This window comes from Delftia sp. PX-1 (assembly GCF_055797465.1).
The window spans coordinates 1,057,124-1,111,657 of the sequence record NZ_CP184763.1; the positions used below are offsets into that span (position 1 = coordinate 1,057,124).

Annotated in this window: 58 protein-coding genes and 1 tRNA gene (2 of these 59 only partly in view); 41 read left to right on the top strand and 18 right to left on the bottom strand. The window is 67.1% G+C overall.

The features are described from left to right. The 5 genes in view from ACN20X_RS04910 to ACN20X_RS04930 are tightly spaced (at most 53 nt apart) and all read left to right on the top strand, a layout consistent with a single transcriptional unit that may run on beyond the window. Positions 1-43, top strand: the 3' end of a protein-coding gene (locus ACN20X_RS04910; RefSeq protein WP_473210337.1) for an enterochelin esterase domain-containing protein. Its footprint begins 1,724 nt before the window's first position; the window shows 43 of its 1,767 coding nt (coding positions 1,725-1,767); its start codon lies beyond the left edge, outside the window; it ends in the stop codon at positions 41-43. 53 nt (positions 44-96) lie between these two features. After that, positions 97-1,068, top strand: coding sequence for a siderophore ABC transporter substrate-binding protein (locus tag ACN20X_RS04915; RefSeq protein WP_349305360.1), 972 nt, complete (start codon positions 97-99; stop codon positions 1,066-1,068). Between the two features lie 46 nt (positions 1,069-1,114). Next, positions 1,115-2,098 (top strand): ABC transporter permease, encoded by a 984-nt coding sequence (locus tag ACN20X_RS04920; protein WP_026062663.1) that lies wholly within the window; start codon positions 1,115-1,117, stop codon positions 2,096-2,098. Next, positions 2,095-3,093, top strand: coding sequence for an iron chelate uptake ABC transporter family permease subunit (locus ACN20X_RS04925; RefSeq protein WP_034363470.1), 999 nt, complete (start codon positions 2,095-2,097; stop codon positions 3,091-3,093). Before ACN20X_RS04920 ends, ACN20X_RS04925 begins: the two co-directional genes overlap by 4 nt. Next, the gene (locus ACN20X_RS04930) at positions 3,090-3,848 is read left to right on the top strand and encodes an iron ABC transporter ATP-binding protein (RefSeq protein ID WP_034363473.1); all 759 of its coding nucleotides are present in this window, start codon (positions 3,090-3,092) and stop codon (positions 3,846-3,848) included. The genes ACN20X_RS04925 and ACN20X_RS04930 overlap by 4 nt, the downstream gene beginning before the upstream one ends. Positions 3,849-3,916: 68 nt before the next feature. Here the strand turns inward: ACN20X_RS04930 and queA are convergent, their stop codons facing one another. Then, complete coding sequence (gene queA / locus ACN20X_RS04935) at positions 3,917-5,017, bottom strand: tRNA preQ1(34) S-adenosylmethionine ribosyltransferase-isomerase QueA (protein ID WP_016449150.1); 1,101 nt, start codon at positions 5,015-5,017, stop codon at positions 3,917-3,919. A gap of 97 nt (positions 5,018-5,114) precedes the next feature. After that, complete coding sequence (locus ACN20X_RS04940; protein WP_473210338.1) at positions 5,115-6,368, bottom strand: HD-GYP domain-containing protein; 1,254 nt, start codon at positions 6,366-6,368, stop codon at positions 5,115-5,117. A gap of 184 nt (positions 6,369-6,552) precedes the next feature. On the opposite strand from ACN20X_RS04940, the gene recG reads away from it, so the two are divergent. From recG to ubiA, 6 genes are all read left to right on the top strand, one after another. Then, positions 6,553-8,817, top strand: coding sequence for an ATP-dependent DNA helicase RecG (gene recG, locus ACN20X_RS04945; protein ID WP_209799257.1), 2,265 nt, complete (start codon positions 6,553-6,555; stop codon positions 8,815-8,817). Positions 8,818-9,160: 343 nt separating this feature from the next. Further along, positions 9,161-9,934 (top strand): MHYT domain-containing protein, encoded by a 774-nt coding sequence (locus ACN20X_RS04950; RefSeq protein ID WP_016449153.1) that lies wholly within the window; start codon positions 9,161-9,163, stop codon positions 9,932-9,934. Between the two features lie 226 nt (positions 9,935-10,160). Next, entirely contained in the window at positions 10,161-11,126 is a 966-nt protein-coding gene (locus ACN20X_RS04955) for a LysR substrate-binding domain-containing protein (protein ID WP_016449154.1), read from the top strand. A gap of 120 nt (positions 11,127-11,246) precedes the next feature. Next, the gene (locus ACN20X_RS04960) at positions 11,247-11,834 is read left to right on the top strand and encodes a Dps family protein (protein ID WP_016449155.1); all 588 of its coding nucleotides are present in this window, start codon (positions 11,247-11,249) and stop codon (positions 11,832-11,834) included. A gap of 50 nt (positions 11,835-11,884) precedes the next feature. Beyond that, entirely contained in the window at positions 11,885-12,682 is a 798-nt protein-coding gene (locus ACN20X_RS04965) for a phosphatase PAP2 family protein (protein WP_016449156.1), read from the top strand. A 126-nt stretch (positions 12,683-12,808) separates the two neighbouring features. Next, positions 12,809-13,678 (top strand): 4-hydroxybenzoate octaprenyltransferase, encoded by an 870-nt coding sequence (ubiA, locus tag ACN20X_RS04970; protein ID WP_016449157.1) that lies wholly within the window; start codon positions 12,809-12,811, stop codon positions 13,676-13,678. Between the two features lie 74 nt (positions 13,679-13,752). On the opposite strand, the gene proC is transcribed toward ubiA, so the two are convergent. The 4 genes from proC to ACN20X_RS04990 form a co-directional block, all read right to left on the bottom strand. Further along, entirely contained in the window at positions 13,753-14,592 is an 840-nt protein-coding gene (gene proC, locus ACN20X_RS04975; protein ID WP_374006267.1) for a pyrroline-5-carboxylate reductase, read from the bottom strand. A gap of 32 nt (positions 14,593-14,624) precedes the next feature. After that, positions 14,625-15,416 (bottom strand): VOC family protein, encoded by a 792-nt coding sequence (locus ACN20X_RS04980; protein ID WP_473210339.1) that lies wholly within the window; start codon positions 15,414-15,416, stop codon positions 14,625-14,627. 38 nt (positions 15,417-15,454) lie between these two features. Then, a complete protein-coding gene (locus tag ACN20X_RS04985) occupies positions 15,455-16,471 on the bottom strand; it encodes a tripartite tricarboxylate transporter substrate binding protein (protein WP_016452013.1) in 1,017 nt (338 codons plus the stop codon). A gap of 65 nt (positions 16,472-16,536) precedes the next feature. Next, the gene (locus tag ACN20X_RS04990) at positions 16,537-18,234 is read right to left on the bottom strand and encodes a thiamine pyrophosphate-binding protein (RefSeq protein WP_016449161.1); all 1,698 of its coding nucleotides are present in this window, start codon (positions 18,232-18,234) and stop codon (positions 16,537-16,539) included. A gap of 95 nt (positions 18,235-18,329) precedes the next feature. On the opposite strand from ACN20X_RS04990, the gene ACN20X_RS04995 reads away from it, so the two are divergent. Continuing rightward, positions 18,330-19,025: a GntR family transcriptional regulator gene (locus ACN20X_RS04995; protein WP_310036531.1), complete on the top strand. Its 696-nt coding sequence runs from the start codon at positions 18,330-18,332 to the stop codon at positions 19,023-19,025. Between the two features lie 7 nt (positions 19,026-19,032). Here ACN20X_RS04995 and ACN20X_RS05000 read toward each other — a convergent pair whose 3' ends face one another. From ACN20X_RS05000 to ACN20X_RS05010, 3 genes are all read right to left on the bottom strand, one after another. Next, positions 19,033-20,190, bottom strand: a complete 1,158-nt coding sequence (locus ACN20X_RS05000; RefSeq protein WP_473210340.1) for an esterase-like activity of phytase family protein — start codon at positions 20,188-20,190, stop codon at positions 19,033-19,035. A gap of 11 nt (positions 20,191-20,201) precedes the next feature. After that, on the bottom strand, positions 20,202-21,698 hold the full coding sequence (gene glpK / locus ACN20X_RS05005) for a glycerol kinase GlpK (RefSeq protein ID WP_252653412.1): 1,497 nt from the start codon (positions 21,696-21,698) through the stop codon (positions 20,202-20,204). A 73-nt stretch (positions 21,699-21,771) separates the two neighbouring features. Beyond that, complete coding sequence (locus tag ACN20X_RS05010; protein WP_016452008.1) at positions 21,772-22,536, bottom strand: DeoR/GlpR family DNA-binding transcription regulator; 765 nt, start codon at positions 22,534-22,536, stop codon at positions 21,772-21,774. A 277-nt stretch (positions 22,537-22,813) separates the two neighbouring features. Here ACN20X_RS05010 and ACN20X_RS05015 point away from each other — a divergent pair, with 277 nt between their 5' ends. From ACN20X_RS05015 to ACN20X_RS05135, 25 genes are all read left to right on the top strand, one after another. Beyond that, positions 22,814-23,893 (top strand): ABC transporter ATP-binding protein, encoded by a 1,080-nt coding sequence (locus tag ACN20X_RS05015; protein WP_016452007.1) that lies wholly within the window; start codon positions 22,814-22,816, stop codon positions 23,891-23,893. Between the two features lies 1 nt (position 23,894). Beyond that, on the top strand, positions 23,895-24,977 hold the full coding sequence (locus ACN20X_RS05020; protein WP_016452006.1) for an ABC transporter ATP-binding protein: 1,083 nt from the start codon (positions 23,895-23,897) through the stop codon (positions 24,975-24,977). Then, positions 24,974-25,867, top strand: a complete 894-nt coding sequence (locus ACN20X_RS05025) for a carbohydrate ABC transporter permease (protein WP_034363482.1) — start codon at positions 24,974-24,976, stop codon at positions 25,865-25,867. The genes ACN20X_RS05020 and ACN20X_RS05025 overlap by 4 nt, the downstream gene beginning before the upstream one ends. Before the next feature lie 76 nt (positions 25,868-25,943). Next, positions 25,944-26,759, top strand: coding sequence for a carbohydrate ABC transporter permease (locus ACN20X_RS05030; RefSeq protein ID WP_013804448.1), 816 nt, complete (start codon positions 25,944-25,946; stop codon positions 26,757-26,759). A gap of 167 nt (positions 26,760-26,926) precedes the next feature. After that, on the top strand, positions 26,927-27,235 hold the full coding sequence (locus tag ACN20X_RS05035) for a DUF2160 domain-containing protein (protein WP_016449169.1): 309 nt from the start codon (positions 26,927-26,929) through the stop codon (positions 27,233-27,235). Positions 27,236-27,335: 100 nt separating this feature from the next. Next, a complete protein-coding gene (locus tag ACN20X_RS05040) occupies positions 27,336-29,069 on the top strand; it encodes an ABC transporter substrate-binding protein (RefSeq protein ID WP_016449170.1) in 1,734 nt (577 codons plus the stop codon). A 344-nt stretch (positions 29,070-29,413) separates the two neighbouring features. Next, a complete protein-coding gene (locus ACN20X_RS05045) occupies positions 29,414-31,003 on the top strand; it encodes a glycerol-3-phosphate dehydrogenase/oxidase (RefSeq protein ID WP_016449171.1) in 1,590 nt (529 codons plus the stop codon). Between the two features lie 678 nt (positions 31,004-31,681). Next, entirely contained in the window at positions 31,682-32,050 is a 369-nt protein-coding gene (rplN, locus tag ACN20X_RS05050) for a 50S ribosomal protein L14 (RefSeq protein ID WP_016449173.1), read from the top strand. A 10-nt stretch (positions 32,051-32,060) separates the two neighbouring features. Then, positions 32,061-32,381, top strand: a complete 321-nt coding sequence (gene rplX / locus ACN20X_RS05055) for a 50S ribosomal protein L24 (protein ID WP_016449174.1) — start codon at positions 32,061-32,063, stop codon at positions 32,379-32,381. 10 nt (positions 32,382-32,391) lie between these two features. Then, complete coding sequence (gene rplE, locus ACN20X_RS05060; RefSeq protein ID WP_016449175.1) at positions 32,392-32,931, top strand: 50S ribosomal protein L5; 540 nt, start codon at positions 32,392-32,394, stop codon at positions 32,929-32,931. An 8-nt stretch (positions 32,932-32,939) separates the two neighbouring features. Continuing rightward, positions 32,940-33,245, top strand: a complete 306-nt coding sequence (gene rpsN, locus ACN20X_RS05065) for a 30S ribosomal protein S14 (protein ID WP_012202967.1) — start codon at positions 32,940-32,942, stop codon at positions 33,243-33,245. Between the two features lie 20 nt (positions 33,246-33,265). Then, a complete protein-coding gene (gene rpsH / locus ACN20X_RS05070; RefSeq protein ID WP_016449176.1) occupies positions 33,266-33,661 on the top strand; it encodes a 30S ribosomal protein S8 in 396 nt (131 codons plus the stop codon). A gap of 24 nt (positions 33,662-33,685) precedes the next feature. Further along, complete coding sequence (rplF, locus tag ACN20X_RS05075) at positions 33,686-34,219, top strand: 50S ribosomal protein L6 (RefSeq protein WP_016449177.1); 534 nt, start codon at positions 33,686-33,688, stop codon at positions 34,217-34,219. 11 nt (positions 34,220-34,230) lie between these two features. Next, the gene (rplR, locus tag ACN20X_RS05080; protein ID WP_012202970.1) at positions 34,231-34,596 is read left to right on the top strand and encodes a 50S ribosomal protein L18; all 366 of its coding nucleotides are present in this window, start codon (positions 34,231-34,233) and stop codon (positions 34,594-34,596) included. A gap of 15 nt (positions 34,597-34,611) precedes the next feature. Next, entirely contained in the window at positions 34,612-35,133 is a 522-nt protein-coding gene (gene rpsE, locus ACN20X_RS05085) for a 30S ribosomal protein S5 (protein ID WP_016449178.1), read from the top strand. 14 nt (positions 35,134-35,147) lie between these two features. Further along, positions 35,148-35,330 carry a 50S ribosomal protein L30 gene (gene rpmD, locus ACN20X_RS05090; RefSeq protein ID WP_012202972.1) on the top strand — a complete coding sequence of 61 codons (183 nt, stop codon included), beginning with the start codon at positions 35,148-35,150 and terminating at the stop codon, positions 35,328-35,330. Between the two features lie 11 nt (positions 35,331-35,341). Beyond that, entirely contained in the window at positions 35,342-35,773 is a 432-nt protein-coding gene (gene rplO / locus ACN20X_RS05095; protein ID WP_016449179.1) for a 50S ribosomal protein L15, read from the top strand. Between the two features lie 24 nt (positions 35,774-35,797). Continuing rightward, positions 35,798-37,117 (top strand): preprotein translocase subunit SecY, encoded by a 1,320-nt coding sequence (gene secY, locus ACN20X_RS05100; RefSeq protein WP_012202974.1) that lies wholly within the window; start codon positions 35,798-35,800, stop codon positions 37,115-37,117. 132 nt (positions 37,118-37,249) lie between these two features. Continuing rightward, a complete protein-coding gene (gene rpmJ, locus ACN20X_RS05105) occupies positions 37,250-37,363 on the top strand; it encodes a 50S ribosomal protein L36 (protein WP_003050535.1) in 114 nt (37 codons plus the stop codon). Positions 37,364-37,385: 22 nt separating this feature from the next. After that, complete coding sequence (gene rpsM / locus ACN20X_RS05110) at positions 37,386-37,751, top strand: 30S ribosomal protein S13 (protein WP_012202975.1); 366 nt, start codon at positions 37,386-37,388, stop codon at positions 37,749-37,751. A gap of 18 nt (positions 37,752-37,769) precedes the next feature. Continuing rightward, positions 37,770-38,174 carry a 30S ribosomal protein S11 gene (rpsK, locus tag ACN20X_RS05115; RefSeq protein WP_012202976.1) on the top strand — a complete coding sequence of 135 codons (405 nt, stop codon included), beginning with the start codon at positions 37,770-37,772 and terminating at the stop codon, positions 38,172-38,174. A gap of 90 nt (positions 38,175-38,264) precedes the next feature. Further along, positions 38,265-38,888: a 30S ribosomal protein S4 gene (gene rpsD / locus ACN20X_RS05120; RefSeq protein ID WP_012202977.1), complete on the top strand. Its 624-nt coding sequence runs from the start codon at positions 38,265-38,267 to the stop codon at positions 38,886-38,888. 112 nt (positions 38,889-39,000) lie between these two features. Continuing rightward, positions 39,001-39,999, top strand: a complete 999-nt coding sequence (locus ACN20X_RS05125; protein ID WP_012202978.1) for a DNA-directed RNA polymerase subunit alpha — start codon at positions 39,001-39,003, stop codon at positions 39,997-39,999. A gap of 186 nt (positions 40,000-40,185) precedes the next feature. Continuing rightward, positions 40,186-40,578 carry a 50S ribosomal protein L17 gene (gene rplQ / locus ACN20X_RS05130; protein ID WP_012202979.1) on the top strand — a complete coding sequence of 131 codons (393 nt, stop codon included), beginning with the start codon at positions 40,186-40,188 and terminating at the stop codon, positions 40,576-40,578. Positions 40,579-40,599: 21 nt separating this feature from the next. Continuing rightward, a tRNA-Met gene (locus tag ACN20X_RS05135) sits at positions 40,600-40,676 on the top strand. Positions 40,677-40,758: 82 nt separating this feature from the next. On the opposite strand, the gene ACN20X_RS05140 is transcribed toward ACN20X_RS05135, so the two are convergent. Then, positions 40,759-41,076 (bottom strand): hypothetical protein, encoded by a 318-nt coding sequence (locus ACN20X_RS05140; RefSeq protein ID WP_016449180.1) that lies wholly within the window; start codon positions 41,074-41,076, stop codon positions 40,759-40,761. Positions 41,077-41,370: 294 nt separating this feature from the next. Between ACN20X_RS05140 and ACN20X_RS05145 the strand changes: the two genes are divergently transcribed. Then, positions 41,371-42,876: a DASS family sodium-coupled anion symporter gene (locus tag ACN20X_RS05145; RefSeq protein WP_016449181.1), complete on the top strand. Its 1,506-nt coding sequence runs from the start codon at positions 41,371-41,373 to the stop codon at positions 42,874-42,876. Positions 42,877-42,888: 12 nt separating this feature from the next. On the opposite strand, the gene ACN20X_RS05150 is transcribed toward ACN20X_RS05145, so the two are convergent. Genes ACN20X_RS05150 through ACN20X_RS05180 form a run of 7 tightly spaced genes read right to left on the bottom strand, consistent with a single transcriptional unit; the run spans position 42,889 to position 50,548 of the window. Next, entirely contained in the window at positions 42,889-43,476 is a 588-nt protein-coding gene (locus ACN20X_RS05150) for an alkylhydroperoxidase domain protein (protein ID WP_016452002.1), read from the bottom strand. After that, on the bottom strand, positions 43,473-44,168 hold the full coding sequence (locus ACN20X_RS05155) for a CMD domain protein (RefSeq protein ID WP_016452001.1): 696 nt from the start codon (positions 44,166-44,168) through the stop codon (positions 43,473-43,475). Before ACN20X_RS05155 ends, ACN20X_RS05150 begins: the two co-directional genes overlap by 4 nt. After that, on the bottom strand, positions 44,165-45,277 hold the full coding sequence (locus tag ACN20X_RS05160; protein ID WP_016452000.1) for a putative FMN-dependent luciferase-like monooxygenase: 1,113 nt from the start codon (positions 45,275-45,277) through the stop codon (positions 44,165-44,167). Before ACN20X_RS05160 ends, ACN20X_RS05155 begins: the two co-directional genes overlap by 4 nt. Continuing rightward, positions 45,258-46,949 (bottom strand): dipeptide ABC transporter ATP-binding protein, encoded by a 1,692-nt coding sequence (locus ACN20X_RS05165; RefSeq protein WP_473210341.1) that lies wholly within the window; start codon positions 46,947-46,949, stop codon positions 45,258-45,260. The genes ACN20X_RS05160 and ACN20X_RS05165 overlap by 20 nt, the downstream gene beginning before the upstream one ends. Next, complete coding sequence (locus tag ACN20X_RS05170) at positions 46,946-47,902, bottom strand: ABC transporter permease (RefSeq protein ID WP_473210342.1); 957 nt, start codon at positions 47,900-47,902, stop codon at positions 46,946-46,948. Before ACN20X_RS05170 ends, ACN20X_RS05165 begins: the two co-directional genes overlap by 4 nt. Continuing rightward, positions 47,899-48,846 carry an ABC transporter permease gene (locus ACN20X_RS05175; protein ID WP_016451998.1) on the bottom strand — a complete coding sequence of 316 codons (948 nt, stop codon included), beginning with the start codon at positions 48,844-48,846 and terminating at the stop codon, positions 47,899-47,901. Before ACN20X_RS05175 ends, ACN20X_RS05170 begins: the two co-directional genes overlap by 4 nt. A 28-nt stretch (positions 48,847-48,874) precedes the next feature. Beyond that, positions 48,875-50,548 (bottom strand): TIGR04028 family ABC transporter substrate-binding protein, encoded by a 1,674-nt coding sequence (locus ACN20X_RS05180; RefSeq protein WP_016451997.1) that lies wholly within the window; start codon positions 50,546-50,548, stop codon positions 48,875-48,877. Between the two features lie 252 nt (positions 50,549-50,800). Between ACN20X_RS05180 and ACN20X_RS05185 the strand changes: the two genes are divergently transcribed. From ACN20X_RS05185 to ACN20X_RS05195, 3 genes are all read left to right on the top strand, one after another. After that, positions 50,801-51,352 carry an OsmC family protein gene (locus ACN20X_RS05185; protein WP_013804436.1) on the top strand — a complete coding sequence of 184 codons (552 nt, stop codon included), beginning with the start codon at positions 50,801-50,803 and terminating at the stop codon, positions 51,350-51,352. Between the two features lie 25 nt (positions 51,353-51,377). Continuing rightward, the gene (locus ACN20X_RS05190) at positions 51,378-52,217 is read left to right on the top strand and encodes a VOC family protein (RefSeq protein ID WP_016451996.1); all 840 of its coding nucleotides are present in this window, start codon (positions 51,378-51,380) and stop codon (positions 52,215-52,217) included. 116 nt (positions 52,218-52,333) lie between these two features. Continuing rightward, a complete protein-coding gene (locus ACN20X_RS05195) occupies positions 52,334-53,590 on the top strand; it encodes an Hsp70 family protein (RefSeq protein ID WP_016451995.1) in 1,257 nt (418 codons plus the stop codon). Between the two features lie 167 nt (positions 53,591-53,757). Here ACN20X_RS05195 and rsmI read toward each other — a convergent pair whose 3' ends face one another. Further along, positions 53,758-54,534 carry the 3' portion of a 16S rRNA (cytidine(1402)-2'-O)-methyltransferase gene (rsmI, locus tag ACN20X_RS05200; protein ID WP_034348387.1) on the bottom strand. The gene runs 165 nt beyond the window's last position, so 777 of the gene's 942 nt are visible here — the last part of the coding sequence; its start codon lies off the right edge, out of view; its stop codon occupies positions 53,758-53,760.

Genomic DNA, 54,534 nt, shown 5'->3' on the forward strand with positions numbered 1-54,534 from the left:
GGCCTGCGAGCGCATGCCGGACAGCACGCCCGCACTTCCCTGAGGCCGCCAAGGCCAATGTTTGAACTTCCTGGCGATACAGCAATCATTGAAAGAATGAACACCTTGAATGCAAATCATTCCCGGCGCCACATCCTGGCGACGATGGGCCAGGGCGCGGGCATGCTGGTCACGCTGCCTCTGGCACTGTCCATGGCCCATGCACAGACGGCAGCGGTCGGCAAGACCGTGACCGTGCCGCACGCCAAGGGCGAGGTCCAGGTGCCCTTCAAGCCCGTGCGCGTGCTGGTGTTCGAGCTGGCGGCGCTGGACACGCTGCAGGCGCTGGGCGGCGAGGTGCGTGGCGTGCCCGAGTTCAAGATGCCGCCGCTGCTGGCCCGCTATGCCGATGCCAGGTATGCGCGCATCGGCAGCCTGTTCGAGCCCGACTACGAGGCCGTCAAGGCGCTGTCGCCCGACCTCATCATCGTGGGCGGCCGCTCCGAGGCCAAGTACAAGGAGCTGTCGCGCTTCGCCCCCGTGCTGGACCTGAGCGTCAGCGACCAGCACCAGATGGCCGATATCTACCGCAACATCCGCACGCTGGGCGCCGTCTACGGCCTGCAGGACAAGGCCGAGGCCGAGGTCCGGGCCGTGGAGCAGGCCATCGCCGCGCTGCATGGCAAGGCGCAGAACGCGGGCAAGGGGCTGGTGCTGCTGACCTCGGGCGGCAAGCTCAGCGCCTACGGTCCGGGCTCGCGCTTCGGCATGCTGCACGATGTGTTCGGCGTGAAGCCGGCCATCGACAACCTGACGGTGGCGCGCCATGGGCAGGTGGTCTCCTTCGAGTTCCTGCTCAAGACCAATCCCGACTGGCTGTTCGTCATCGACCGCGACGTGGCCATCGGCCAGGATGGCAAGACCGCCCAGCAACTGCTGGACAACCCGCTGGTGCGCGCCACCAAGGCCTGGCGCGGCAAGCAGGTGGTCTATCTGAACGCAGCCAACTGGTACACCCTGTCCAACGCCGGGCCGGGCGCGCTGAAGGCCAATATCCAGCAACTGTCGGATGCCTTTGCCCGCACATGACGCCAAAGCGTTGAGCCCGCCTGTCGCCACCGCGCACGCCGTGCCCATGTCACGCCCCTCTCGCCAGGCCCTTGCCTGGCTTTTCGCGCTGGGCCTGCTGCTGGCGCTGTCGCTGGCCAGCCTGATGGTGGGCGCGGGCGACATGCACTGGAGCGTGCTGTGGTCGCGCAGCGAGGACGACCTGGCCAGCCAGGTGCTGGTCTACAGCCGCGTGCCGCGCACCCTGGCCCTGTTGCTGGCCGGCGCATCCATGGCGGTCTGCGGACTGCTCATGCAGATGCTGGCGCGCAACCATTTCGTGGAGCCTTCCACCGTGGGCACGGTGGAGTCGGCCAGCCTGGGCATGCTGGCTGCGTTCCTCTGGGTGCCGCACTGGCCGGTGATGGCCAAGATGGGAATTTCGGCCGTGGCGGCACTGCTGGGCACGGCGCTGTTCCTGGCCGTGCTCTCGCGCATCCGGCTGCGTTCGTCGTGGATGGTGCCCCTGGTCGGCCTGGTGCTGGCCGGCGTGCTGGAGGCTGCGGGCAGCTTCGTGGCGCTGCAGTTCGACATGATGCAGGCGCTCAAGTCCTGGTCCAACGGCGATTTCTCGCTGGTGGTGCAGGGGCGGTACGAGTTGCTGTGGCTGTCGCTGGGTGTCACCGCCCTGGCCTGCCTGGCGGCCGACCGCTTCACCGTCGCCGGCCTGGGCGAGAGCTTTGCCACCAATCTGGGCCTGAACTACCGGCGCCTGGTCTGGCAGGGGCTGGTGGTGGTAGCCGTGGCCACTTCCGCCGTGGTGGTCACGGCCGGCAGCCTTCCCTTTGTGGGACTGATCGTGCCCAACGTGGTGCGCCTGGTCCTGGGTGACAACGTCCGCCGCAGCGTGCTGTGGGTGGCGCTGATCGGCGCGGGCCTGACCCTGCTGTGCGATCTGGTCGGGCGCATGCTGATCGCGCCCTATGAAATCCCCGTGGGCACCGTGCTGGGCGTGCTGGGCAGTGCTTTGTTCCTGGCGCTCATCCTGCGCCGCCGCAAGGACCGAGCATGAGCAGCCTGCCGCAATCCGTTGCTTCCGACGATCCGTCTGCGCGCAGTTGGGGCCGGGGCCGACGCCTGGCGCTGCTGGGAGGGCTGGCGCTGCTGTGCCTGCTGGCCTTCATGACCGTGGGCGTCAGGACCGACTGGGCCTTCGTGCTGGAGCACCGGGGCGCCAAGGTGCTGACCATGGCGCTGGTGGCCTGCGCCATCGGCCTGTCCACCGTGGTGTTCCAGACCGTGTCGCACAACACCATCCTCACGCCTTCGGTGATGGGGCTGGATGCGCTGTACCTGTTCGTGCAGGCGGCCATGGTGCTGATGCTGGGCGCGGCAGGCGTGTCCGCCATGGGCGAGGTCGGGCGCTATGCGCTCAACATCGTGCTGATGGTGGGCTTCAGCGTGCTGCTGATGCGCTGGCTCTTCGTGGGCCATGCCAGCAGCCTGCACCTGATGCTGCTGGTGGGCATGGTGGGTGGCATCTTCTTTCGCAGCCTGGCGGGGCTGGCCATGCGCGTGCTCGATCCCAATGAGTTCACGGCGCTGCAGGACCGCATGTTCGCCAACTTCAACGCGGTGAACCTGCAGCTGCTGGTGCCGTCGCTGCTGCTGATCGCGCTGGGCAGCGCCTGGATCTGGCGCCAGCGCCACGTGCTGGACGTGATCTCGCTCGGGCGCGATGCCGCCATCGGCCTGGGCCTGGACTACGATGGCCGCGTGCTGCGGCTGCTGGCCGTGGTGGCCTGCATGGTGGCCGTGTCCACGGCCCTGGTCGGGCCTGTCATCTTCTTCGGCCTGCTGGTCAGCAACATGGCGTATCACGCCATGGGCACGCGCCGCCATGCCTGGGTGCTGCCTGCGGCCGTGCTCTGGGGCTGCGTGCTGCTCATGGGCGGCCAGGTGCTGCTGGAGCAGCTTTTTCAATTCAATACCGTGCTGAGCATCGTGGTGGAGTTCCTGGGTGGAATCGTCTTCATCGTGCTGCTCATGCGCAAGGGGACCCAATGATCGAGGTGCGTGATCTGCTCAAGCGCCATGGCGGCACGACCGTGCTGCAGGAGCTCAACTTCAACGTGCCCGAGCGGGCGCTGACGGCCATCATCGGCCCCAACGGGGCCGGCAAATCCACGCTGCTGTCCCTGGTCAGCCGCCTCATGCCGATCACGGAAGGCCAGGTGCTGGTGGCTGGCCGCGACGTGGCCACCACGCCCACCGAGGCGCTGGCGCGCATCATGGCCATCCTGCGCCAGGACAACCAGAGCACGCTGCGCCTGACGGTGCGCGACCTGGTGGGCTTCGGCCGCTTTCCGCACAGCAAGGGCCGGCTGGGCCCCGAGGATGTGCGCCATGTGGACGAGGCGCTGGAGTACCTGCAGCTCACGCCGCTGGCCGAGCGCTTTCTCGACGAGTTGTCAGGCGGCCAGCGCCAGCGCGCCTACATCGCCATGGTGCTGTGCCAGGACACGCCTTTCATCCTGCTGGACGAGCCGCTGAACAACCTGGACATGGCCCATGCCGTCAGCATGATGGGCCTGCTGCGCCGCGCCGTCACCGAACGCGGCAAGACCGTGGTCATGGTGCTGCACGACATCAACTTCGCCTCCTGCTACGCCGACCACATCATCGCGCTCAAGGACGGCCGCCTGGCCGTGGCGGGCACGCCGGCCGAGGTCGTGCAGGACGAGGTCCTCAGCACCCTCTACGGCATCCCCGTCAGCGTGCACGAGGTCAAGGGCCGCAGGCTCTGCCACTACTTTGGCTGAACATGCGGCGTTTCGGGCTTGGCGCGGCCTGAGGCGAGGGACACCAAGCAAGGGCCTAAGCCAGCCGCTCAGGGGGTGCTTTTCTTCTTCAACAGCATGGAGTCGCCATAGCTGAAGAAGCGGTACTCCTGCGCGATCGCATGGCGGTACAGCGCCATCACCTGCTCGTAGCCGGCGAAGGCGCTGACCAGCATCATCAGCGTGCTCTTGGGCAGGTGGAAGTTGGTGATCAGCAGATCGACCACCTGGTACTCGAAGCCCGGTGTGATGAAGATGCGCGTATCGCCTGAGAAGTTGCCCGTCTGGGCCCAGGACTCCAGCGTGCGCACCGTGGTCGTGCCCACGGCGATGATGCGGCCGCCGCGCTGGCGGCAGCGTTCCAGCGCGGCCAGGGTGGCCAGCGGGATTTCGTACCACTCGCTGTGCATCTGGTGGTCGGCCAGGTTCTCGGTCTTCACGGGCTGGAAGGTGCCGGCGCCCACGTGCAGCGTGACGCTGGCGCGTTCGATGCCGCGCTCGGCCAGGCGGGCCAGCACGGCGTCGTCGAAGTGCAGGGCGGCCGTGGGTGCGGCCACGGCGCCGGGGCGGGCCGCGAAGACGGTCTGGTAGCGCTCGCTGTCTTCGGCGGCATCGGGGTCGTTGCCGGTTTCCTGGTGGCGCTCGATGTAGGGCGGCAGCGGCAGATGGCCGAAGCGCTCCATCAGCTCATGGGGCGTCTCGCCGCGCGGGCCTTCAAAGCTCAGGTGGAACAGCGGGCCGTTCTCGTCGGGCCAGCGGCCGCGCAGCACGGCGTCGAAGCCGCCACCGTTCTTGCCGCCGCACAGGTGGATGCGCGAGCCGGGCAGGGGTTTCTTGCTGACGCGCATGTGGGCCACGACGTCGTTGCCTTCGAGCACGCGCTCGACCAGCAGCTCCAGCCGGCCGCCGCTGGCCTTCTCGCCGAAAATGCGCGCCTTGATCACGCGCGTGTCGTTGAACACCAGCAGGTCGCCGGGCTGCAGCAGATCGGGCAGCTCGTGGAAGATGCGGTCGGCGGGCGGGTTGGCATCGTCGCGGCCGTCGAGCAGGCGCGAGGCACTGCGCTGGGCGGCAGGATGCTGGGCAATCAGCTTCTCGGGAAGCTCGAAGTCGAAATCGCTGAGCGAGAACACACGGGACAGGGAGGACATGCAGTGCTTGAGGGCCGGACATGGCCCGTTCCAAGTTCGTTGAACGGAAGCTGGCAATTGTCGCAAACCCTGGGGTCATCCCCGGAATTGCCGGCGATCACCTGGCCATGGCGGCCTGGGGCTGGCGCTCGAACTCCAGCCACAGCGATTCCAGATCGGGGAAGTCCCAGTCCGCAGGGTCTTCGCGCGCGATGATGCGGTCGTTGCCCAGGCTTTCGGACAGGTCCTCGATCTCCGGCGTGACGCGGCAGGACTGGCGCAGCGAATAGAAAACCTTGACGCGCGGCGCCAGCAGGCTGGCCGGCGAGGCATCGACCACCACCGCCAGACGCTGCGAATGCAGGCGCACCAGCGAGCCCAGCGGGTAGATGCCCACGGTCTGCACGAACTGCTCGAACAGCCGCTTGTCGAAATGGCGCGGACTCCACTCGGCCATGCGACGCAGCGCCTCCGAAGGCGGCCAGCCCTTCTTGTAGGGCCGGTCCGAGGTGATGGCATCGTAGACGTCGCAGATCGCCGTCATGCGCGCCAGCAGGCCGATGTCGCCCTGCTGCAGCCCGTCGGGGTAGCCGCTGCCGTCCACCTTTTCATGGTGGTGCAGGCAGGCATCGATGACCTCGTCGTCCAGGCCCAGCGGGCGCAGCAGCTGCTCGCCGTGGCGTGGATGGGCGCGCATCAGCGCCCATTCGGCGTCGTCCAGCGGGCCGGGCTTGTTGAGCACGGTCACCGGAATGGCGGTCTTGCCCAGATCGTGCATGAGGCCGGCCATGCCGGCCTTGCGCAGGCTGTGGTCGTCCAGGCCCATGCGCTTGGCCAGGGCCACCATCAGCGCGCACACGGCCAGACTGTGCATGTAGGTGTAGTCGTCGGCGGTCTTCAGGCGGGCCAGGCCGATCAGCGCATGGGGATTGCGTGCAACGGAGGCCGTCACATCGTCCACCAGCTGTCCGGCGGCCGAGGCGTCCACGGGCCGGCCCAGCCGCGCATCGCTGAACAGGCGGCTCAGCAATTGCCTGGCCTGGGCGCAGGTCTGGGCCGCGCGGCGCAGCTCGGTGGCGGTGGAGATGGGGGCCGTGCTCTGCTCGGACGCAGGGCGGGCGTTGTCGGGGATCTGGTGGCGAAGCTCGTCCTGCGGGTCGAAGCGCAGGCAGGGCACCTGCACGCCCACGTCCAGGCCTTTGCGCACATCGATCCAGACCTCCTGGATGGAGGTGGCGCGCAGACGCTGGAGATCGGCCTCGGAGCGAAGCAGGAAACGGGTTCGCCAAAAGGGATGCTCCATCCAGGAGCCGCAGAACTCGTGCAGGAACATGCCCAGAGTGACATGCTGGACATTGATACGCTTCAACATGGCATTCGGTGGCGGGGTAACACTACGTAACGTCAGCGTGCATGGTAGCGGCTTCCCCAGAGACCCGGGGCGTCAAGGGTGCTTTGGGCAGGGCCGGCCGGCATGAACGTGGCGTGTTGCCTACACCTGTATATTCATACACTATGCTGCCAGCCAACGCGCATGTTCTGAAACAGGAAAGCCCATGCCCCTGAACGTCTCCTCTGCCTTTCCCGACCTGGGGCGCGACGCCCCTGGTGGCAAGGCCGCGCGCGCCGGCAAGGCAAAGGCTGGCGCAGGCAAGGGCGGCGCCAGGAAGGCCGGCAAGGCCTCGGCCACTTCGGGCGACAAGGCCGCCACGCCTGCACAGTCCGTTGCCAGGCCTGCCGCCAGTCCCGCGCAGAAGGCGCTGCAGAAAATGGGACTGGTGCGCGACATCGACCTGGCGCTGCACCTGCCGCTGCGCTATGAGGACGAGACCCGCATCACCGCGCTGCGCAATGCGCGCGAAGGCGATACGGTGCAGATCGAGGCCACGGTCACCCACAGCGAAGTGCAGCTGCGCCCTCGCCGCATGCTCAAGGTCACGGTGGACGACGGCACGGCCGAATGCGTGCTGACCTTCTTCAGCTTCTACCCTTCGCACCAGAAAACCCTGTCCGTGGGCGCGCGGCTGCGCATACGCGGCGAGGTCAAGGGCGGCTTCTGGGGACGGCAGATGCTGCACCCCGCGTTCCGCGCGGCCGGAGGGGATCTGCCCACGGCGCTCACGCCCGTCTATCCGGTGGCGGCAGGACTGCCCCAGGCCTATATCCGCCGCGCAGCGGCCACGGCCATGCTGCGGGCCGACCTCTCCGATACGCTGCCCGCAGGAGAGCACCCGCCCGTGGCCCATTTCCACGGCAACGGCGGGCTGCCGCCGCTGTTCAGCCTGCGTGACGCGCTGCAGTTCCTGCACCATCCCACGCCCGATGTGGCCCTGGCCACGCTGGAAGACCATTCGCACCCGGCCTGGCAGCGCCTGAAGGCCGAGGAACTGCTGGCCCAGCAACTGTCGCAATACGAGGCCAAGCGCGAGCGCGCGCGGCTCAGGGCGCCCGTGCTGCGCGCATTGCCCATGGACAGCGCCCAGGGACTGGCGCGCCAGTTTCTCGACCAGTTGCCCTTTGGCCTGACCGGTGCCCAGCAGCGCGTGGTGGGCGAGATCCTCGCCGACATGCAGCGCCGCATGCCCATGCACCGGCTGCTGCAGGGCGATGTGGGATCGGGCAAGACGGTGGTGGCGGCGCTGTCGGCCGTGGCCTGCATCGAGGCCGGCTGGCAGTGCGCGCTGATGGCGCCCACCGAAATCCTGGCCGAGCAGCATTTCGGCAAGCTGGTCGGCTGGCTGGAGCCGCTGCTGGCTCCGCTGGGCAAGCGCGTGGCCTGGCTGGCCGGCGCGCAGAAGAAGAAGGAGCGCACCGCCATGCTGGAGCTGGTCCGCAGCGGCGAGGCGGCCCTGGTGGTGGGCACGCATGCCGTCATCCAGGACCAGGTGGAGTTCAAGAATCTGGCGCTGGCCGTCATAGACGAGCAGCACCGCTTCGGCGTGGCCCAGCGGCTGGCGCTGCGCCAGAAACTCGCAGCCTCGGGCATGGAGCCCCATCTGCTGATGATGAGCGCCACCCCGATCCCGCGCACCCTGGCCATGAGCTACTACGCCGACCTGGATGTCTCCACCATCGACGAGCTGCCGCCTGGGCGTACGCCCATCGTCACCAAGCTCATTGCCGACAGCCGCAAGGACGAAGTCATCGAACGCATCGGCGCCCAGGTCGCCCAGGGGCGCCAGGTCTACTGGGTGTGTCCGCTGATCGAGGAAAGCGAGGCGCTGGACCTGTCCAACGCCACGGCCACCCACGCCTACCTCAGCGAGATGCTGCCCGATGTCATGGTCGGCCTGCTGCATTCGCGCATGCCCACGGCCGAGAAGAAGGCGGTGATGGAGCTGTTCTCGGCCGGCGTCATGGGCGTGCTGGTCTCCACCACCGTGATCGAAGTGGGCGTGGATGTGCCCAATGCCTCGCTCATGGTGATCGAGCATGCGGAGCGCTTTGGCCTGTCGCAGCTGCACCAGCTGCGCGGGCGCGTGGGGCGGGGGGCGGCGGCCTCGGCCTGCGTGCTGCTGTATTCGGTGGGAGACAGCGGCCGCCTGGGCGAGACGGCCAAGGACCGGCTGCGTGCCATGGCCGAAACCAACGACGGCTTCGAGATCGCGCGGCGCGACCTGGAGATTCGCGGTCCGGGCGAATTCCTGGGTGCGCGCCAATCAGGCGCTCCCATGCTGCGCTTTGCCGATCTGGAGCAGGACCTGATGCTGCTCGACTGGGCCCGCGAGCTTGCGCCTCGCATGCTGGAGCAGCACCCGCAACTGGCCCAGCGGCATGTGGACCGCTGGTTGGGCGGCAAGGCCGAATTCCTCAAGGCCTGATGGGCCGGCCCCTGCTTGCGGGATGTTCCTGTTACGTATTTTTACGCGCCCGGGCGCTGCCCGGTGGCGGCCTGCTCCGCAGGCCTGCAGCCCGCGCCAGACAAGGTTTGCGTGTGCGTTGTAGCTGTCGGTAGGGAGCGCTTCATGCGGTCCTGGCGGTGACAGCTGCGCGCGGCGACGGCATTGAGTATTTGTGACATTTTGGTACATTGAGTCGCAAAAAACAGGGTAGGTCCATCCGGGAGGGGATGGCCTGCCACTCCTCCCCACGCTTCCCCACGGGGAGGACGGCCGTGATCACTCTTGTGTTGTCCCATCTTTCTGAGAATGAGGAGCCGTCCACATGAATGAAGCCGTTCAAGCGAATGAACTCGTCGAGACCTCCTGGCGCATGGGCCTGGTGGCCCTGTCCTATGGCATTGCCGTGCTGGGCTCCTTCGTGGCCCTCACGGCGGCACAGCGCATTCGCGGGCGCACGGGAATCAGCTGGCTGAATCTGCTGGCGGCCGGCACGGCGCTGGGCGGCATAGGCGTGTGGTCCATGCATTTCACGGGCATGCTGGCGCTGAACCTGGGCATGGGCTCGGGCTACTCCATGGTCGAAACCCTGGTGTCCCTGGTGGCTGCCGTCGCTGCGACCTCGGTGGCGCTGGCCTTTGTCGCGCGGCGGCCCGAAAGCGGGTTGCGCGTGCTGGGCGCCGGCACCCTGCTGGGCCTGGGCGTGGCCTTCATGCATTACCTGGGCATGTACGGCATGCGCTTTCCGGGCTTCATCGTCTGGTCCGTTCCCACCGTGGTGCTGTCCGTGGCCATTGCCGTGGTGGCGGCCAGCGCCGCTCTTTGGCTGTCGTTTCGCACCGGCTCGCTGGGCATGCGGGCGCTGGCGGCTGCCGTGATGGGGGCGGCAGTATGCTCCATGCATTACACGGGCATGGCCGCAGCAGACTTTGTATGCATTTCCGAGACACAGCGGTATGCTCGGCCGCAAGGTTTTGCCGTGATCAGCGCTTTGGACCTTCCCGTCTTTACCGTGATCGTGGCCATAGGCCTGGCAGCATTGATAGGCATGGACCAGCTCATGCAGCAGCGCGGCCGGATGCGCCGGCCGCTGCACTAGGTGGATAAATGCAAAAAGCCGGCAGGTCGGGGAGCGCGCAGTGGTCATGCGTGGACGAGGACTGGCACAATCGAAATAGGACAAATCCTAGAGTCTGCACAGGAACTTTTGAGGGGAGCACCCCGGCAACCGGGCCGCAAGGCCTGGTTGCACAAAGGTTTCGGCCCAGGTTCCAGGTCTAAGACCATCGTATTTCCCGAGGTTCCCTCCCAGACACAGCTCGCCAATGACACTTACCGAACTCAAATACATCGTGGCCGTGGCACGTGAAAAGCATTTTGGCCGCGCCGCCGAAGCCTGTTATGTGTCCCAGCCCACGTTGTCCGTGGCGATCAAAAAGCTGGAGGAGGAGCTCGATGTCAAGCTCTTCGAGCGCAGCGCCGGCGAAGTGTCGGTCACGTCGCTGGGAGAGGAGATCATCCGGCAGGCGCAAAGCGTGCTGGAGCAGGCCGCCGAGATCAAGGAAATCGCCAAGCGCGGCAAGGACCCGCTGTCGGGCGTGCTCACGCTGGGCGTGATCTACACCATCGGCCCCTACCTGCTGCCCGATCTGGTGCGCAACTCCATCCTGCGCACGCCGCAGATGCCGCTGATGCTGCAGGAGAACTACACCATCAAGCTGCTGGAGATGCTGCGCACGGGCGAGATCGACTGCGCCATCGTCGCCGAGCCCTTCCCCGACACCGGCCTGGCGCTGGCGCCGCTGTATGACGAGCCCTTCATGGCTGCCGTGCCCAGCACCCATGCGCTGGCCCAGAAGGACCATGTCTCCACCAGCGATCTCAAGAACGAGACCATGCTGCTGCTGGGCTCGGGCCACTGCTTCCGCGACCATGTGCTCCAGGTCTGCCCCGAGTTCGCACGCTATGCCAGCAATGCCGAAGGCATTCGCCGCACCTTCGAAGGTTCGTCGCTGGAGACCATCAAGCACATGGTGGCCGCCGGCATGGGCGTGACCCTGGTGCCGCGCCTGTCCGTGCCCGCCGATGCGCTGGAGACCACGGCGCGCCGCCGCAAGACCGACGAGCCGCACATCCGCTACCTGCCCATCCTCGAGGACGACGGCTCGGCACCGCCCACGCGCCGCGTGGTCCTGGCCTGGCGCCGCAGCTTCACGCGCTACGAGGCCATCGCCGCCCTGCGCAACGCGGTCTACGCCTGCGCCTTGCCCGGCGTCAAACGCCTGTCCTGATGACTGCACCGCTGCGCGGGCCGTGCCTCCAGGGCCACCGCGCTTGCGTTATCGTTGCTTTCGGTCTCCGGGCGGTCTGCCCGGGGCATATTCCATCCGTACGAAGTTGAAAGGGATCCCATGGCCAAAAATGCCAGCAAAGACAAGTCCGGTGCAAAGAAGCCAGAGGCCGTGCAGGCCGCCAAGACCGTGCAGGCAGCGACGGCCGATGTCGCACCGGTGTCCGTGCGCTCCAGCGCCATCCACATCGGCATCAGCGACAAGGACCGTGCCGCCATCTCCAAGGGCCTGTCGGCCCTGCTGGCCGACACCTACACGCTCTATCTGACAACGCACAACTTCCACTGGAACGTCACGGGCCCGATGTTCAACACACTGCACACCATGTTCATGGGGCAGTACACGGAACTGTGGAACGCCGTTGATCCCATCGCCGAGCGCATCCGCGCCCTGGGCCATTTCGCACCGGGTTCCTATGCCGACTTCGGCAAGCTCACCAGCCTGGCCGACGTGCCCCACGATCCGCCCAAGGCCCTGGAGATGGTGCGCATCCTGGTGGCAGGCCATGAAGCCGTGGCACGCACGGCGCGCAGCCTCTTCCCGCTGGCCGACAAAGCCAGCGACGAGCCCACGGCCGACCTGCTGACCCAGCGCCTGACCGTGCATGAGCAGACCGCCTGGATGCTGCGTGCCCTGCTTGAAGAGTGATGCTGCACATGTCCCAAGCACCTGCCACGGCCCGGGAGTGATGACCGCGCATGCTCCGGACCTGGATTGACGCACACGCCGCCACGAGCGGCCTGTGCCTGGTACTGGCCGCCTTGGGCGGCCTTTTTTTCTACCTGCGCCTGCCCGCCGCCGCGCGGCTGCGCCATGCAGGCCTGCCGATGCCACGCGCCGCATGGCAGGGCCTGGTTGCGGCGGGCCTGCTGGCCGCGCTGGCCCTGGGCGTGATGGTGCGCGACATGCTGGGCCTGGGCCAGCCCGCAGGCTGCGACTCCTGCACCGACTGGCCGGTGCTGGACGATGCCCTGCACCAGTGGCTTGCTGGCCATGCCACCGATGCCTGGGTGCGCCCCGTGGTCGCCTTCACCCAGCTGGGCCATGTGGGCTGGATGGTGTCGCTGTCTGTTGCCGTGCTGGCGCTGCTGCTGTGGCGCCGCGACTGGCTGCATGCGGCCGCCTGGGTGGTGGCCACGGCGGGAGTCGGCCTGTGGATACGCGCCATCAAGACCAGCGTGGGCCGCCCGCGCCCCGTGGGCGGCTGGGTGCCCGAGGGCGGCTTCAGCTTCCCCAGCGGCCACAGCGCCGGCACCTTCGTGCTCTATCTGATGCTGGCCTGGCTGCTGCTGCCGTACCTGCGGCCTGCCTGGCGCTGGTGCGTGGGCCTGGCGGCCCTGGCCGTTGCCCTGGGCGTGGGGGCCAGCCGCGTCGTGCTGCGCGTGCACTATGCCAGCGATGTGCTGGCTGGCTGGCTGCTGGGCCTGGCCTGGATGGCGCTGGTGATCTGTGCCGTGGAGTGGGCGCAAACCCGCGTTGCCGGCAGGCGCGGCTGAGGCGCGCCGCCGAGCCCGCCCGCCCAGCGGCGACAATGCGGGCATTTTCGAATGTGATGCGTGCGATGGTCGGCCCACGGCCGCCATCGGCGCCCAGACGCCATGCCTACCTCCTCCTCTACGCCCATGCCTGCGCCCCGGCGCAGCAAACTGTCGCTCTACCTGGACCTGGTCCGCTTCAACCGGCCGGCCGGCTGGCTGGTCCTGGTCTGGCCCACGCTGGCCGCACTGTGGGTGGCGGCGGGCGGCTTTCCGGGCTGGCATCTGCTGGTGGTCTTCGTGCTGGGCACGGTGCTGATGCGCAGCGCCGGCTGCTGCATCAACGACATCGCCGACCGCGACTTCGACCGCCACGTCAAGCGCACCACGCAGCGCCCCATCACCTCGGGACTGGTCTCGGTCAAGGAGGCCGCGCTGCTGGGCGCGGCCCTGGCCCTGGTTTCGCTGGGCCTGGTGCTGACCACCCGCTGGGAGGCCGTGGCCTGGTCCGTGCCCGCCGTGCTGTTCACCATCCTCTACCCGTTCACCAAGCGCTTCTTCGCCATGCCCCAGGCCTTCCTGGGCATTGCCTTCAACTTCGGCATCGTCATCGCCTTCGCCGCCGTGCAGGGGCAGGTGCCCGCCACGGCCTGGATTCTGTGGTTGGCCAACATGTTCCTGGTGCTGGCCTATGACACCGAATACGCCATGGTGGACCGCGACGATGACCTCAAGATCGGAATGAAGACCTCGGCCATCACCCTGGGCCGCTTCGACGTGGTGGCCGTCATGGGTTTCTTCGTGCTCTGCGGTCTGCTCACGGTCTGGGCGTTGGCACCCTTCGGCCTGGCCTGGCCTTTCTGGCTGGGCCTGGCCGTGGCCGCGGCCCAGGTGATCTGGCACTTCACCCTGATCCGCCACCGCACGCGCGAGGGCTGCTTCGTCGCCTTCAGCAAGAGCCACTGGATCGGTGCCAGCCTGTTCGCGGGCGTGGCGCTGGGGTTTGCGCTGCGCTGAGGGCTCAGCGCTGAAAAAACAAGGGAGGCCGGTGCCTCCCTTTTGCATGGAGCCTGGGGCGCGTTGCGCCGGGCTCAGCGGCCGAATTCGGCGGCCAGCTCCTTGGCCCGTGTTTCCGCCGCCCGCATGGCGGCCACGAAATGCTCGGGCACCTGCTGCGCCTGCAGGTGCGTGATGGCGGCGTGGGTGGTGCCTCCCTTGCTGGTGACGCGCTGGCGCAGCACCTCGGCGCTTTCGCTGGAGCGGGCGGCCAGCTCCGACGCGCCCTGGAAGGTGGCCACGCCCAGGCGGTAGGACTGCTCGGCCGTGAGGCCCATGTCCACGCCAGCCTGTGTCATGGCTTCGAGGAACAGGAAGACATAGGCCGGGCCCGAGCCCGACAGGGCGGTCACGGCGTCCAGGTGCGCTTCCTGGTCGACCCAGACGAACTGGCCCGTGGTGGCCACCACCTGCTCGATGGCGCTCTTGCCCGCGGCATCGACCTGGGCGCGGGCGAACAGGCCCGTCATGCCCTTGCCCACCAGGGCCGGCGTGTTGGGCATGGCGCGCACGATGCGGCCCGTGCCCAGCCACTGGGCGATGGCGTCCGTGGGAATGCCGGCGGCCACGCTCAGGTGCAGGGCCTGGGCGGTGTGCGGCGCCACGGCCTGGGCGGCTTCCTTGAAGGTCTGGGGCTTGACGGCCCAGACCACGATGCTGGCACCGTCCAGCGCGCTGGCGGCGGCCGCGGCATCGGCATGGGCCGTGATGCCGAAGTTCGTGCGCAGCGCGTCGCGTGCAGCCTCGAAGGGTTCGACGACGACGATGCGGTCTGCGGATTGGCCCTGGCCGATCAGTCCGCCAATGATGGCGCTGGCCATATTGCCGCCACCGATGAAGGCGATGACAGGGGAGGCTGTGGAAACGGTGTTCATGCTGGTGGCGGTGGAGAAGGAAAACGAAGAGTTTAGAGCGTGTTCCCACCGTGCCAGCGCATGTCCACGCCATGGCTGGCGGCCAGGTCCAGGGGCTGTGCCGGGGCGCCGGGCCGCTGGCGCAGGGTGAGCGCGCAAGGGCCCTCTCCGCGCGTGGCAAGGCGCTGGCGCAGTGCGTCGCAGGCCGCCAGTGCCTGCGCGCCTTGCAGCAGCAGATCGAAGCCTGGCAATGCCAGCCGCGCGCCCTGGTTGTCCAGCTTCTCCAGCGGCAGGCCCGGGCCCAGCAGCGCCCGGTATCGGTCCAGGCTGGCCTCCAGGTCGTGCACGGCGACGGTCAGCGAGGCCACGCCCAGCGCGCCGTTGGGATGCTCGCGCACGCTGCCTTCGGGCACGCGCAGCGCGCGCGGCGTGATGTCGCCGCACAGGAAGGGCAGGTCGGGCGTGGCGTGGCGCGCCGTCTGCCACAGCAGTTGCGCGCCGTCGGGGCGTACGCGGCCTCCATCCACGGGGCCGACCAGGGTGTCCAGCCCCCGCCCGCGCGCCTCGGCCAGGGCCTGGGAGGTGCTGCCGGGCAGCAGGGCGAAGTCCACCAGCCCTTCGCCCTGGTCGCGCAGCGTGCGGTACCAGCGCTCTTCGGGCGCCGGGGCGGTCCAGGCAATGATCTCCAGGTAGGCGCCATCGGCAAAGACGACCAGTGCGTTGTGCGAGGTGCGGCCCGGATGGCGGCCGCCGATGACGACCTGGAAGCCCAGCGCGCGGTAGTCCGCCACGGCGGCCTCGAGGTCCTGCACGGCGATGACGATGTGGTCCAGCGGAAGTGCCATGAATGCTCCTGTGTTGTAAGGGGGTGCCGTCCGGATTCTCAGTCTTCGAGCTGGATCTTGTTGTCCCGCACGAAGCGGCCCCAGCGCTCATATTCCTGGCGCACCCAGCGGTCGAGGGCGGGTCCGTCCGTGGCCATGACTTCGAAGCCCGACTGCATGAGCTTGCTGCGGATGTCGGGCGTGTTCAGCGTGGCCTGGAAGTCTTCGGTGAGCTTGTGCACCGTGGCGGCCGGCGTGGCGGAAGGCGCGAACACGCCGATCCACGAATAGGCCTCGAAGCCCGCAAAGCCCGATTCGGCCACGGTGGGCACGTCGGGCAGCTCGGGCAGGCGCTTGAGGCCGGTCACCGCCAGCGGCTTGATCTTGCCCGCCGAAATCTGGCCGCGCAGCGCCGCGTAGCTGAGCAGCGTGAGGTCGGACACATTGCCGAGCACGGCCTGCACGGCCGGGCCGCCGCCGCCGTAGGGCACGTGCAGCACGTAGGTGCCCGAGCGGCGCTTGATGTCTTCCATCACCAGGTGGTTCATGGACCCCAGGCCGGTCGATGCGTAGCTGTATTTGCCCGGGTTGCGGCGCGCCAGCTCCAGGAAGCCTGCCAGGTCCTTGGCGGGCACCGAGGCCGAGGCGCCGATCACCAGCGGAAAGCGCAGCGCCAGCGACACGCCCGTGAAGTCCTTGAAGGTGTCGTAGGGCAGCCGGGACTTGGCGATGGGATTGATGGCATGGGTGTCGAAGCTGAACAGCAGGGTGTTGCCGTCCGGGGCCGACTTGGCCACGTACTGGGTGGCGATCTGGCTGGCGGCGCCGGGGCGGTTCTCGACGATCACCGACCGCCCGGCCACCTCGCCCAGGCGCGGCTGCAGTATGCGCGCGGCGATGTCGGTGCTGCCCCCTGGCGGGAAGGTGATGACCAGCTTGAGCGGGGCGGCACCCTGCGCGAACGCCGTGCCCGCCGGCCCCAGCAGGGATGCGGCGGCCATGGCCAGCAGCAGCTGGCGGCGGTAGAGGTGGCGTGAAGGGCTGCGTGTAGGGCTGCGTGAAGGGCGGCAGGGCATGGAAACTCCTTTTCAAGCGCATTGACGGGCAGAGGGGAGAGGGGGTCTGTGCGTGGGGCCTGGCGTCAACCCATCCATTGGCTCACCGGCACGGCCGTGTCCTGGAGCTCTTGCGAGATCACATCCACCAGCGCCGGGCCGTCGTGCATCAGCGCAGCCTTGAGCGCGGCTTCGAGGTCTGCCGGGTCCTCCACGCGCCATGCCTTGACGCCGAAGGCCTCGGCCACGCGGGCATGGTGGGTGCGGTTGAAGTCGACGGAGAAGTAGCGTTCATCGTAGCCGGACTTCTGGCTGGCCTTGATCCAGCCGAACACGCTGTTGGAGAACACGATCATCTTCAGCGGCACGTTGCGGCGCACGATGGTTTCCAGCTCGCCGCAGGTGAAGCCGAAACTGCCGTCGCCCATGACCGCGACCACCACGGAATCGGGCTGGCCGATGGCTGCGCCAAAGCCGGCGGACATGGCAAAGCCCAGCGCCCCGTGCGCGCGGTTGGTGATGAAGTGCCGGCCGGCCTGGGGCGCGTCGAAATAGGCCGTGAAGTAGGGGCAGGGCGTGCCGGGGTCGGCCACCACGATGGCGCGCGCGGGCAGCAGGCGGTTGAGCGTGTCCACCACGCGCTCGGGCTTGATGGGGCGCTCCAGCGAGGCGGCCAGCGGCGCGAAGAAGGCCAGCTTGGCGGCGCGCGCGGTGGCCGCCAGCGCGGCGCCGTCCGCGGCATCGGCGGGGCGGCGGGCGATGCGCTGCTGCACGGCCGCGTGCAGCGCCTGCAGGCCCAGCAGAGCGTCGCCCACCAGGGCCACGTCGGTGCGGTAGTTGGTGCCTATGGTCATGGCGTCCACGTCCAGATGGACGATGGTCACCTTGCGCGAGGGCATCTGCCAGTGCTCGGTGGTGGTGGAGCCGGCCCGGGCGCCGATGAACATCACCAGATCGGCCTGCGCCACCACGGCGCGCGTGGCCTCGACGCCGCCATTGGTGCCCACCACGCCGGCATTGAGCGGATGGCTGCCGGCAAGACTGCCCTGGCCGCTGACGCTGGAGCACACGGGCGCGTTGAGCAGGGTGGCCAGCGCATCCAGCGCGGCGCCGGCGCCCGCGATGAGCACGCCGCCGCCGCAGATCAGCACGGGGGAGCGTGCCGCCACCAGGCGGTCGGCTGCCTCGGCCACGGCCGCCGGATCGGGCGCGGACCGGTAGGCGGGATAGCGGTCATGGCCGGGCTGGGCCCAGACATCGGCCGGATCCAGCGCGTGCTTTTGCACGTCATAGGGCAGGCAGATATGGGTGGCGCCGGGCCGGCCCGTGGTCATGGCGCGAAAGGCGCTGCGCACGGCATGCGGAATCTGGTCCACGCGGTCGATGGTGGTATTCCACTTGGTCAGCGGCCTGTACAGCGCCTGCTGGTCCAGTTCGGTCAGCGGGAACTTGCCGCGTGCGCCCACGGAGACGTCCGAGGTGATGCCCAGCACGGGCACCGAGGATTCGTTGGCCTCGGCCAGGCCGGGCAGCAGGTAGGTGGCGCCGCCGCCGCTGGGGCCTTCGCACACGCCCACCTTGCCTGTGACGCGCGCATAGGCGTCGGCCATGTAGCCGGCGCTGCGCTCGTCCCGCGTGAGGATGTGGTCCATGCCGTGGTCCAGCCGCGCCATGGCGTCGTAGAAGGGCAGGCTGGTGTCGCCGCACAGGCCGAAGATGTGCTTGACGCCGTTGAGCTGAAGCATGCGGACCATGGCGTCGGCGCCATTGAAAGCGGTGGTCATGTCGGGAGTCTCCGGGCAGGTTGGATGAGGGGTTTTTAAGAATCCATTTCAGTATACTTAAAAGTATCCAAAGCGCCAGAGGGCACAATGGCGCCATGAAAATCTCCAACATCCGCCATGAACGGGGCTCCAGCGTCTACAGCACGCTGCGTGACATGGCCATCTCCTACGAATTCAAGCCGGGCGAGCGCCTGAGCGAGAGCGAACTGGCGCTGCGCCTGGGCGTGAGCCGCACGCCCGTGCGCGAGGCACTGACGCGGCTGGTGGCCGACGGTTTTCTGCTGCCCGCCAGCCGCGGCTACATGCGGCGCGAGCTGGACGTGAAGGAGTCACTGGACCTGTACGAGGCCCGCGTGGCCGTGGAGCGCGAATGCGTGCGCTTGGCCGTGGAGCGCGCCACCGATGCCCAGATCGACGAGGCGCGGGCCTATCTGGAGCAGAGCCAGCGCGTGGCCTCCGACACGCCGGTGCGGCAGCTGGTGGACCTGGACGAGGGATTCCATCTGCGCATTGCCGACATGGCTGGCAATGCCGAGCTGCGGCGCATGCTGGTGAGCCTGAACGAGCGCATCCGCTTCATCCGGTGGATCGACATGGAGAACGTGGGGCGCGCCTCCACCCAGCAAGAGCACCTGGAAATCCTGCAGGCCTTGAGCGACCGCGACGCCCAGGCCAGCGAACGCCTGATGGCCGAGCACATCGGCCTGCGGCGCGAGCAGATCGTGGAGGCGATTGCGCGCGGTCTGACGCGCATCTACCTGCCGCAGGAGCAGGTGCAGGCCACGCCCTGAAGCGCCTTCAGGGGGCGCAGGGCGTCGAGGGCCGGTAGGCGGTGACCAGGATCTGGTTGGCCTGCGCCGGGTTGAAGTTGTCGTCGCTGGCGAACACCAGCACGCGCGTGCCATCGGGCAGCGGCGGGCCCCAGGACATGGCCTCCATGTTGTCCAGCCGCCCGCGCTGAACCGTGGACAGGTCCGCAATCAGCTGCTTGGCTGCCACCTGCGGCGGGTTGCGCATGAAGCTGTCCATGGCCAGCGTATCGGGCGCTTGCAGGCCGATGCGGTACAGCCGCGCGCCAAAGCCGTGGCCCGGGCTGTAGGAGCGCTCCAGTACCAGCAGATGGTCGGGACCGTCCGGCAGGATTTCGCTGATGCCGTTGACCTCGCGCTGGGGCAGGGCCCAGCTGGCGGCCGGCACGGCATCGGGCTGGTAGGCGATCTGGCGCAGCAGCCGGCCGTCGTCCAGGCTGACCAGGCTGATGCGCACGGGCGCGCCTGCCGTGGCGGCGCTGGCGCGCGGTCCGTCCTGGCGCAGCGGCGCCTCCAGGGCCAGCCAGGCCTGCTGTCCGTCCGGCGTGACGGCCAGCCCCTCGAAGCCGAAGTTCGAGCGCAGGCCCGGCCTGCCGTCCTTGTCCTTGAATGCGTAGAACCACCGCGCGATCTGGCGGCCCGTGGCGTCGGTCCTCACCAGCGAGGTGCCAAAGCCCCGGCCCGGGTCGCCTTCGTCGGTCCACAGCAGGCCGCCGTCCGGCAGCAGGCGGATGGCTTCGGGGTCGGGCACGGGCTGGGTGGCGGGCGCGGCATGGCGCGGGCGCAGCCAGTGGCCTTCGGTATCCAGCAGCGGGTGCACTTCGGTGACCTGCGCCTGCCAGGGGCTGGGGCCGGCGCGCTGGCCGGCGTCCAGCGGCTCTATGCGCAGGCGCATCCAGCGCGCGGGGCCGCGGGCCGAGCGGTCATCGCTGATGGCCACGTAGTCGCCGCGCTGCGTGTCGTAGTCCAGGCCCGAGATGCTGCCGGTGGTGGCGCCATGGATGGGCTCATCGCGCGCAATCGTGGTGCTGCCCAGCCATTGCAGGCGTGCGCAGGCGGTGGGCTGCGGGACCGGCAGCGCCTGCGGTGGCGCGGCACAGCCTGCCAGCCACAGGCCGCAAGCAACCAGGCTGGCAAGCCGGCGCAAGACAGTCAGCCTCAGGCCGCCAGCGCGGTCTGGGCCACCGCATGCTCCCAGCGCGCCATCAGCTCGTCGGCGCGGTGCTTGTCCAGCGTGGGCACGAAGCGGCGCTCGGCCTTCCACAGCGCCGACAGTTCCTCGGTGCTCTGGTAGATGCCCGAGGACAGGCCCGCCAGGTAGGCCGCGCCCAGGGCCGTGGTCTCCACGCAGGCCGGGCGCACTACGGGAATGCCCAGCAGGTCGGCCTGGAACTGCATGAGCAGGTTGTTGACGCAGGCGCCGCCGTCCACGCGCAGTTCGCTCACCGGCGCGCCGCCGCTGGCCACCGCGTCGCGGCTCATGGCCAGCAGCAGGGCGGCGCTCTGGAAGGCGATGGATTCCAGCGCGGCCCGCGCGATGTGGGCGATGGTGGTGCCGCGCGTCAGGCCCGTGATGGTGCCGCGTGCATCGGGCTTCCAGTAGGGGGCGCCCAGTCCGGTGAAGGCCGGCACCATCATCACGCCGCCCGAGTCGGGCACGCTCTCGGCCAGTTGCTGCACCTGGCCGCTGTGCTCGATGGCGCGCAGCCCGTCGCGCAGCCACTGGACCACGGCGCCGCCCACGAAGACGCTGCCTTCCAGCGCATAGGCCGGCGCAGCGCTGGGCTGTGCCGCAGCGGTGGTCAGCAGGCCGTTGGCAGAGGTCTGGAACACGCCGCCTGTGTGCATGAGCATGAAGCAGCCCGTGCCATAGGTGTTCTTGGCCATGCCGGCGGAAAAGCAGGCCTGGCCGAAGAGGGCGCTTTGCTGGTCGCCGGCCACGCCGCCGATGGCGATCTCGCCGCCCAGCACCTCGGCTGCCGTGCGGCCGAAATCGGCGGCGGAAGGCAGCACCTCGGGCATCAGCGCGCGCGGAATCTCCAGCAGCGCCAGCAGATCGTCGTCCCACTGGTTGGTGTGGACGTTGAACAGCATGGTGCGGCTGGCGTTGGAGACATCGGTCACATGGCGGCGTCCGCCCGTGAGCTGCCAGATCAGCCAGCTGTCCACGGTGCCGAAGGCCAGTTCGCCGCGCTCGGCGGCGGCGCGTGCGCCATTGACGTTGTCCAGGATCCAGCGCAGCTTGGTGCCCGAGAAATAGGCGTCGATCAGCAGGCCGGTCTTGCGCTGGATAGTGTCGGCATGGCCGGCCTCGCGCAGCTGGGCGCACAGCGGCTCGGCGCGGCGGTCCTGCCAGACGATGGCGTGGTGCAGGGGTTGGCCCGTGGCGCGGTTCCAGACCATGGTGGTCTCGCGCTGGTTGGTGATGCCCAGGGCGCGGATGTCGGCCGCCGCCAGCCCGGCCTTGGCCAGGGCCTCGCGCGCCGTGGCCAGCTGGGTGCGCCAGATCTCGCGCGGATCGTGCTCCACCCAGCCGGGGCGGGGATAGATCTGCGGCAGCTCCAGTTGGGCAGAGGCCACGATGCGGCCCTGGGTGTCGAAGACGATGCTGCGCGAGCTGGAGGTGCCCTGGTCCAGGGCAAGCAGATAGGTCATGGTGCGGTATCCAGGAAAAGCAGGGCCGGTGCGCGTGTCCTGTGCGGGCGGTGGCGCAGCGGCTGCGGAAAACTTATTGCGCCACCACGCATTGCACCTCGGCTTCGCGAAGCAGTGCGTCGAAGGGCGCAGGGGGCGCGGTATCGGTGAACAGGCGGTCGATCTGGTCCAGGCGTGCCAGCTCCACCATGGCCTGGCGGTGGAACTTGCTGTGGTCGGCGGCCAGCCAGACCTCGCGCGATTGGGCAATGATGGTCTGGGCCACCTTGACCTCGCGCATGTCGAAGTCGCGCAGGCTGCCATCGGGCTCGATGGCCGAGATGCCGATCAGGGCGATGTCCACCTTGAACTGGCGTATGAAGTCCACGGCCGCCTCGCCCACGATGCCCCGGTCGCGCGTGCGCACCACGCCGCCGGCCACGATGACTTCGCAGTCCGCGTTGGAGCTGAGGATGGCCGCCACGTTGAGGTTGTTGGTGATCACGCGCAGGCCCCGGTGCTTGAGCAGGGCCTGGGCCACGGCCTCGGTGGTGGTGCCGATGTTCAGGATCAGCGAGCAGCCGTTGGGAATGGCCTCGGCCACGGCGCGCGCAATGCGCGACTTGCCTTCGGCATGCAGCACCTGGCGCTGGGGGTGGCCCAGGTTCTCGACCGTGGCGCTGGGCACGCGCACGCCGCCGTGAAAGCGCACCATCAGCCCGGCATCTGCCAGCTTCTGAATGTCGCGGCGCACGGTCTGAAGCGTCACGCCCAGGATCTCGGCCAGCTGCTCCACCGTGGTGGACTGGCGGCTGCGGACTTCGTCCAGCAGCTGTAGTTGGCGGGGGTTGGTGTTCACGGCAAATCCATCGGAGGGGCGATCGGGGGGACGGGTGGATGGTCGGGCAGTCAATCGGGCCGGGCGACGGGTTTATAGCGCATTTGACGCGGCCAGCCGTGGGCTGGGGAACTTTAAAACGAAGAAAAAGGAACAGCACCTAGGGTATGTGTTGATGGGCTGCGATCCGGAAAGAACAAAAATGAAGACGTTCGGGCCTTCAAACGCGCTTTGGAGGCCCGCCTTTCTCCTTGTTCAAATGCTGCCCCGGTGGCGGCCTCGCCAAAAGAGGGCAGTCGTGGAACTGGTGTTGGAGAGAATCAGCAAGCGTGTGGGCGGCCAGACCTGGCTGCACCCCATGCACCTGGAACTGGAAAGCCGCGCGGTGACCGTGCTGCTGGGCGCCACGCAGGCCGGCAAGACCAGCCTGATGCGCATCATGGCCGGCCTGGACGTGCCCACCGAAGGCCGGGTGCGCGTCGATGGCGTCGATGTGACCGGCATGCCCGTGCGCGAGCGCAACGTGGCCATGGTCTACCAGCAGTTCATCAACTATCCCTCGCTCACGGTGGCGGACAACATCGCCTCGCCGCTGAAGCTGCGCGGCGATCGCGACGTGGCGCAGCGCGTGCGCGCCCTGGCCGAGCGGCTGCACATAGAGATGTTCCTGGACCGCTATCCGGCCGAGCTGTCGGGTGGCCAGCAGCAGCGCGTGGCCCTGGCGAGGGCGCTGGCCAAGGGCGCTCCGCTGATGCTGCTGGACGAGCCGCTGGTCAACCTCGACTACAAGCTGCGCGAGGAACTGCGCGAGGAGCTGACCCAGCTGTTCGCCACCGGCAGCTCCACCGTGGTCTACGCCACCACCGAGCCCGGCGAGGCCCTGCTGCTGGGTGGCCACACGGCCGTGCTGCACGAGGGGGAGCTGCTGCAGTACGGCCCCACGGCGGAGGTGTTCCACCGACCCAATTCGCTGCGTGTGGCGCGGGCCTTCAGCGATCCGCCCATGAACCTGGTGCCCGCGCAGGCCGTGGACACCGGGTTGGAGCTGCCCGGCGGCGCGCGGCTGCCCATGGCGCTGCCTGTGGGCCTGGCCGCTGCCGGCCCCCTGACCCTGGGCCTGCGCGCCAGCGCGCTGCGCCTGCAGGCCCGGCCCGGGGATGTGGCGCTGCAAGGCGTGGTGGAACTGGCCGAGATCTCGGGGTCGGACACTTTCGTGCATGCCAGCACGCCCTGGGGCGAGCTGGTGGCCCAGGTCACGGGCGTGCACCACCTGGACCTGGGCAGCGCGGTCACGCTGCACCTGGATCCGGCCCATGCCTACGTGTTCGGCACGGACGGCGCGCTGCTGCTGGCGCCGGCGCGGCCCGGGGGACGATGAGATGGCCCGCATAGAACTCGATCTGGCCCACTCCTACAAGCCGAACCCGCAGCAGGACAGCGACTATGCGCTGCTGCCGCTGAGCATGGTCTTCGAGGACGGCGGCGCCTATGCGCTGCTCGGCCCCTCGGGCTGCGGCAAGACCACCATGCTCAACATCATGTCGGGCCTGCTGGTCCCCTCGCAGGGCAAGGTGCTGTTCGACGGCCGCGACATGACGCGCGCCACGCCCCAGGAACGCAACATTGCCCAGGTGTTCCAGTTCCCGGTGATCTACGACACCATGACCGTGGCCGAGAACCTGGCCTTTCCGCTGAAGAACCGCCGCATGCCTGCCGACCGCATCCGCGCCCGCGTGGGCCAGATCGCCGAGATGCTGGAGATGAGCGGCCAGCTCGACCAGCGCGCGGCGGGCCTGTCGGCCGACGCCAAGCAGAAGATCTCGCTGGGCCGGGGCCTGGTGCGGCCCGATGTCTCGGCCGTGCTGTTCGACGAGCCGCTCACGGTGATCGACCCCCAGCTCAAGTGGCAGCTGCGCCGCAAGCTCAAGCAGATCCACCACGAGCTGCGGCTCACGCTGATCTATGTGACGCACGACCAGGTGGAGGCCTTGACCTTTGCCGACCAGGTGGTGGTCATGACGCGTGGCCGTGCCGTGCAGGTGGGCACGCCCGCCCAGCTTTTCGAGCGGCCCAGCCATGCCTTCGTCGGCCACTTCATCGGCTCGCCGGGCATGAACTTCGTGCCGCTGCAGCAGGACGGCGGCCGGCTGCTGGCCGAGGGCCAGTACCTGTCCCTGCCCGCCGCACTGGCCAGCGTGGCGCCCGGCCTGCCCCTGAGCCTGGGCATACGCCCCGAGTACCTGACACTGGCCTCGGCCGACGCGCCCGGCGCCGTGGCCTGCACGGTGGAGCGCGTGCAGGACGTGGGCACGCACCAGCTGCTGGTGGCGCGCCTGGGCGAGCGGCTTCTCAAGCTGCGCTGCGGCGCCGACGCCTTCCTGCCCGCCGCAGGGCAGACCGTCTGGGTGCAATTGCAGGGCCCCCACACCTGCTACTACGTCAACGAGGAGCTGCAGGCATGAGCCAGACCATCAAGCCCGTCAACCAGAAGGCCTGGCTGCTGATCCTGCCGGTCATCATCTGCGTGGCCTTCTCGGCCATCATCCCGCTGATGACGGTGGTGAACTACTCGGTGCAGGACATCATCAGTCCCGACCGGCGCGTGTTCGTGGGCACGGAATGGTTTGCCCAGGTCATGCGCGACGAGGAACTGCACTCGGCCCTGCTGCGCCAGATCGGCTTTTCGCTGGCCGTGCTGCTGGTGGAGATCCCGCTGGGCATCGCGCTGGCCCTGTCCATGCCGGCCCAGGGCTGGAAGGCCTCGGCGGTGCTGGTCGTGGTCTCGCTGTCGCTGCTGATTCCGTGGAACGTGGTCGGCACCATCTGGCAGATCTACGGCCGCGCCGACATCGGCCTGCTGGGCGCGGCGCTCAACGCGCTGGGCGTGGACTACAACTACACGGGCAATGCCACCCATGCCTGGCTTACCGTGCTGGTCATGGATGTCTGGCACTGGACGCCGCTGGTGGCCCTGCTGTGCTACGCGGGCCTGCGCTCCATTCCCGACGCCTACTACCAGGCCGCGCGCATCGACGGCGCCAGCAAGTTCGCGGTGTTCCGCTACATCCAGCTGCCCAAGATGCGCGGCGTGCTGATGATCGCCGTGCTGCTGCGCTTCATGGACAGCTTCATGATCTACACCGAGCCCTTCGTGCTCACGGGCGGCGGGCCTGGCAATGCGACCACCTTCCTGTCGCAGTACCTGACGCAAAAGGCCGTGGGCCAGTTCGACCTGGGGCCGGCGGCGGCCTTCTCGCTGATCTATTTCCTCATCATCCTGCTGCTGTGCTTCATCCTCTACAACTGGATGCAGCGCGTGGGCACGGCAGACAAGGAAGGAGCAAGAGAATGACCCCCACGCTCCCTTCGTTCGCTGCCCCCTCGAGGGGTCTCGGCCTGCCTTGGGGCGGCCCTGCGGGAGGCCGGACATGACTGAAGACCGCCGTTTCCACAAGCGCACGCTGTTCCTCGTCGCCTACCTGCTGTTCGCCGTGCTGCCCATCTACTGGATGGTCAACATGAGCTTCAAGACCAACGAGGAGATCCTGTCGAGCTTCTCGCTGTGGCCCCAGCATTTCACCTGGGCCAACTACCAAACCATCTTCACCGACGCCTCCTGGTACTCGGGCTACATCAACAGCCTGATCTACGTGGCCATCAACACCGTGATCTCGCTGACGGTGGCGCTGCCGGCGGCCTATGCGTTCTCGCGCTACCAGTTCCTGGGCGACAAGCATGTGTTCTTCTGGCTGCTGACCAACCGCATGACGCCGCCGGCCGTCTTCCTGCTGCCCTTCTTCCAGCTCTACACCACGGTGGGCCTGATGGACACGCACATCGCCGTGGCCCTGGCCCACCTGCTGTTCAACGTGCCGCTGGCCGTCTGGATCCTGGAGGGTTTCATGAGCGGCATTCCGCGCGAGATCGACGAGACGGCCTATATCGACGGCTACTCCTTCCCGCGCTTTTTCCTCACCATCTTCCTGCCGCTGATCAAGGCCGGCGTGGGCGTGGCGGCCTTCTTCTGCTTCATGTTCAGCTGGGTGGAACTGCTGCTGGCGCGCACGCTGACCAGCGTGAACGCCAAGCCCATCGTGGCGACCATGACGCGCACCGTCTCGGCCTCGGGCATGGACTGGGCGACGCTGGCGGCGGCCGGCGTGCTGACCATCGTGCCGGGCGCCATCGTGATCTGGTTCGTGCGGCACTACATCGCCAAGGGGTTCGCAATGGGGAGGGTGTGAGGCACCCCCTGAGCGGCTTACGCCGCTTCCCCCTCTCTACCCGCTTGCGCGGGGGAGGGGGACGACACCCTCGGGGCGGGGCGGCCCTTCCTCGGTGTCCCTGGGCTGGGCTCTGCCGGTTTCGAGAAGCTGCGGTATTGATGCTGGATTTCTGAAAGGACTCGTCAATGTTTTCCTGGATGGCCTGGACGCTGCCGGTGGCGGTGTTCTTCAGTTGCATCGTGCTGATGCTGGTGGGCATGACGCTGTGGGAGTTGCGCAGCCCGACCGTGATGCGCAAGGGCTGGCTGCCGATGGCGACGACGCGCGGGGACCGGCTGTTCATCGGGCTGCTGCTGGCGGCCTATGTCAATCTGGCCTGGGTGGGGCTGGGCGAGAAGATGGCGCAGTGGTTCTCGCTGGAGGCCGAGCCTTCGGTGTGGATCAGTTTCGTGCTGTCCATGCTCGTGCTGGCCGTCGTGATGCGCAAAGGCTGATCACTTCATTCCATTTATCGACAGCCGGGTCCGAAGCTCCCCCGGGGCCCGCTGGTGCATGTGCATGTCGGGGAGACAGCAAGAATCTAGGAGACGGCAGATGAAACAACGACTTCACACCATCGCCCTCGCGGCGGCCCTGCTGGCGGCGGGGCAGGCGGCCTGGGCCGGAGAGGCGGAAGCCAAGAAGTGGATCGACGCGGAGTTCCAGCCCAGCACGCTGTCCAAGGACCAGCAGATGGCCGAGATGAAGTGGTTCATCGAGGCGGCCAAGAAGCTGCAGGCCAAGGGCGTCAAGGAGATCGCCGTGGTCTCCGAGACCATCACCACGCACGAGTACGAGAGCAAGACGCTGGCCAAGGCCTTCACCGAGATCACGGGCATCACCGTCAAGCACGACCTGATCCAGGAAGGCGACGTGGTCGAGAAGCTGCAGACCTCGATGCAGTCGGGCAAGTCCATCTATGACGGCTGGATCTCCGACTCCGACCTGATCGGCACGCACTACCGCTACGGCCGCATCATGAGCCTGACCGACTACATGGCCGGCGCCGGCAAGGACTTCACCAATCCGGGCCTGGACATCAAGGACTTCATCGGCACCAGCTTCACCACCGCGCCCGACGGCAAGCTCTACCAGCTGCCCGACCAGCAGTTCGCCAACCTCTACTGGTTCCGCGCCGACCTCTTCGAGCGCAAGGACCTCAAGGACAAGTTCAAGGCCAAGTACGGCTACGAGCTGGGCGTGCCGCTGAACTGGAGCGCCTACGAGGACATCGCCGAGTTCTTCACCAACGACGTCAAGCAGATCGACGGCAAGCCTGTCTACGGCCACATGGACTACGGCAAGAAGGACCCCTCGCTGGGCTGGCGCTTCACCGATGCCTGGCTGTCCATGGCCGGCGCGGCCGACAAGGGCATTCCCAACGGCATGCCCGTCGATGAATGGGGCATCCGCGTGGCCGACGACAAGTGCACGCCCGTGGGCGCCTCTGTCTCGCGCGGGGGCGCCACCAACTCGCCGGCCGCCGTGTTCGCGCTCACCAAGTACGTGGACTGGATGAAGAAGTACGCGCCCAAGGAAGCCATGGGCATGACCTTCGGCGAGTCCGGCCCCGTGCCGGCCCAGGGCCATATCGCGCAGCAGATCTTCTGGTACACCGCCTTCACGGCCGACATGACCAAGCCCGGCCTGCCCGTGGTCAATGCCGACGGCACGCCCAAATGGCGCATGGCGCCCGGCCCCAACGGGCCGTACTGGAAGGACGGCATGCAAAACGGCTACCAGGACGTGGGCAGCTGGACCTTCTTCAAGGACCATGACGCCAACCGCACGGCCGCCGCCTGGCTCTACGCGCAGTTCGTCACCGCCAAGACCACCAGCCTCAAGAAGACCATCGTCGGCCTGACGCCCATCCGCGAAAGCGACATCCGCTCCAAGGCCATGACCGACATGGCGCCCAAGCTCGGCGGCCTGGTCGAGTTCTACCGCAGCCCCGCCCGCGTGGCCTGGACGCCCACCGGCAACAACGTGCCCGACTATCCCAAGCTGGCACAGCTGTGGTGGAAGAACGTGGCCCAGGCCGTCACCGGCGAGAAGACGCCCCAGGGCGCCATGGACAACCTGGCCGAGGAAATGGACCAGGTCATGGCCCGCCTGCAGCGCGCAGGCATGGCGCACTGCGCGCCCAAGCTCAACCCCAAGGGCGACCCGGCCAAGTGGCTCAGCGACAAGCAGGCGCCGTGGAAGAAGCTGGCCAATGAAAAGCCCAAGGGCGAGACGATTGCGTATGACACGCTGCTCAATGCCTGGAAAAACGGCAAGGTGCGTTAGCACCCCCTGAGGCGCTTGCGCGCCTTCCCCCTCTCTACTTGCTTCGCAAGGGAGGGGGACGACGCCCTCGCCGCGAGGCGGCTCTTGCTCGGCGTCCCTGAGTTGGGCCGTGTCGGCTTTGGACAACATGCCCTGTGCTGGTCTCCCGGCCTATCGCCAAATTCGTTGACTGCAAAAAACACGAAACGAAAGATAGCGAAGAAAAAAATACAAAAACGAGCGAAAATAGCGGAAAACCCGATTCCGTCCCCTTCGCATTGGGCGCAGGCGTGGCGTCCCGGGTGCTGACATGGCGGCTACATGGCGCCCTGTTAACTTGCCCCACATTCCTTCGTCGAAGATCCATGTCCCTCGCTGCTTCCCCTCTGCCCACCGGCCGCGCCGCCCTGCTGGAACGCCTAGCCCAGCCTGAAACCTACGATCTGGCCATCATCGGCGGCGGTGCCACCGGCCTGGGCGTGGCCCTGGACGCGGCGGCGCGCGGGTTCAAGGTCGTGCTGGTGGAGTCGCATGACTTCGCCAAGGGCACGTCCTCGCGTGCAACCAAGCTGGTCCATGGTGGCGTGCGCTACCTGGCCCAGGGCAACATCGCCCTGGTGCGCGAAGCGCTGCATGAGCGCACCACGCTGCTGCACAACGCGCCCCACCTGGCGCAGCCGCTGGCCTTTGTCATGCCGTCCTACAAGCTGCTGGACACGCCGTTCTACGGCATCGGCCTGAAGATGTATGACGCGCTGGCCGGCAAGGCAGGCCTGGGCGCCACCGAATTCCTCTCGCGCTCCAGCACCGTCAAGTGTTTGCCCACCGTGCGCCAGCAAGGCCTCAAGGGCGGCGTCAAATACTGGGACGGCCAGTTCGACGATGCCCGCCTGGCGCTGGCGCTGGCCCGCACGGCCGCTGCCAAAGGCGCGCTGCTGGTCAACTACTGCCCCGCACGTGAACTGCTGCACGAAGGCGGCAAGGTCGCCGGCCTGATCTGCGAAGACTCGGAATCCGGCCAGCGCTTCACGCTGCGCGCCAAGTGCGTGGTCAACGCCACCGGCCCCTGGGTGGACCTGTTTCGCCAGCAGGACGCCGAGGCCCAGGGCCGTCCCGTCAAGCCCATGGTCGCGCCCAGCCAGGGCGTGCACGTGGTCGTGGACCGCGACTTCCTGCCCAGCGACCATGCCCTGCTCGTGCCCAAGACGGCCGACGGCCGCGTGCTCTTTGCCGTGCCCTGGCTGGGCAAGGTCATCCTGGGCACCACCGACACGCCGCGCAACGACCTGGCGCGCGAACCCCTGCCTTTCCCCGAAGAACTGGACTTCATCCTCACCGAGGCAGGCCGCTACCTCACGCGCCAGCCCACGCTGGCCGACGTGCGCAGCATGTGGGTGGGCCTGCGCCCGCTGGTCAAGCCCCAGGACGACGATGGCGAAAACACCAAGAAGATCAGCCGCGAGCACACCGTCATGTCCAGCCGCACCGGCCTGGTGACCGTCACGGGCGGCAAGTGGACCACCTACCGCGCCATGGCCGAAGACGTGCTCTCCGAATGCTTTGCCATCGGCCGCCTGCCGCACCGCCCCGGGGGTGTCACGGCCCGCCTGCCGCTGGCCGGCGCCCCGGCCGAGTCCGCCGTGCACCACCGCATGAACCAGATCCAGGGCCTGCATTCCTACGGCACGGAAGCCTCGGCGGTGCAGGCGTTGCCGGGCAACGACGAATGGCTGGCCGACGGCCTGAACGAAGCCATGGTGCGCTTTGCCGCGCGCTTCGAATACGCGCGCACCGTGGAAGACGTGCTGGCGCGCCGCAGCCGCCTGCTGTTCCTCGATGCGCGCAAGGCCGCCGAAGTGGCCCCGCGCGTGGCGGCCATCCTCCAGGAGGAGCTGGGACACGACGCCGGCCTGGCGGACTTCATGCCGCTGGCGGCGCAGTACCTGCCTGCCTGATCCTGTCCATCTCCATGCACAACGCCCTGCAGCGCAGGGCGTTGTGCTTTCTGCGTAAGACGCTTGCGCCACGAATGATTGTCAAAATTGATGAATATATGTACTCGATTGGTTTTATGAATGAGAATGCGGTTCATGGCGCCCAGCTTCAGTGCCAGTGAACAGCAGCCAGCACAAGGCTGACGAGGGAGGGAAGCAAAAAGAAAGCGCTTGAAAGTGCGTTTTCCGCAGGGCAAGGGCCGCGCCCAAGCCCGACGCGGGGGCCCCAAAGCCGCTGCGCGGTCTGTGCCGTCGTCGGCGCGGTCCGTCCGCAGCCAACAATTGCGTTGAGTCTGCCACCCTTTGCCGAGCCCGCGTGGCTCGGCTTTTTTATGGGCGTCTCCGGTGGCATGGGCCGATCGGGAGGCCCGGGCGGCCCCTCGGTTGCCGGCGCCCTTGTGGGCGTTGCGCAACGCTGCCGGGCAGGGGCGGGAAAAGTCGCTAAGGGTTTGACGCGCAAAGGAATTTCTGGGACAATCCCATGCTTCACGTGAAAATCGTGAAGTTATCTGCCCAGTGGAAGCGCCGAGAAATGGTTTTCGGCGTGGACGACGGGCCCAAGACTGACTGGCTGCTCGCGGCCCTTGAGAAGACTCTGGGGCTGTCGGGTGTTTGCTGGAGCAAGTTGGGAATATTGAAATGATCCAAACAGAATCTCGGTTAGAGGTTGCCGACAACACCGGCGCGAAGTCTGTTCAGTGCATCAAGGTGCTGGGCGGTTCTCATCGTCGCTATGCGAGTGTTGGTGACATCATCAAGGTGAGCATCAAGGAAGCTGCACCGCGTGGACGCGTCAAAAAAGGCGAGGTCTACAGCGCGGTCGTGGTGCGCACGGCGAAGGGTATTCGCCGCGCTGATGGCTCGCTCGTCAAGTTCGACGGCAATGCCGCCGTGCTGCTGAACGCCAAGCTGGAGCCTATCGGCACCCGCATCTTTGGCCCCGTGACTCGTGAACTGCGCAACGAAAAGTTCATGAAGATCGTGTCCCTGGCACCTGAAGTTCTCTAAAGGAAGCACCATGAACAAGATTCGCAAGGGCGACCAAGTCATCGTGCTGACCGGCCGTGACAAGGGCAAGCAAGGCGTGGTCTCGGCTCGCAAGGACGACTCCCACCTGCTGATCGACGGCATCAACCTGGTGAAGAAGCACGTCAAGCCGAACCCCATGAAGGGCACCACCGGCGGCATCGTGGAAAAGGCCATGCCTATCCACCAATCCAACGTGGCCATCTTCAATGCAGCGACCGGCAAGGCCGATCGCGTGGGCATCAAGGTGCAAGCCGACGGCACGCGCGTTCGCGTGTTCAAGTCCAACGGCGCCGAAATCAAGGCGGCCTAAGGGGTAACACATGGCACGACTGCAAAAACTGTATCGCGAAAAGATCGCGGCTGAACTGAAGGAAAAGTTCGGCTACACCTCCACCATGGAAGTGCCCCGCCTGACCAAGATCACCCTGAACATGGGTGTGAGCGAAGCCGTGGCCGACAAGAAGGTGATGGACAACGCCGTGGCCGACCTGACCAAGATTGCTGGTCAGAAGCCCGTGGTGACCAAGGCCAAGAAGGCTATCGCCGGCTTCAAGATCCGCGAAGGCCAGGCCATCGGCTGCATGGTGACCCTGCGTGGCGTTCAGATGTATGAATTCCTGGATCGTTTCGTCACCGTGGCTCTGCCCCGCGTGCGTGACTTCCGTGGTATCTCCGGCCGTTCGTTCGACGGTCGCGGCAACTACAACGTCGGCGTCAAGGAACAGATCATCTTCCCCGAAATCGAGTACGACAAGGTGGACGCTCTGCGTGGTCTGAACATCAGCATCACGACTACGGCAAAGACCGACGACGAGTGCAAGGCACTGCTCGCCGCTTTCCGTTTCCCCTTCAAGAACTGAGGTGGCGCATGGCTAAAGTTGCATTGATTCAGCGCGAACTCAAGCGCGAAAAGCTGGCGGCCAAGTACGCTGCCAAGTACGCAGAACTGAAGGCAATCGCCGCTGACGCAAAGCGCAGCGACGAAGAGCGCGACGCCGCTCGCCTGGGCCTGCAGAAGCTGCCCCGTAACGCGAACCCCACTCGCCAGCGCAACCGCTGCGAGATCACGGGTCGTCCCCGTGGCACCTTCCGTCAATTCGGTCTGGGCCGCGCCAAGATCCGTGAACTGGCCTTCGCTGGCGACATCCCCGGTGTCACCAAGGCCAGCTGGTAAGCAAGCAGGAGAGATTAAACATGAGCATGAGTGATCCCATCGCTGACTTGCTGACCCGCATCCGCAATGCACAAATGGTCTCCAAGACCACCGTGACGGCTCCTTCCTCCAAGGTCAAGGTTGCCATCGCCCAGGTGCTGAAGGATGAAGGCTACATCGACGGCTTCCAAGTGAAGACCGACGCTGGCAAGTCCGAACTCGAAATTACCCTGAAGTACTACGCCGGCCGTCCGGTGATCGAGCGCATCGAGCGCGTGAGCCGTCCCGGCCTGCGCGTGTACAAGGGCCGCGACGCAATCCCCCAGGTCATGAACGGTCTGGGCGTGGCCATCGTCACCACTCCCAAGGGCGTGATGACGGATCGCAAGGCACGCGCCACCGGCGTGGGCGGCGAAGTGCTGTGCTACGTGGCCTAACGGACATTAAGGAGAAATACTGAAATGTCTCGCGTAGCAAAGACTCCCGTGGCCATCCCCGCAGGCGTGGATGTGTCCATCAAGGCTGACCAGATCAATGTGAAGGGCACCGGCGGCACGCTGTCGCTGGCCCAGAACGTTCTGGTGAAGATCTCCAACAACGAAGGCAAGCTGTCTTTCGAGCCCGTCAACGACTCGCGCGAAGCCAACGCCATGAGCGGCACCATGCGTCAGCTGGTGAACAACATGGTGGTGGGCGTGAGCAAGGGCTTCGAGAAGAAGCTGTCGCTGGTCGGCGTGGGCTTCAAGGCTTCGGCCTCTGGCGCCAAGCTGAACCTCGCGATCGGCTATTCGCACCCGGTGAACTTCGAAATGCCGGCCGGCATCACTGTTGCCACCCCCACGCCCACGGAAATCGTGGTCAAGGGTGCTGACCGCCAGGCCGTTGGCCAACTGGCTGCTGAGATCCGTGCCGTTCGTCCTCCCGAGCCCTACAAGGGCAAGGGCATCCGTTACTCGGATGAGAAGGTCGTGATCAAAGAGACCAAGAAGAAGTAAGGAGCTGCATTATGTTGACCAAGAAAGAGCAGCGTCTCCGTCGTGCCCGCCAGACCCGCATCCGCATTGCACAGCAAGGCGTGGCACGTCTGAGCGTGAACCGTACGAACCTCCACATCTACGCAAGCGTGGTGTCGGAAGACGGCACCAAGGTGCTGGCTTCGGCCTCGACTGCCGAAGCCGAAGTGCGCACCCAACTGGGCGCCATCGGCAAGGGTGGCAACGTGGCTGCCGCTACGCTGATCGGCAAGCGCATTGCCGAGAAGGCCAAGGCTGCAGGCGTGGAGAAAGTGGCTTTCGATCGCGCTGGTTTCGCATACCACGGCCGCGTGAAGGCTTTGGCAGAAGCCGCTCGTGAAGCCGGCCTGCAGTTCTAAGCGGAGCGGATAGAAATGGCAAAGTTTTCTCCCAAGGTGCAAGACGAAGGTCGTGACGACGGTCTGCGCGAAAAAATGATCGCGGTGAACCGCGTCACCAAGGTTGTGAAGGGCGGTCGTATCCTCGGCTTCGCTGCACTGACCGTGGTTGGCGACGGTGATGGCCGTGTTGGCATGGGCAAGGGCAAGTCCAAGGAAGTGCCTGCAGCCGTGCAAAAGGCGATGGAAGAATCCCGTCGCAACATGATCAAGGTGTCCCTGAAGAACGGCTCGATCCATCACACCGTGATGGGTCAGCATGGCGCAGCATCCGTGATGCTGAACCCCGCTCCCAAGGGTACCGGCATCATCGCCGGCGGCCCGATGCGCGCCGTCTTCGAAGTGCTGGGCATCACCGACATCGTGGCCAAGAGCCATGGCTCGTCGAATCCCTACAACATGGTCCGCGCGACTTTTGACGCTCTGAAGAACTCCACGACCCCTTCGGAAGTGGCAGCCAAGCGCGGCAAGTCGGTTGAAGACATCTTCACCGCCTGATCGGAGTCAATCACATGACAACGCAACAAACCGTGAAGGTGCAACTGGTGCGCAGCCCCATTGGCACCAAGGAATCGCACCGCGCCACCGTCCGTGGCCTGGGCCTGCGCAAGCTGAATAGCATCAGCGAACTGCAGGACACGCCTGCTGTGCGCGGCATGATCAACAAGATCAGCTATCTGGTCAAAGTCCTCTGAAAGGATTGATGATGGAACTCAATAGCATCAAGCCTGCAGCAGGTGCCAAGCATGCCAAGCGCCGTGTCGGCCGCGGCATCGGCTCCGGCCTGGGCAAGACTGCCGGCCGTGGTCACAAGGGCCAGAAGTCGCGTTCGGGTGGCTACCACAAGGTGGGCTTCGAAGGCGGTCAAATGCCTCTGCAGCGCCGTCTGCCCAAGCGTGGCTTCAAGTCGCATCTGCTGAAGTTCAACGCAGAAGTGACCCTGTCCGCTCTGGAACAGCTGGGCCTGGCCGAAGTCGATCTGGCAGCTCTGAAGCAAGCCGGTCTGGTTGGTGAAATCGCAAAGGTGGTCAAGATCATCAAGAGCGGTGAAATCAGCAAGGCTGTCAAGCTCAACGGCATCGGCGCTACCGCCGGCGCCAAGGCTGCCATCGAAGCTGCCGGCGGCAGCATCGCCTGATTAATGATCTGAAAGAAGACATCCGTGGCTACTAGCGCAGCTCAAATTGCAAAAACCGGAAAATTCGGCGATCTTCGCCGCCGTCTGGTTTTTCTGTTGCTCGCGCTGGTCGTTTACCGCATCGGGGCTCATATCCCCGTGCCGGGCATCGATCCAGCGCAGCTGCAGCAGCTGTTCAATGGCCAGCAGGGCGGCATTCTCAATCTGTTCAACATGTTCTCGGGTGGGGCGCTGTCGCGCTTCACGGTGTTCGCACTGGGGATCATGCCGTACATCTCGGCATCGATCATCATGCAGCTCATGACCTACGTGGTCCCTACATTCGAGCAGCTGAAAAAGGAAGGTGAATCGGGTCGTCGCAAGATCACCCAGTACACCCGCTATGGCACTCTGGGCCTGGCGATTTTTCAGTCCCTGGGAATTGCCGTGGCTCTGGAAAGCTCCGCAGGTCTGGTTCTGAGCCCCGGTTTCGGCTTCCGCCTCACGGCGGTGGTCAGCCTGACGGCCGGCACCATGTTCCTGATGTGGCTCGGTGAACAGATCACGGAACGTGGTCTGGGCAACGGCATCTCGATCCTCATCTTTGGAGGTATCGCCGCAGGTCTGCCGAGCTCCATCGGTGGTCTGCTGGAGCTGGTGCGCACCGGTGCCATGAGCATCCTGGCCGCGATCTTCATCGTTCTCGTGGTGGCAGCCGTGACGTACTTCGTCGTGTTTGTCGAGCGGGGACAGCGCAAGATCCTGGTGAACTATGCGCGTCGTCAGGTGGGTAACAAGGTGTATGGCGGTCAGTCTTCGCACTTGCCGCTGAAGCTGAACATGGCGGGGGTCATTCCTCCCATCTTCGCTTCCTCGATCATCTTGCTGCCGGCGACCGTTGTGAACTGGTTCAGTGCAGGGGAATCCATGCGCTGGCTGAAGGACATTGCTAGCACGCTGACCCCCGGTCAGCCGATCTATGTGATGCTCTACGCCACCGCCATCATCTTCTTCTGCTTCTTCTACACGGCCCTGGTGTTCAACAGCCGGGAAACCGCCGACAACCTGAAGAAGAGTGGTGCCTTCATCCCCGGGATCCGTCCCGGTGACCAGACGGCCCGCTACATTGACAAGATCCTGGTTCGCCTGACCCTGGCTGGTGCGGTGTACATCACATTCGTGTGCTTGTTGCCCGAGTTCCTGATCCTGAAGTACAACGTCCCGTTCTACTTCGGTGGTACATCACTGCTGATTATTGTGGTGGTGACCATGGACTTCATGGCCCAGGTGCAGAACTACATGATGTCGCAACAGTACGAATCGCTCCTCAAAAAGGCGAACTTCAAAGCGACACTTGGCAATTGAACTAAGTGATGGGCCTGGCCGGCGGTGCCGGCGGGTCCAGTAAGAGTTAGTAGACGCCCATTCGATCTATCCATCGCGGGCATGTTTCCCGGTCGATAGGCCGTAACGGATGTAGAGTTTTAGGAGAATGAAATGAGAGTTTCGGCTTCGGTCAAAAAAATCTGCCGTAACTGCAAGATCATCCGCCGCAAGGGTGTGGTGCGAGTGATCTGCACGGACCAGCGCCACAAGCAGCGCCAGGGTTGATAGGAAAGTTTGAGGACGAATAATGGCACGTATCGCTGGCATTAACATCCCGCCGCATCAGCACGCTGAAATCGGCCTGACCGCTATCTATGGGATCGGTCGCACCACTGCACGCAAGATCTGCGAAGCCGCTGGCATCGCATATTCCAAGAAAATCAAGGAACTGACTGACGGCGATCTGGAAAAGATCCGCGATCAGCTGACTTCCCTGACGCTGGAAGGTGATCTGCGTCGCGAAACAACGATGAACATCAAGCGTTTGATGGACATCGGTTGCTATCGCGGTTTCCGTCATCGTCGTGGCCTGCCCATGCGTGGTCAGCGTACCCGCACGAATGCACGTACCCGCAAGGGTCCGCGCAAGGGTGCCGCGGCTTTGAAGAAATAAAGAGATTGAAAGATCACTATGGCTAAGTCTCCCGCAAACAACGCTGCACAGCGCGTTCGCAAGAAAGTCCGTAAGAACATTTCGGACGGCATTGCCCACGTGCACGCTTCGTTCAACAACACGATCATCACCATCACCGACCGCCAAGGCAACGCTCTGTCGTGGGCCTCCTCGGGTGGCCAGGGCTTCAAGGGTTCGCGCAAGTCGACTCCCTTCGCTGCCCAGGTGGCTTCGGAAGTGGCTGGTCGTGCTGCCATCGAACAGGGCATCAAGAACCTGGACGTCGAAATCAAGGGTCCCGGTCCCGGCCGTGAATCCTCGGTTCGCGCCCTGGGCGCCCTGGGCATCCGCATCACTTCCATCGCGGACGTGACGCCGGTTCCCCACAACGGCTGCCGCCCTCAAAAGCGCCGTCGTATCTAAGCTTTTTCACCAAGCCCACCGCCGCCCAGATGTGTAACATCGCGGGCGGCTCCCGTGCTTGTGCACGGCAGATGACACAAAGGAAATCAAGTGGCACGCTATATCGGCCCCAAGGCCAAACTCTCCCGCCGTGAAGGCACTGACCTGTTCCTGAAGAGCGCACGTCGCTCGATCGCCGACAAGTCCAAGTTCGACACCAAGCCCGGTCAGCACGGCCGCACTTCCGGTCAGCGTACTTCCGACTTCGGCCTGCAGCTGCGTGAAAAGCAGAAGGTCAAGCGCATGTACGGCGTGCTGGAAAAGCAATTCCGCCGCTACTTCGAAGCCGCCGACAAGAAGAAGGGCAACACCGGTGCCAATCTGCTGTCGCTGCTGGAGTCGCGTCTGGACAACGTGGTGTACCGCATGGGCTTCGGCTCGACCCGCTCGGAAGCGCGTCAGCTGGTGTCGCACAAGGCCATCACGGTCAACGGCCAATCCGTCAACATCCCTTCCTACATGGTGAAGGTGGGTGACGTGGTCGCCGTGCGTGAAAAGTCCAAGAAGCAGGCCCGCATCGTCGAAGCCCTGCAACTGGCTGGTCAAGTCGGTTTCCCCGCATGGGTGGAAGTGTCGGCCGACAAGGCTGAAGGCACGTTCAAGAAGTCGCCTGACCGCGACGAGTTCGGTGCAGACATCAACGAATCCCTGATCGTTGAGTTGTACTCGCGTTAATTCCGCGCAGCGACATTTCTGTAAAACCGTCCCCCAGCCGCGAGGCATCGCGCTGGGGTGCTTCACCAGCCTTACCGGTGTAACGAGCCGGGGGTATTGAGAGGAAGTCTGCATGCAAACCAATTTGCTGAAGCCCAAGACGATCAATGTCGAGCAGCTTGGCCACAATCGCGCCAAAGTTGTTCTGGAGCCGTTTGAGCGTGGCTACGGCCATACGCTGGGCAATGCCCTGCGCCGTGTCCTGCTCTCGTCCATGGTGGGTTACGCAGCGACGGAAGTGACGATTGCTGGTGTGTTGCACGAGTACTCGTCCATTGACGGTGTCCAGGAAGATGTGGTCAACATCCTGCTGAACCTCAAGGGTGTGGTGTTCAAGCTGCACAACCGCGACGAGGTCACGCTCTCCCTGCGCAAGGATGGCGAAGGCGTCGTGACGGCGCGCGACATCCAGACGCCCCACGACGTGGAAATCATCAACCCTGATCATGTCATCGCCAACCTGTCGCAAGGCGGCAAGCTGGACATGCAGATCAAGGTCGAGAAGGGCCGCGGCTATGTGCCCGGCAATGTGCGCCGCTATGGCGACGAGTCCACGAAGTCGATCGGCCGTATCGTGCTGGACGCTTCGTTCTCGCCCGTCAAGCGCGTGAGCTACGCCGTCGAATCGGCCCGCGTTGAACAACGCACCGACCTCGACAAGCTGGTGGTGGAGATCGAAACCAATGGTGCGATCACTGCCGAGGACGCCGTGCGCGCCTCCGCCAAGATCCTGGTGGAACAGCTCGCCGTGTTCGCTCAGCTGGACGGCGGCGATATCGCCAGCGTCTTCGATGCTCCGGCCGGTGGCCGTGGTGCCGCAACCGCCTTTGATCCCATCTTGCTGCGTCCCGTGGACGAGCTGGAACTCACCGTGCGTTCGGCCAACTGCCTCAAGGCAGAGAACATCTACTACATCGGCGACCTGATCCAGCGTACCGAAAACGAGCTGCTCAAGACCCCCAACCTGGGTCGCAAGTCGCTCAACGAGATCAAGGAAGTCCTGGCTTCCCGCGGTCTGACGCTGGGCATGAAGCTGGAGAACTGGCCGCCTGCTGGCCTGGAAAAGCGCTAAGCACTATAATTGCTGGCTCTCCTTTTTGGAGAGCCTCAGTGCCTCGGGCAGTACCTGATACGGCTGCCCGAATTAATCAACAACTTGCGCAAATTCGGTTGAGGCAAGCTGCAGATCCGGTAACGGGTCCAGGCTTGCATCCTTGTTTGCGCAAGCCCTAATTACATATTTTAGGAATAAAGCACCATGCGTCACGGTCACGGCCTCCGCAAACTCAATCGCACCTCTTCGCACCGCCTGGCGATGCTGAAGAACATGATGAATTCGCTCATCGAGCACGAAGCCATCAAGACCACCGTTCCCAAGGCCAAGGAACTGCGCCGCGTGATCGAGCCCATGATCACCCTGGCCAAGGTCGACACCGTTGCCAACCGCCGTCTGGCATTCGACCGCCTGCGCGACCGCGACAGCGTGACCAAGCTCTTCAACGAGCTGGGCCCCCGCTTCGCAAAGCGTCCTGGTGGCTACACCCGTATCCTGAAGATGGGCTTCCGCGTGGGCGACAACGCCCCCATGGCCTTCGTGGAACTGGTCGAGCGCGCTGAAGAAGGCGCCGCCGAAGCCAAGGCAGCTGAATAATCTGCTATAATTTTGGAATACCGCGCGATGGAGCAGTCTGGTAGCTCGTTGGGCTCATAACCCAAAGGTCGGAGGTTCAAATCCTTCTCGCGCAACCAAATTGAAAAGGGCTACGACAACTGTCGTAGCCCTTTTTTCATGCCCTCGCGCCAGGGCAAAGGCCAGGCAGACAGCCCGGCATCAGCCGCCCAGCTGGTTGCCGATGCGCTGGCCCAGCCGCAGGCGCACGCGGTGGGCGATTTCCTGGGCGGCATCGGGGCTGAGCACCTCGCTGATGTGCAGCAGCTCGGTGTAGTGCATGTACAAGAGGCCGCGCAGGGTCTTGAAAGCGGCCTCGTGGTCGCCGCCGCAGACGCTGGCGTCATCGGCCAGCACGCGCTCCACCACGCCGGCCTGCAGCAGCGGGATCTTGCAGATGACGGCGTGGCGGGCGATCTCCAGGTCGATCTCCTGGAGCCGGCATTCCCATTCCTCGGGCAAGAATCGGTTGGCTGGCATGTCGGCTTTTCTCCTTTTTTCACTGCATGGGTACACCGGGGCGAAAGGCACCCGGTCTGGGGATGCTGTCATGTGAGCGGGGCTCGGTGGCCTGGGTCGCCAGGTTTACTGGCCCGGCCTTGATGCCTGTCAAACTTCGGTGGCGCAGGCGCCCGCTGGAAGCCGGGCTCATGCTGCACTGCATCATGATGTCAGTCATGCGGCGCGGCCGCCAGTGCCCGTGCAGGCTGGTGGGCTTTTGCTCCCGGCAGGCCATGCTCTCTCGGCGCCGCTCCGGCAACGCAAAGGATCCACATGCTCGAGAAGATTGCCTCGCTGTTCCGCTACTTCAAGTCGGCCGTGCCGTTCCGGCTGGTGCCGGCGCTGATCGCCACCGCCGTGCTGTTCGGGCTGCTGCTGGTGCCCGTGCCCGAGGGGCTGACGCCCAAGGCCTGGCAGCTGGTGGCCATTTTCCTGACCACCATCGTGGCCATCATCCTCAAGGTCATGCCCATTGGCGTGATGGCCTTGATGGCCATCGTGATCGTCTCGCTGTCCCAGGTCACGTCTGGCTCGTCCAAGGGCGCAGTCACCGATGCGCTGAGCAGCTTTTCCAGCCCGCTGATCTGGCTGATCGTGGTGGCCATCCTGATCTCGCGCGGCCTCAAGAAGACGGGGCTGGGCAACCGCATCGGACTGATGTTCATCGCGCTGCTGGGCAAGCGGACCATCGGCATCGGCTACGGCCTGGCGATCTGCGAGCTGGTGCTGGCACCGTTCACGCCCAGCAACACGGCGCGCGGCGGCGGTATCGTGCACCCCATCATGAAGTCCATCGCCAATGCCTTCGAGTCGGACCCGGCCAAGGGTACGCAGGGCAAGGTGGGCACCTATCTGGCCCTGGTCAACTACCACGCCAATCCCATCACCTCGGCCATGTTCCTGACCGCCACGGCGCCCAATCCGCTGGTGGTGGACTTCGTGGCCAAGGCCACGGGCCAGGCCCTGCACCTGAGCTGGACCACCTGGGCGCTGTACATGCTGCTGCCGGGCCTGCTGTGCCTGCTGCTGATGCCGCTGGTGATCTACCTGCTGTCGCCTCCCGAACTCAAGGCCACGCCCAATGCCGTGGAGTACGCGCGCAGCGAGATGGCCCGCATGGGGCCGCTGTCGGGCAAGGAGCGCGTGATGCTGGGCACCTTCGGCCTGATGCTGCTGCTGTGGGCCAACGTGCCGCAGATGCTGTTCGGGCCTGCCTTCACGCTGGACCCGACGGTGGTCGCCTTCCTGGGCCTGTTCGTGCTGATCATCACGGGCACCATCGACTGGGATGACGTGCTGTCCGAGAAAAGCGCCTGGGACACGCTGGTGTGGTTCGGCGCCCTGGTCATGCTGGCCGAGCAGCTCAACAAGCTGGGCGTGGTGTCCTGGTTCGCGGTGGGCATGAAGAACGCCATCGTCGCCAGCGGTCTGGACTGGCTGCCGGTGGCGGCCATCCTGGTGGGCGTGTTCGTGTTCTCGCATTACCTGTTCGCCAGCACCACGGCCCACATCAGCGCCATGATGCTGGCCTTCCTGACCGTGGGCGCGCAGCTGATTCCGGCCGACTATGTCGTGCCCTTCATGCTGATGATGACGGCCGGCTCGGCCATCATGATGACGCTGACCCACTACGCCACCGGCACTTCGCCCATCATCTTCGGAAGCGGCTATGTCACGCTGGGCAACTGGTGGCGCGTGGGCGCGGCCATGTGCGTGATCGAGCTGCTGGTCTTTGCCGTGGTCGGCAGCGCCTGGTGGAAGCTGCTGGGCCTGTGGTGAGGGCGAAAGCCCTCATGCGGTGGTCCGTGGCTCGCCCAGCGACAGCATGAGCCGGTTGGCCCAGTTGAAGAAGGCCGTGCCGTGCAGCACATCGGAGATGGCGGCATCGTCCAGGCCGGCGGCGCGCAGCGCATCGATGTGGGCGGGCTCCAGCGCAGGCGGCGTCTGGGTCAGCGCCACGGCCGCCGTGACGATGGCGTTCCAGCGCGGTCCCAGGTCCGTGCCCGGACCCTCGTCGAGCAGGCGCTGCACGTCGCCGCCCCGGCGCGAGAAGTGCGTGGCAAAGCGCGCATGGACCGAGGCGCAGTAGATGCAGCCATTGGCGCGCGAGGTGGCCGCAGCGGCCAGCTCCCGCTCGGCACGCGGCAGGCCGGCGTCGGGGTTGTAGAAGATGTCCTTGTCGGTGCGTGTGCGTGCGCCCAGCGTGTCGGGGTCGCGCGCCAGCAGGCGGAAGTAGGGGGACTGCGCGCGTGAGGCATCGACCAGGCCTGCACGGTGGCGTTCGGTCAGCTCGCTTTCGTCCAGCGGCTCAATCCATGGCAGCCAGTCGAGCTGTTCCTGGGTGAAGACCTGGGGAGCGGCGGAGTTCGTTGAGGTCATGGCTGGGCTTGCAGGGTGGTGGGTTGATGGGCGGCCGGGGGCGCGGGGCGTGCAGCCAGCACGCGCAGCCCCGCCACCACGCGGATCTGGAAGGACAGGAAGGACGCCAGCTGGGACACGATGACGATGTCCGTCTCGCTCCAGCCCGCCTGTTGCAGCGCCTGCAGGGCCCCAGCGCTGGCGTCGCGCGGGTGGTAGGCCAGCAGGTGCGCATGGGCCAGCGCCGCGGCCAGGCGCGCGCCCAGCAGCGCGGCATGGGCCGGGTCCACGGCATAGGCGGGGCCGCTCTGGTCTTCGCGGCTCAGCGGGCCTGCCGGGTAGCGGCCGTACGGCCCGTGCGGGCCGCTGCCGGGCTGAAGGCTTTGTGCACGGCCCCGCACGACTTCGGATGCCACGGCGGCAGCCAGTTCCGCATCTTCGGCCGCCAGCGCCTTCGCATAGAAGGCGGCGCTGCGCGGCTCGCCATGAAGCCCGGCCGTGAAGGCGGCCAGGGCCAGCCGCTCGCGCAGCGAGACCGTGCCGGGCACGGGCTCGGCGGGCGTGAACAGGGCGGCAAAACTCTGCTGGGCCTGCGTGCGCGCCTCGGTGCGGTGGCGGCGCACGCGGTCCAGGGCGCTGCCGGGGGTGATGCCGGCGAGGTGGTCGATGACGTCGTCCGGAAAACGGGGCTGTACGGTGGTGTTCATGGTCATGCGGCTTGCAGCAGTCCGGCCCGGGCTGCGGGGAGGGAAGAGGGTGCCTGCAGATCTGCACGGCGCCAGCCCAGGGCTGGTGCCACATGGGCGGCCGTCAGCTTGATGGAGCGCAGGATGGCGTCGTGCGGCGGGTCGATGGAATGCACCTGGAAGACGATGTCGCTCACGCGCGCCAGCGCCGTGTCGGCGCGCAGCGAGGCGATGACCTCGTCGGGCGTGCCCACATGCACGTCGTAGGCGGCGATGAGATCGGCCAGCGGCGCCTGCGGATCGACGCGGGCCGCCCACTGCGAGGGCTGGGCGGCATGGCGCCGGGCCGCGCGGCGCAGGCCGGCCTCGGCCCAGCGCAGCGCATCGTCTCGGCGGTCGGCCACGAACAGCGTGCGCGAGCCCAGGATGCGCGGCGCCCGCCCCGCGGGCAGGCGGGCAAGGTAGGCGTCGATGATGGGGTTCTGGATCTCGGACAGCGTGGCCTGCGGCGCACCTTCGGGCCGTGGCTGGGTGCGCGACAGCATCAGGCCGTCGCCGTTGGCCCCGGCCCGCGCGCCGCCCTCGGCCGAGAACGTGGCCTGCCAGACGCGCTCCAGCAGCTGCGGCGCGGCCGGGTACAGGTGCACGCCACCGGCCAGCGCGCGCCCGGCCCAGGCGTCCTGCAGCACACCGAAGTTGCGCGCGAAGACGGCGCCGCGCTCGGCGCCCTGCACGCCAAAGGCCTCGAAGGATTCGGCCGTGCCGCCCGTGCCCAGGCCCACTTCCAGGCGGCCGCCGGTCAGCAGGTCCAGCACGGCCGCATCCTCGGCCACGCGCAGCGCGTTTTCCAGCGGCAGCGTGATCACGCCCGTTCCGATGCGGATGCGCCGCGTGCGCGCCGCCACATGGGCCAGGAAGACGAAGGGCGAGGGCAGGCCGCCCTCGCTTTCATGGAAATGGTGCTGGGCTACCCAGGCCGAGTCGAAGCCCTGGGCCTCGGCATGGGCGATCTGCTCGGCCACCAGGCGGTAGCGCTCGCCGGCCGGCACATCGTCGAGCAGGCGGCTGAAGAAGCCCAGGCGCGGGCCGGTGCGGGAGCCGTGGCCACGGTTGGTATCAGGCGGGGTGAGGGACAAAATCAATGCTCCTTTTGCCGGGAATGGCGTCCATGAGTTCGCGTGTGTAGTCGCTGGTGGGGCGCTGGAACACCTCCTCCACGCTGCCCGCGTCCACCACCCGGCCCGCGCGCAGCACCGATACCGTGTCGGCGATCTGGCGCACCACGGCAAGGTCGTGCGAGATGAAGAGATAGGTCAGCCCCAGGTCCTGCTGCAGCTGGGCGAGCAGGGCCAGGATCTGCGCCTGCACCGTCACGTCCAGGGCCGATACGGCCTCGTCCAGCACCAGCACCTGCGGCTGCAGCACCAGGGCGCGCGCAATCGCCACGCGCTGGCGCTGGCCGCCCGACAGCGCATGCGGGCGCCGCTGCAGCACGGCGGCCGGCAGGCCCACGCGCTCCAGCATGTCGTGCACGCGCCGGCGGCGCTCATCGGCCGGCAGCGGGTCGAAGTTCAGCAGGGGCTCCTCGATGATGTCGAACACGCTCTGGCGCGGGTCCAGAGAGCTGAACGGGTTCTGGTAGACCAGCTGCACGCGGCGGCGCAGCTGGCGCAGGGCCTCGCCGCGCAGGCCCGTGACCTCGGTGCCTTCGATGCGGATGCGGCCCGCCGTGGGCCGGCCCAGGCCCACGATGGCGCGGATGGTGGTGGTCTTGCCCGAGCCCGACTCGCCCACGATGGCATGCGTGCTGCCCCGGCGCACGCGCAGCGACACGCCGTCCACGGCGCGGAAGATGCCGCGCCCGTGGGCCGAGGCATGGCCGGGGGCCGCGAACTCGTGCACCAGGTCCTCGACCTCGATGGCCCAGTCATCGGTGGTGGCGGGCCTGGGCGTGCGGCGCGGTGCGGGCGCCAGCGAAGGCGCATCGGCCAGCAGCCGCCGCGTATAGGCGCTTTGCGGATTGCGCAGCAGCTCCAGCGTGGGGCCCTGCTCCTGGATGCGGCCGCCCTGCATGACGACCAGGCGGTGCGAGCGGTCGGCCGCCACGCCCAGGTCATGCGTGACCAGCAGCACGGCCGTGCCGGTCTCGCGGCGCAGCGCGTCGATCAGGTCCAGGATGCGCCGCTGCACGGTCACGTCCAGCGCGCTGGTGGGCTCGTCGGCAATGATGAGGGCGGGCCGCAGCGCAATCGCAATGGCGATCAGCACGCGCTGGCGCATGCCGCCCGACAGTTCGTGCGGATACTGGCGTGCGCGCAGCGCGGGCTGGGACAGCCCCACGCGGGCCAGCAGCTCCAGCACGCGCGCCTGCACGGCCGTGCGGTCGCGCAGTCCGTGGATGCGCAGGATCTCGCCCACCTGGTCGCCCACCGTGCGCACGGGGTTCAGCGACATGGTGGGGTCTTGCGGCACCAGGCTGACCACGCGGCCGCGGATGGCGTTCCAGCGTGCGGCCGGCCAGCCCGAGACCTCGGTGCCCTGCAGGCGGATGCTGCCGTGCTCGCGCCGGCCGTTGTCGGCCAAAAGGCCGATCACGGCCTGGGCCGTGGTGGTCTTGCCCGAGCCCGATTCGCCGACCAGGGCCACCACCTCGCCCGGCGCCACGGAAAACGACACGCCGTGCACCACGCGCTGTGCCTGGCCTGCGGCATCGCGGTAGGCCACGGCCAGGTCCTGCACTTCGAGCACGGGGGCGGTGGTTGCCACCGCTGGTGCGGCGTGGATGCGTTCCTCGATGGCGGCGCTCATGCAGGCCTCCGTGCGAAGGCCGTGGCGATGCGGTTGGCCGCCAGCACCACGGCCACCACGATCAGGCCCGGCGCCGTGGTCAGCCACCAGGCGGTGGCGATGTAGTTGCGGCCTTCGGCGATCAGCAGCCCCCATTCGGGCGTGGGCGGCGGCGCGCCGTAGCCCAGAAAACCCAGCGTGGAAATCGCAAGGATCGCCGAGCCGAACTGCAGCGCCGCCATGGCGATGACCGAGGTCAGCGAATTGGGCAGCACATGGCGCCACAGCACGGCGGCAAAGCGCCCGCCGCTGCCAAAGGCGGCCTCCACGTAGTCGGAGCGGCGCACACGCACCACCTCCGAGCGCACCAGGCGCGCGAAGCTGGCCACCGAGACCACGCCCACGGCAATGGCCGCGTTGATGGTGCCAAAGCCCAGCACGATGATGATGGTCAGCGACAGCAGCAGCGAAGGCACGGCCAGCAGCACATCGACCAGGCGCATCAGCGCATCTTCCGTGCGCCCGCCCGTGGCCCCGGCCAGCAGGCCGATCAGCGTGCCCACGGCCAGGCCCACGCCCACGGCCACGAAGGCGCCCGACAGCGAATGCACGGCGCCATGCACCACGCGCGCCCACAGGCCGCGCCCCAGCGCGTCCGTGCCCAGCCAGTGCGCGGCGCCGGGCGCCAGCAGCTGCTGGCCGGCCTGGCCCGCGATCGGGTTCTGGTGGGCGAACCAGCCGGGCGCCAGCGCCCACAGCGCGGCCACGGCAATCACCAGCCAGGCCAGGGCCAGCGTGGGCGGCAGGCGTTTCAGGGATTGCAGGCGGGCCGGCAAGGCGAAGCTGCGGCGCGGGGCGGCTGGCGCAGGGGCCAGGGACGACGCTGGCAGCGCCGTGGGAATGGGAGTTGGAGTGGCGGGCGCGGCCTGGGCATCCAGGGCCGGGGAAAGAGCGCTTGAGACGGCAGTGTTCATGGCCGGTTCTCCACGGAATGGCGCAGGCGCGGATCAAGCAGCGGGTACAGCAGGTCCACGGCGAGGTTGATGAGTACGAAGGCGGCGGCCGAGACGACCACCACGGCCTGGAGCACGGCCGTGTCCTGGTTGCCCACGGCCTGCTGGGTCAGCGTGCCCAGGCCGTTGAGGCCGAACACGGCCTCCGTCACCACGGCGCCGGCCAGCAGCTCGCCGAACAGCACGCCGGCAATGGTCAGCGTGGGCAGCAGGGCATTGCGTGCCACATGGCGCAGCAGCACCCAGCGGCGCGAGGCGCCCTTGGCCCGCGCCACGGCCACGAAGGGCTGGGCCAGCACGGCGTCGATATTGCGCAGCAGCACCTGGGCCAGCGGCGCCGAGATCGGCACGGCCAGGGTCAGCGTGGGCAGCACCAGTCCTTCCCAGGGGCCGGGATTGATCACGGCGATCCAGCCCAGGCGGAACGACACCACCTGGATCAGCATGATCCCCAGCCAGAACACGGGCACCGAGACAAAGACCGAAGGCAGCGAATACAGCGCGTTGCGCAGCCAGGCAAAGGGCGCCAGGCTGGTAGCCGCCGCCAGCGCCACGGCCAGCAGCGCGGCTGCGGCAAAGCCCAGGGCCGCGAGCTTGAGCGTGGGCGGCAGGCTGGTGGCCAGGCCCTGGCTCACCGGCACGCCGGCCTGCAGCGAATAGCCGAAATGGCCCGTGAGGAACTGGCCCAGCGTGTGCAGGTACTGCTGCCACACGGGCTGGTCCGAGCCGTAGGCGGCGCGGATGTCGGCAATCTCCTGCGGGCCCAGGCCCAGCTCGGGGTTCAGGAACTTGATCAGCACGGCATCGCCCGGCAGCAGCTGCAGCAGGATGAACGAGACCGTGAAGGCCGCCCACAGCACCAGGGCGGCCTGGGCGATGCGGCTGAGCAGATAGCGGCGCGACATGGGAGTGGTTCCTCAGTGAGCGATCCGGTCAGCGCCTGGCCAGCCAGGTGCTGTAGAAGCTGGGCCGGCCCACGGCCTCGAAGCCCACGTCGCGCACCCAGCCTGCGCCCGCAAAGGCCTGGGGTTCCTCGAAGATGGGGATCACATAGGCCTGGTCGATCAGGTAGTTCTGCACCTCGCCGGCCAGCGCCAGGCGCCTGGCGGCATCGGTCTCGGCCGCGATGGCGTCGAACAGGCCGTTGAGCTTGGTGTCCTCGAAGGACTTGACCTTCTGGCTCACGCCGCCCTTTTGCAGCAGCACGTTGCGGTTGGTCGGGTAGTAGTTGCTCTTGATCACGTCGGGATCGGCGCGGCCCACCATGCCGGGCAGCACGCCGGTCTTGTCGGGGTCCAGCGTGTCCACGGCGCGGCTGCCCGCGTCGCCCGACAGCACGTTGAGCTTGACCCCGATGCGCGCCCACTGCTGGGCCACGAGCTGCAGCGTCTCCTTGTTCTGCGGCTGGGGCAGGGACTCGTAGGTGGAGAGCACGAAATCGCGGCCGTCCTTCTGGCGCAGGCCGTTGGCGCCCAGCGTCCAGCCGGCCTCGTCCAGCAGCTGTTTCGCCTTGGCCTCGTCATAGGCCAGCTTGGCCGACAGGTCCACGAAGCCGGCCGCCGTGGAGGCAATCACCGAGCGCGCCTGGGGATAGCGCGGCGAAAACAGCGTCTCCACGATCTCCTTGGCATTGGTGCCGTGCAGCAGCGCCTGGCGCACCTTGAGATCGGCCACCAGGGCGTTGTCCGGGCGGATGGCCACGCTGTTGTTCACGCCGCGCGTGGGCGGGGCGTAGATGCTGAACTTCTGGTCCTCGACGCGCTTTTCGTCATAGGCCTGGATCTGGCGGATCAGCCCGGCCTGGCCGGCCAGCAGCGCGCCGATGCGCACGCTGTCCTCGGGCGTGACGATGAACTTCACCTCATCCAGCCGCGCGCGGCCCTGGTGGGCCAGCTTGGCGGGACCCCAGGCATAGTCCTTGCGCACCTTGAGCACCAGCTCCTTGCCCAGCGTCTCGCTGGCCACCACGAAGGGGCCGGAGCCGATGATGCGCGTGGCATCGCCCAACTCCTCGAAGGGGCGGTCCAGCGTGGCCGGCGAGACCAGACCCGAGCCGATCACCGAAGTGCCCTGCAGAAAGCCCGGCGAAGGCTTTCTGAAGAAGAACTTCACCGTCAGCGGGTCGACCACCTCGCTGCGCTCGTAGTTGTTGATCACCTCGGACACGGGCTGCTTGAGCGCCTTGTTGCCCAGGCCGTAGGTGTCGAAGTTGCGCGCCACGGCCGCCGCGTCCAGCGGCGTGCCGTCGGAGAAGGTGACGCCGGGGCGCAGCTTGAAGCTGTACTCGGTGGCGTCGGCATTCACGGTCCAGGACTCGGCGATCCAGGGCTGGATCTCCAGCGTCTTCGGGTCCTGGTAGGTCAGCTTGTCGGTGATCTGGTTGAGCACGCCGCCGTTGGGATAGAAGCCCCCGGCCGGCGGATAGAGGTTGGTATGGGCCTGCTGCTCCAGGTAGACCAGGGTGCCGCCTTCCACGGGGCCGGCAGCCGCGCCCGCCTGGGCCGTATCGGCCTGCCTGGAGCACGCCGCCAGCAGCAGGCTGCTGCCCGCCAATACCGCTATCGCGGCCTTCCATGCCACCTGACCCGCCTTCGATTGGGAAAACACGTTCGTACCTCGCCGCCGCTGGGGCGCTGAAAAACAAGACTGCCGGCCACAGGACCGGCTCCATGTTTTTCATGCTATCGATGCCAAATATTTGCGCTCATATATCGAGTTGCATCGTTATTTGGAAAACGACTAAGGGATGGGAGCCCCCGCATATCTGCCCAGTGCATAAGCGCAGACGGATTCGTTTGTTTGCCGCGTATGCGGCGGTCCCAACAATGGGCTGGTACTTCCTTCACCGAAAGCCCGTCCATGAGCCATCTCAACGAATACCTCGCCGAAAAGCGTGCCGCCGTGCTCGCCCGCAGCGCCGCCGTCGCGGCCGGCACGGCCCAGCCCGCCCACCTCAAGGCCCATGTGCGCGCCGAGGGCCGCAGCGGCGTGCGCCGCCTGCGCATCCGCGAGCACCAGGTCATCAGCGACAGCCCGCCCGACTTCGCGGGCTACAACCTCGGCCCCAGCTCGCCCGAGCTGCAGCTGGGCGTGCTGGGGACCTGCGTGACCCACATCTTTCTGATCCAGGCGGCCGAGCGCCAGGTGCCCGTGGAGAGCCTGGAGGTCGAGGTCACGGGCATCATCGATCCGCGCGGCGGCAAGCCCGGCCACGAGGCCACGCCCATCTGGCCGCATGAGATCGGCTACACCGTGCACATCGACTCGCCCGCCAGCCGCGCCGAGATCGATGCGCTGTTCGAGGCCGTGGAGCGCACCTGCCCCATCCTCAACCTGCTGCGCAATCCGCAGAACATCCGCGCCGAAGTGCGCCACACCGACTCCAGCGCCGCCGCGCGCCTGGCAGCCTGAACACCGTGCGGAAAGCACCCCTGCCATGACCCTGCCACTCGACCACATCGTCATCGCGGTCCAGGACCTGGAACGCACCATTGCCGACTACACCGCGCTGGGCTTCAACGTGCTGCGCGGCGGCGAGCATCCGGGCCGCTCCACGCACAACGCCCTGGTGGTGTTTGCCGACGGCGCCTACTTCGAACTCATCGCCTGGCGGGCGCCCGCGCCCGAGGAACGCTGGTGGCGGCAGCTGCAGCGCCATGGCGAGGGCATTGTCGATTTCGCGCTGCTGCCCACCGAGACCGGCGCCGTGGTCGCCGCAGCCCAGGCGCGCGGGCTGGACTACGAGGCGCCCTACGAAGGCGGCCGGCTGCGCCCCGACGGCGCGCAACTGCGCTGGCGCAATGCACGCGCCCGCAGCCAGGACCTGCCCTTTCTCTGCGGCGACCTCACGCCGCGCGCCCTGCGCGTGCCTGAGGGCGATGCGCGCGTGCATGCCAACGGCGCCACCGGCGTGGCCCGGCTGCACGTGGCCGTGCATGACCTGCGGGCCAGCCTGGCGCGCTGGCGCGCGCTGCTGGGCGAGGGCGCCGACATCGGCGAGGCCCGCCTGTCGGCCGATGGCGGCGCCTACCGCGCCTCGCTGAAGCTGCGGGGCACGGGGCCGGGCGCCACCGAGCTGGTGCTGTCTGCCCCAGCCCAGGGCGTGGCCACGGGCGCCCTGGGCCACCGGCTGGCCATGCGCGGCGAAGGCCCTTATGCGATCGGGCTGGACGTGCGGCGGCCTGCGCCTGCACGGGCACTGGACGAGGCCGCCACGCATGGCGTGCGCATCGTGCTCGCCCAGGATTCCCTGCCCCGGGAAACCGCTGCCGCCTAGGCGCAATGCGCGGGCGATAGAATGGCGCCCCGCTGACACCCATGCCCACTCCGGTGGGCGTTTTCGTTGCAGCCGCTGCAGCCTTCGCAGGCTGCCGTGGCGCGGCGCCGCTTGCCATGACGACTGCTTCCTCTCCTGCCACGCTGGGCATAGATTTCGGTACCTCCAACTCCGCCATGGCCTGGCGCGTGCCCGGCCAGCCCGCACGCCTGCTGCCGCTGGAAGGCGATGCCTGCGGCATGCCCACGGCGCTGTTCTTCCATACGGATGAGCACAGCACGCATTTCGGGCGCGACGCCATGGCCCAGTACCTGGATGGCGAGCCGGGCCGGCTCATGCGCTCGCTCAAGAGCCTGCTGGGCAGCGCGCTGCTGCAGGAAAAGACGGCCGTGCACGACCAGCTGGTCAGCTACCAGGATGTGATCGGACTGTTCCTTCGCCGCGTGGCCGACCGGGCGCGTGCCTCGCTGGACGGGCGCCTGCCCGAGCGCGTGGTGCTGGGCCGGCCCGTGCACTTCGTGGATGACCATCCCGAGCGCGACCGCCAGGCCCAGCAGGCCCTGGCCGACGCCGCGCGCGCCGCCGGCCTGGGCGAAGTGGATTTCCAGATGGAGCCCATCGCCGCCGCGCTGGACTACGAGCAGCGCCTCACGCAGGAATCCGTGGTGCTGGTGGTGGACATCGGCGGCGGTACCTCCGACTTCACCGTCGTGCGCCTGGGGCCCGAGCAGGCCGGCCGCCGCGACCGCCGCGACGACATCCTGGCCACCAGCGGCGTGCATATCGGCGGCACGGACTTCGACCACCGGCTCAACCTGGCCCAGATCATGCCGCTGCTGGGCTACCGCCACACCGGCCCCAGCGGCCGCGAAGTGCCCAGCCGCGTGTTCTTCGACCTCTCGACCTGGCACCTGATCCAGTGGCTGTACTCGCCCAAGGCCCTGGCCGAGGCGCGCAACCTGCGCACCGACTACAGCGACCAGCGCCTGCACAAGCGCCTGATGGACGTGCTGGAACTGCGCGAAGGCCACCGCCTGGCCGCCGTGGTGGAGCAGGCCAAGATCGAGGCTTCCACGCGCCATGCCGAGTCGCCCATCGAACTGGGCTGGCTGGAGTCGGGCCTGTCCGCCGCCATCTCGCCCGAGGTGCTGCACGAGCAGCTGCAAGGCCCGCTGCAGCAGGTCGTGGCCTGTGCCCAGGATTGCCTGCGCCTGGCCGGCGTGGCGCCCCAGGCGCTGGACGCCATCTACCTCACGGGCGGCTCGTCGGCCCTGCGCACGCTGCGCGATGCGCTGCGAGAGGCCTTCCCCGGCGTGCCGCAGGTCGAAGGCGACCTGTTCGGTGGCGTGGCCACCGGCCTGGCGTATGCATAAGTCCCCCTGAGCGGCTGCGCCGCTTCCCGTTGCACGGCGCCCCCTCTCGCTACGCGGGGGGCGTACGGGCAACCGGCGACACCCTCGCGGCGGGGCGGCGCGGCCGGCGTAGGCCCTTGCTCGGTGTCCCTGAGGGTGAAGGCCACTGTGGTGCTGCCGCCTTGGGCTTAATCCTCTATCGGGTCCTCCTCGGCGGCCTGCTTGATCGCCAGCGCGGCGTCATAGAGGCGGTTGCGCGGTGCGCCCGTGATCTCGGCGGCCAGGCGCACGGCCGTCTTGGTGGGCAGCTCGGCCAGCAGCAGGCGCAGCACGCGCAGGGCGTCGGCGTCGGCCTCATCGCCACCCAGGGCCACCGGGTGCAGCACCACGGCGAACTCGCCCTTGCTGCGCTGGGGCACGGCCTGCAGCCAGGCCGGCAGCGTGCTGGCGGGCATGGTGGCAATGTCCTCGAACTGCTTGGTGATCTCGCGCGCCAGCGTCACCGGGCGCTCGCCCAGCGTGGCCAGGGCGGCGGCCAGGTCGGCAATGCGGTGCGGCGCCTCCAGCAGCACGGTGCAGCGCGGCTGCAGCGCCAGTTGCTGCACGGCGGCCAGGCGCTCGGCCGACTTGGTGGGCAGAAAGCCCGCGAAGACGAAACCTCCCTCGCCCTGCGAAGGTGTGACCGCGCCGGCCACGCTGATGGCCGCCGTGATGCTGCTGGCGCCGGGCAGCGGAATGCAGCGCAGGCCTGCCGCCTGCACGGCCGCGCACAGGCGCGCGCCGGGGTCGCTGACGCCGGGCGTGCCGGCATCGCTGACATAGGCGATGCGCTGGCCCTGCTGCAGCCGGGCCACGATCTGCTGGGCCGCCTCGGCCTCGTTGTGCTGGTGCACGGCCAGCAGCTGGCTGCCGGGGCGGTCCAGTCCATAGGAGCGCAGCAGGCCCTGGGTGTGGCGCGTGTCCTC

Bases quoted from the DNA above. Each gene is read 5' to 3' on its own strand.
- ACN20X_RS04915 (WP_349305360.1), top strand. From the start codon at position 97: ATGAACACCTTGAATGCAAATCATTCCCGGCGCCACATCCTGGCGACG.
- ACN20X_RS04920 (WP_026062663.1), top strand. From the start codon at position 1,115: ATGTCACGCCCCTCTCGCCAGGCCCTTGCCTGGCTTTTCGCGCTGGGC.
- ACN20X_RS04925 (WP_034363470.1), top strand. From the start codon at position 2,095: ATGAGCAGCCTGCCGCAATCCGTTGCTTCCGACGATCCGTCTGCGCGC.
- ACN20X_RS04930 (WP_034363473.1), top strand. From the start codon at position 3,090: ATGATCGAGGTGCGTGATCTGCTCAAGCGCCATGGCGGCACGACCGTG.
- queA (WP_016449150.1), bottom strand. From the start codon at position 5,017: ATGTCCTCCCTGTCCCGTGTGTTCTCGCTCAGCGATTTCGACTTCGAG.
- ACN20X_RS04940 (WP_473210338.1), bottom strand. From the start codon at position 6,368: ATGTTGAAGCGTATCAATGTCCAGCATGTCACTCTGGGCATGTTCCTG.
- recG (WP_209799257.1), top strand. From the start codon at position 6,553: ATGCCCCTGAACGTCTCCTCTGCCTTTCCCGACCTGGGGCGCGACGCC.
- ACN20X_RS04950 (WP_016449153.1), top strand. From the start codon at position 9,161: ATGAATGAAGCCGTTCAAGCGAATGAACTCGTCGAGACCTCCTGGCGC.
- ACN20X_RS04955 (WP_016449154.1), top strand. From the start codon at position 10,161: ATGACACTTACCGAACTCAAATACATCGTGGCCGTGGCACGTGAAAAG.
- ACN20X_RS04960 (WP_016449155.1), top strand. From the start codon at position 11,247: ATGGCCAAAAATGCCAGCAAAGACAAGTCCGGTGCAAAGAAGCCAGAG.
- ACN20X_RS04965 (WP_016449156.1), top strand. From the start codon at position 11,885: ATGCTCCGGACCTGGATTGACGCACACGCCGCCACGAGCGGCCTGTGC.
- ubiA (WP_016449157.1), top strand. From the start codon at position 12,809: ATGCCTGCGCCCCGGCGCAGCAAACTGTCGCTCTACCTGGACCTGGTC.
- proC (WP_374006267.1), bottom strand. From the start codon at position 14,592: ATGAACACCGTTTCCACAGCCTCCCCTGTCATCGCCTTCATCGGTGGC.
- ACN20X_RS04980 (WP_473210339.1), bottom strand. From the start codon at position 15,416: ATGGCACTTCCGCTGGACCACATCGTCATCGCCGTGCAGGACCTCGAG.
- ACN20X_RS04985 (WP_016452013.1), bottom strand. From the start codon at position 16,471: ATGCCCTGCCGCCCTTCACGCAGCCCTACACGCAGCCCTTCACGCCAC.
- ACN20X_RS04990 (WP_016449161.1), bottom strand. From the start codon at position 18,234: ATGACCACCGCTTTCAATGGCGCCGACGCCATGGTCCGCATGCTTCAG.
- ACN20X_RS04995 (WP_310036531.1), top strand. From the start codon at position 18,330: ATGAAAATCTCCAACATCCGCCATGAACGGGGCTCCAGCGTCTACAGC.
- glpK (WP_252653412.1), bottom strand. From the start codon at position 21,698: ATGACCTATCTGCTTGCCCTGGACCAGGGCACCTCCAGCTCGCGCAGC.
- ACN20X_RS05020 (WP_016452006.1), top strand. From the start codon at position 23,895: ATGGCCCGCATAGAACTCGATCTGGCCCACTCCTACAAGCCGAACCCG.
- ACN20X_RS05025 (WP_034363482.1), top strand. From the start codon at position 24,974: ATGAGCCAGACCATCAAGCCCGTCAACCAGAAGGCCTGGCTGCTGATC.
- ACN20X_RS05030 (WP_013804448.1), top strand. From the start codon at position 25,944: ATGACTGAAGACCGCCGTTTCCACAAGCGCACGCTGTTCCTCGTCGCC.
- ACN20X_RS05035 (WP_016449169.1), top strand. From the start codon at position 26,927: ATGTTTTCCTGGATGGCCTGGACGCTGCCGGTGGCGGTGTTCTTCAGT.
- ACN20X_RS05040 (WP_016449170.1), top strand. From the start codon at position 27,336: ATGAAACAACGACTTCACACCATCGCCCTCGCGGCGGCCCTGCTGGCG.
- ACN20X_RS05045 (WP_016449171.1), top strand. From the start codon at position 29,414: ATGTCCCTCGCTGCTTCCCCTCTGCCCACCGGCCGCGCCGCCCTGCTG.
- rplN (WP_016449173.1), top strand. From the start codon at position 31,682: ATGATCCAAACAGAATCTCGGTTAGAGGTTGCCGACAACACCGGCGCG.
- rplX (WP_016449174.1), top strand. From the start codon at position 32,061: ATGAACAAGATTCGCAAGGGCGACCAAGTCATCGTGCTGACCGGCCGT.
- rplE (WP_016449175.1), top strand. From the start codon at position 32,392: ATGGCACGACTGCAAAAACTGTATCGCGAAAAGATCGCGGCTGAACTG.
- rpsN (WP_012202967.1), top strand. From the start codon at position 32,940: ATGGCTAAAGTTGCATTGATTCAGCGCGAACTCAAGCGCGAAAAGCTG.
- rpsH (WP_016449176.1), top strand. From the start codon at position 33,266: ATGAGCATGAGTGATCCCATCGCTGACTTGCTGACCCGCATCCGCAAT.
- rplF (WP_016449177.1), top strand. From the start codon at position 33,686: ATGTCTCGCGTAGCAAAGACTCCCGTGGCCATCCCCGCAGGCGTGGAT.
- rplR (WP_012202970.1), top strand. From the start codon at position 34,231: ATGTTGACCAAGAAAGAGCAGCGTCTCCGTCGTGCCCGCCAGACCCGC.
- rpsE (WP_016449178.1), top strand. From the start codon at position 34,612: ATGGCAAAGTTTTCTCCCAAGGTGCAAGACGAAGGTCGTGACGACGGT.
- rpmD (WP_012202972.1), top strand. From the start codon at position 35,148: ATGACAACGCAACAAACCGTGAAGGTGCAACTGGTGCGCAGCCCCATT.
- rplO (WP_016449179.1), top strand. From the start codon at position 35,342: ATGGAACTCAATAGCATCAAGCCTGCAGCAGGTGCCAAGCATGCCAAG.
- rpmJ (WP_003050535.1), top strand. From the start codon at position 37,250: ATGAGAGTTTCGGCTTCGGTCAAAAAAATCTGCCGTAACTGCAAGATC.
- rpsM (WP_012202975.1), top strand. From the start codon at position 37,386: ATGGCACGTATCGCTGGCATTAACATCCCGCCGCATCAGCACGCTGAA.
- rpsK (WP_012202976.1), top strand. From the start codon at position 37,770: ATGGCTAAGTCTCCCGCAAACAACGCTGCACAGCGCGTTCGCAAGAAA.
- ACN20X_RS05125 (WP_012202978.1), top strand. From the start codon at position 39,001: ATGCAAACCAATTTGCTGAAGCCCAAGACGATCAATGTCGAGCAGCTT.
- rplQ (WP_012202979.1), top strand. From the start codon at position 40,186: ATGCGTCACGGTCACGGCCTCCGCAAACTCAATCGCACCTCTTCGCAC.
- ACN20X_RS05140 (WP_016449180.1), bottom strand. From the start codon at position 41,076: ATGCCAGCCAACCGATTCTTGCCCGAGGAATGGGAATGCCGGCTCCAG.
- ACN20X_RS05145 (WP_016449181.1), top strand. From the start codon at position 41,371: ATGCTCGAGAAGATTGCCTCGCTGTTCCGCTACTTCAAGTCGGCCGTG.
- ACN20X_RS05150 (WP_016452002.1), bottom strand. From the start codon at position 43,476: ATGACCTCAACGAACTCCGCCGCTCCCCAGGTCTTCACCCAGGAACAG.
- ACN20X_RS05155 (WP_016452001.1), bottom strand. From the start codon at position 44,168: ATGACCATGAACACCACCGTACAGCCCCGTTTTCCGGACGACGTCATC.
- ACN20X_RS05165 (WP_473210341.1), bottom strand. From the start codon at position 46,949: ATGAGCGCCGCCATCGAGGAACGCATCCACGCCGCACCAGCGGTGGCA.
- ACN20X_RS05170 (WP_473210342.1), bottom strand. From the start codon at position 47,902: ATGAACACTGCCGTCTCAAGCGCTCTTTCCCCGGCCCTGGATGCCCAG.
- ACN20X_RS05175 (WP_016451998.1), bottom strand. From the start codon at position 48,846: ATGTCGCGCCGCTATCTGCTCAGCCGCATCGCCCAGGCCGCCCTGGTG.
- ACN20X_RS05185 (WP_013804436.1), top strand. From the start codon at position 50,801: ATGAGCCATCTCAACGAATACCTCGCCGAAAAGCGTGCCGCCGTGCTC.
- ACN20X_RS05190 (WP_016451996.1), top strand. From the start codon at position 51,378: ATGACCCTGCCACTCGACCACATCGTCATCGCGGTCCAGGACCTGGAA.
- ACN20X_RS05195 (WP_016451995.1), top strand. From the start codon at position 52,334: ATGACGACTGCTTCCTCTCCTGCCACGCTGGGCATAGATTTCGGTACC.